43 protein-coding genes, 1 tRNA gene and 4 pseudogenes (1 of these 48 running past the window's edge) are annotated in these 57,671 nt (G+C 69.7%); 35 read left to right on the top strand and 13 right to left on the bottom strand.

Going from position 1 to position 57,671, the window contains the following annotated elements; all coding sequences use genetic code 11:
* The 5 genes in view from ACH4S8_RS40410 to ACH4S8_RS40390 are tightly spaced (at most 32 nt apart) and all read left to right on the top strand, a layout consistent with a single transcriptional unit that may run on beyond the window.
* On the top strand, positions 1 to 12,990 hold the 3' portion of the coding sequence (locus ACH4S8_RS40410) for a non-ribosomal peptide synthase/polyketide synthase (RefSeq protein WP_398403472.1). It extends 10,872 nt beyond the left edge of the window; the window shows 12,990 of its 23,862 coding nt (coding positions 10,873–23,862); its start codon lies beyond the left edge, outside the window; it ends in the stop codon at positions 12,988 to 12,990.
* 3 nt (positions 12,991 to 12,993) lie between these two features.
* Positions 12,994 to 13,209, top strand: a complete 216-nt coding sequence (locus ACH4S8_RS40405) for an MbtH family protein (protein WP_398403470.1) — start codon at positions 12,994 to 12,996, stop codon at positions 13,207 to 13,209.
* An 11-nt stretch (positions 13,210 to 13,220) separates the two neighbouring features.
* Entirely contained in the window at positions 13,221 to 14,468 is a 1,248-nt protein-coding gene (locus ACH4S8_RS40400) for a cytochrome P450 (RefSeq protein WP_398403468.1), read from the top strand.
* A 30-nt stretch (positions 14,469 to 14,498) separates the two neighbouring features.
* The gene (locus tag ACH4S8_RS40395) at positions 14,499 to 15,242 is read left to right on the top strand and encodes an SRPBCC family protein (protein ID WP_398403466.1); all 744 of its coding nucleotides are present in this window, start codon (positions 14,499 to 14,501) and stop codon (positions 15,240 to 15,242) included.
* A gap of 32 nt (positions 15,243 to 15,274) precedes the next feature.
* On the top strand, positions 15,275 to 15,463 hold the full coding sequence (locus ACH4S8_RS40390) for a hypothetical protein (protein WP_329302740.1): 189 nt from the start codon (positions 15,275 to 15,277) through the stop codon (positions 15,461 to 15,463).
* Between the two features lie 142 nt (positions 15,464 to 15,605).
* Here the strand turns inward: ACH4S8_RS40390 and ACH4S8_RS40385 are convergent, their stop codons facing one another.
* Positions 15,606 to 16,946, bottom strand: coding sequence for an NAD(P)/FAD-dependent oxidoreductase (locus tag ACH4S8_RS40385; RefSeq protein ID WP_398403463.1), 1,341 nt, complete (start codon positions 16,944 to 16,946; stop codon positions 15,606 to 15,608).
* A gap of 442 nt (positions 16,947 to 17,388) precedes the next feature.
* On the opposite strand from ACH4S8_RS40385, the gene ACH4S8_RS40380 reads away from it, so the two are divergent.
* From ACH4S8_RS40380 to ACH4S8_RS40335, 10 genes are all read left to right on the top strand, one after another.
* Positions 17,389 to 19,149, top strand: a complete 1,761-nt coding sequence (locus ACH4S8_RS40380) for a DUF885 domain-containing protein (protein WP_398403461.1) — start codon at positions 17,389 to 17,391, stop codon at positions 19,147 to 19,149.
* Positions 19,150 to 19,278: 129 nt separating this feature from the next.
* Positions 19,279 to 19,686: a DUF5132 domain-containing protein gene (locus tag ACH4S8_RS40375; protein ID WP_398403459.1), complete on the top strand. Its 408-nt coding sequence runs from the start codon at positions 19,279 to 19,281 to the stop codon at positions 19,684 to 19,686.
* 103 nt (positions 19,687 to 19,789) lie between these two features.
* Positions 19,790 to 20,539 (top strand): thioesterase II family protein, encoded by a 750-nt coding sequence (locus ACH4S8_RS40370; RefSeq protein WP_398403456.1) that lies wholly within the window; start codon positions 19,790 to 19,792, stop codon positions 20,537 to 20,539.
* Between the two features lie 149 nt (positions 20,540 to 20,688).
* On the top strand, positions 20,689 to 21,831 hold the full coding sequence (locus ACH4S8_RS40365) for an alpha/beta fold hydrolase (protein WP_398403454.1): 1,143 nt from the start codon (positions 20,689 to 20,691) through the stop codon (positions 21,829 to 21,831).
* A 48-nt stretch (positions 21,832 to 21,879) separates the two neighbouring features.
* The gene (locus tag ACH4S8_RS40360) at positions 21,880 to 22,266 is read left to right on the top strand and encodes a DUF5132 domain-containing protein (RefSeq protein ID WP_398403452.1); all 387 of its coding nucleotides are present in this window, start codon (positions 21,880 to 21,882) and stop codon (positions 22,264 to 22,266) included.
* Positions 22,267 to 23,184: 918 nt separating this feature from the next.
* A complete protein-coding gene (locus ACH4S8_RS40355) occupies positions 23,185 to 23,637 on the top strand; it encodes a hypothetical protein (RefSeq protein WP_398403450.1) in 453 nt (150 codons plus the stop codon).
* A complete protein-coding gene (locus tag ACH4S8_RS40350; RefSeq protein WP_398403448.1) occupies positions 23,634 to 26,399 on the top strand; it encodes a tetratricopeptide repeat protein in 2,766 nt (921 codons plus the stop codon). The genes ACH4S8_RS40355 and ACH4S8_RS40350 overlap by 4 nt, the downstream gene beginning before the upstream one ends.
* A gap of 622 nt (positions 26,400 to 27,021) precedes the next feature.
* On the top strand, positions 27,022 to 29,094 hold the full coding sequence (locus ACH4S8_RS40345; protein ID WP_398403446.1) for a glycosyl hydrolase family 28-related protein: 2,073 nt from the start codon (positions 27,022 to 27,024) through the stop codon (positions 29,092 to 29,094).
* A 392-nt stretch (positions 29,095 to 29,486) separates the two neighbouring features.
* A complete protein-coding gene (locus tag ACH4S8_RS40340) occupies positions 29,487 to 30,701 on the top strand; it encodes an MFS transporter (RefSeq protein WP_398403444.1) in 1,215 nt (404 codons plus the stop codon).
* A gap of 726 nt (positions 30,702 to 31,427) precedes the next feature.
* On the top strand, positions 31,428 to 31,862 hold the full coding sequence (locus tag ACH4S8_RS40335; protein WP_398403442.1) for a hypothetical protein: 435 nt from the start codon (positions 31,428 to 31,430) through the stop codon (positions 31,860 to 31,862).
* On the opposite strand, the gene ACH4S8_RS40330 is transcribed toward ACH4S8_RS40335, so the two are convergent.
* From ACH4S8_RS40330 to ACH4S8_RS40320, 3 genes are all read right to left on the bottom strand, one after another.
* Positions 31,844 to 32,329, bottom strand: a complete 486-nt coding sequence (locus ACH4S8_RS40330; protein ID WP_398403440.1) for a DUF6000 family protein — start codon at positions 32,327 to 32,329, stop codon at positions 31,844 to 31,846. The two genes, ACH4S8_RS40335 and ACH4S8_RS40330, sit on opposite strands and share 19 nt — an antisense overlap.
* A 33-nt stretch (positions 32,330 to 32,362) precedes the next feature.
* Complete coding sequence (locus ACH4S8_RS40325) at positions 32,363 to 32,869, bottom strand: hypothetical protein (protein ID WP_398403438.1); 507 nt, start codon at positions 32,867 to 32,869, stop codon at positions 32,363 to 32,365.
* Positions 32,870 to 33,046: 177 nt separating this feature from the next.
* On the bottom strand, positions 33,047 to 34,033 hold the full coding sequence (locus ACH4S8_RS40320; protein WP_398403436.1) for an NAD-dependent epimerase/dehydratase family protein: 987 nt from the start codon (positions 34,031 to 34,033) through the stop codon (positions 33,047 to 33,049).
* A gap of 83 nt (positions 34,034 to 34,116) precedes the next feature.
* Between ACH4S8_RS40320 and ACH4S8_RS40315 the strand changes: the two genes are divergently transcribed.
* Entirely contained in the window at positions 34,117 to 34,944 is an 828-nt protein-coding gene (locus tag ACH4S8_RS40315; protein ID WP_398403510.1) for a hypothetical protein, read from the top strand.
* 272 nt (positions 34,945 to 35,216) lie between these two features.
* Here ACH4S8_RS40315 and ACH4S8_RS40310 read toward each other — a convergent pair.
* Positions 35,217 to 35,444, bottom strand: a pseudogene (locus tag ACH4S8_RS40310) (transposase); the annotation flags it as partial.
* Between the two features lie 32 nt (positions 35,445 to 35,476).
* Between ACH4S8_RS40310 and ACH4S8_RS40305 the strand changes: the two are divergent.
* A complete protein-coding gene (locus tag ACH4S8_RS40305) occupies positions 35,477 to 36,235 on the top strand; it encodes a hypothetical protein (protein WP_398403434.1) in 759 nt (252 codons plus the stop codon).
* 69 nt (positions 36,236 to 36,304) lie between these two features.
* On the top strand, positions 36,305 to 36,799 hold the full coding sequence (locus tag ACH4S8_RS40300) for a hypothetical protein (RefSeq protein WP_398403432.1): 495 nt from the start codon (positions 36,305 to 36,307) through the stop codon (positions 36,797 to 36,799).
* A 218-nt stretch (positions 36,800 to 37,017) separates the two neighbouring features.
* On the opposite strand, the gene ACH4S8_RS40295 is transcribed toward ACH4S8_RS40300, so the two are convergent.
* Complete coding sequence (locus ACH4S8_RS40295) at positions 37,018 to 37,698, bottom strand: TetR/AcrR family transcriptional regulator (RefSeq protein WP_398403430.1); 681 nt, start codon at positions 37,696 to 37,698, stop codon at positions 37,018 to 37,020.
* A gap of 96 nt (positions 37,699 to 37,794) precedes the next feature.
* Here ACH4S8_RS40295 and ACH4S8_RS40290 point away from each other — a divergent pair, with 96 nt between their 5' ends.
* From ACH4S8_RS40290 to ACH4S8_RS40270, 5 genes and pseudogenes are all read left to right on the top strand, one after another.
* Positions 37,795 to 38,907 carry a hypothetical protein gene (locus ACH4S8_RS40290; RefSeq protein WP_398403428.1) on the top strand — a complete coding sequence of 371 codons (1,113 nt, stop codon included), beginning with the start codon at positions 37,795 to 37,797 and terminating at the stop codon, positions 38,905 to 38,907.
* Positions 38,908 to 38,918: 11 nt separating this feature from the next.
* Positions 38,919 to 39,479 carry an ester cyclase gene (locus tag ACH4S8_RS40285; protein ID WP_398403426.1) on the top strand — a complete coding sequence of 187 codons (561 nt, stop codon included), beginning with the start codon at positions 38,919 to 38,921 and terminating at the stop codon, positions 39,477 to 39,479.
* A gap of 43 nt (positions 39,480 to 39,522) precedes the next feature.
* On the top strand, positions 39,523 to 41,148 hold the full coding sequence (locus ACH4S8_RS40280) for a zinc-binding dehydrogenase (protein ID WP_398403424.1): 1,626 nt from the start codon (positions 39,523 to 39,525) through the stop codon (positions 41,146 to 41,148).
* Positions 41,145 to 41,948 carry an MBL fold metallo-hydrolase gene (locus ACH4S8_RS40275; protein ID WP_398403422.1) on the top strand — a complete coding sequence of 268 codons (804 nt, stop codon included), beginning with the start codon at positions 41,145 to 41,147 and terminating at the stop codon, positions 41,946 to 41,948. Before ACH4S8_RS40280 ends, ACH4S8_RS40275 begins: the two co-directional genes overlap by 4 nt.
* A 179-nt stretch (positions 41,949 to 42,127) precedes the next feature.
* Positions 42,128 to 42,289: pseudogene (locus ACH4S8_RS40270) on the top strand (IS630 family transposase); the annotation flags it as partial.
* Positions 42,290 to 42,329: 40 nt separating this feature from the next.
* On the opposite strand, the gene ACH4S8_RS40265 reads toward ACH4S8_RS40270, so the two are convergent.
* Positions 42,330 to 42,812: an NADAR family protein gene (locus tag ACH4S8_RS40265; protein ID WP_398403420.1), complete on the bottom strand. Its 483-nt coding sequence runs from the start codon at positions 42,810 to 42,812 to the stop codon at positions 42,330 to 42,332.
* A 212-nt stretch (positions 42,813 to 43,024) separates the two neighbouring features.
* Between ACH4S8_RS40265 and ACH4S8_RS40260 the strand changes: the two are divergent.
* Positions 43,025 to 43,423: pseudogene (locus ACH4S8_RS40260) on the top strand (transposase); the annotation flags it as partial.
* A 69-nt stretch (positions 43,424 to 43,492) separates the two neighbouring features.
* The gene (locus tag ACH4S8_RS40255) at positions 43,493 to 43,990 is read left to right on the top strand and encodes a hypothetical protein (protein ID WP_398403418.1); all 498 of its coding nucleotides are present in this window, start codon (positions 43,493 to 43,495) and stop codon (positions 43,988 to 43,990) included.
* A 4-nt stretch (positions 43,991 to 43,994) separates the two neighbouring features.
* On the opposite strand, the pseudogene ACH4S8_RS40250 reads toward ACH4S8_RS40255, so the two are convergent.
* A pseudogene (locus tag ACH4S8_RS40250) lies at positions 43,995 to 44,318 on the bottom strand (transposase); the annotation flags it as partial.
* Positions 44,319 to 44,425: 107 nt separating this feature from the next.
* On the opposite strand from ACH4S8_RS40250, the gene ACH4S8_RS40245 reads away from it, so the two are divergent.
* From ACH4S8_RS40245 to ACH4S8_RS40215, 7 genes are all read left to right on the top strand, one after another.
* Positions 44,426 to 44,842 carry a hypothetical protein gene (locus ACH4S8_RS40245; protein ID WP_398403416.1) on the top strand — a complete coding sequence of 139 codons (417 nt, stop codon included), beginning with the start codon at positions 44,426 to 44,428 and terminating at the stop codon, positions 44,840 to 44,842.
* Between the two features lie 316 nt (positions 44,843 to 45,158).
* Positions 45,159 to 45,425 (top strand): hypothetical protein, encoded by a 267-nt coding sequence (locus ACH4S8_RS40240; RefSeq protein ID WP_398403414.1) that lies wholly within the window; start codon positions 45,159 to 45,161, stop codon positions 45,423 to 45,425.
* Between the two features lie 50 nt (positions 45,426 to 45,475).
* Positions 45,476 to 45,682, top strand: coding sequence for a hypothetical protein (locus ACH4S8_RS40235; protein ID WP_398403412.1), 207 nt, complete (start codon positions 45,476 to 45,478; stop codon positions 45,680 to 45,682).
* Between the two features lie 614 nt (positions 45,683 to 46,296).
* A complete protein-coding gene (locus tag ACH4S8_RS40230) occupies positions 46,297 to 46,935 on the top strand; it encodes a class I SAM-dependent methyltransferase (RefSeq protein WP_398403410.1) in 639 nt (212 codons plus the stop codon).
* A 195-nt stretch (positions 46,936 to 47,130) separates the two neighbouring features.
* Complete coding sequence (locus tag ACH4S8_RS40225; protein ID WP_398403408.1) at positions 47,131 to 47,304, top strand: hypothetical protein; 174 nt, start codon at positions 47,131 to 47,133, stop codon at positions 47,302 to 47,304.
* A gap of 102 nt (positions 47,305 to 47,406) precedes the next feature.
* Positions 47,407 to 47,853, top strand: a complete 447-nt coding sequence (locus ACH4S8_RS40220; protein WP_398403406.1) for a hypothetical protein — start codon at positions 47,407 to 47,409, stop codon at positions 47,851 to 47,853.
* A gap of 121 nt (positions 47,854 to 47,974) precedes the next feature.
* Positions 47,975 to 48,427 (top strand): DUF6188 family protein, encoded by a 453-nt coding sequence (locus tag ACH4S8_RS40215; protein ID WP_398403404.1) that lies wholly within the window; start codon positions 47,975 to 47,977, stop codon positions 48,425 to 48,427.
* A 195-nt stretch (positions 48,428 to 48,622) separates the two neighbouring features.
* On the opposite strand, the gene ACH4S8_RS40210 is transcribed toward ACH4S8_RS40215, so the two are convergent.
* Positions 48,623 to 48,769, bottom strand: coding sequence for a hypothetical protein (locus ACH4S8_RS40210; RefSeq protein ID WP_398403402.1), 147 nt, complete (start codon positions 48,767 to 48,769; stop codon positions 48,623 to 48,625).
* A gap of 299 nt (positions 48,770 to 49,068) precedes the next feature.
* Positions 49,069 to 49,689, bottom strand: a complete 621-nt coding sequence (locus tag ACH4S8_RS40205) for a hypothetical protein (RefSeq protein WP_398403400.1) — start codon at positions 49,687 to 49,689, stop codon at positions 49,069 to 49,071.
* A 1,287-nt stretch (positions 49,690 to 50,976) separates the two neighbouring features.
* Here ACH4S8_RS40205 and ACH4S8_RS40200 point away from each other — a divergent pair.
* The 3 genes from ACH4S8_RS40200 to ACH4S8_RS40190 all read left to right on the top strand — a co-directional run bounded on the left by ACH4S8_RS40200 (position 50,977) and on the right by ACH4S8_RS40190 (position 55,991).
* The gene (locus ACH4S8_RS40200; protein ID WP_398403398.1) at positions 50,977 to 52,302 is read left to right on the top strand and encodes an IS110 family transposase; all 1,326 of its coding nucleotides are present in this window, start codon (positions 50,977 to 50,979) and stop codon (positions 52,300 to 52,302) included.
* A gap of 1,791 nt (positions 52,303 to 54,093) precedes the next feature.
* Positions 54,094 to 54,540 carry a hypothetical protein gene (locus ACH4S8_RS40195; RefSeq protein ID WP_398403396.1) on the top strand — a complete coding sequence of 149 codons (447 nt, stop codon included), beginning with the start codon at positions 54,094 to 54,096 and terminating at the stop codon, positions 54,538 to 54,540.
* Positions 54,541 to 55,721: 1,181 nt separating this feature from the next.
* Positions 55,722 to 55,991 carry an ATP-binding protein gene (locus ACH4S8_RS40190; RefSeq protein ID WP_398403394.1) on the top strand — a complete coding sequence of 90 codons (270 nt, stop codon included), beginning with the start codon at positions 55,722 to 55,724 and terminating at the stop codon, positions 55,989 to 55,991.
* Between the two features lie 84 nt (positions 55,992 to 56,075).
* Here the strand turns inward: ACH4S8_RS40190 and ACH4S8_RS40185 are convergent, their stop codons facing one another.
* The 3 genes from ACH4S8_RS40185 to ACH4S8_RS40175 all read right to left on the bottom strand — a co-directional run bounded on the left by ACH4S8_RS40185 (position 56,076) and on the right by ACH4S8_RS40175 (position 57,250).
* Positions 56,076 to 56,564 (bottom strand): hypothetical protein, encoded by a 489-nt coding sequence (locus ACH4S8_RS40185; RefSeq protein WP_398403392.1) that lies wholly within the window; start codon positions 56,562 to 56,564, stop codon positions 56,076 to 56,078.
* 167 nt (positions 56,565 to 56,731) lie between these two features.
* Positions 56,732 to 56,812: transfer RNA gene (locus ACH4S8_RS40180), tRNA-Ser, on the bottom strand.
* Complete coding sequence (locus ACH4S8_RS40175; RefSeq protein WP_398403390.1) at positions 56,777 to 57,250, bottom strand: hypothetical protein; 474 nt, start codon at positions 57,248 to 57,250, stop codon at positions 56,777 to 56,779. Before ACH4S8_RS40175 ends, ACH4S8_RS40180 begins: the two co-directional genes overlap by 36 nt.
* Positions 57,251 to 57,671 lie beyond the last annotated feature (421 nt).

The raw sequence follows: 57,671 nt of genomic DNA, 5'->3' as shown, positions 1-57,671 counted from the left end.
CAGGCCCGGGCGACCCCGGACGCCCCGGCGGTGGTGTTCGAGGACACCGTGCTGACCTACCGGGAGCTGAACCGCAGGGCCAACCGCCTGGCGCACGCGCTGATCGCACGCGGGGTGGGGCCGGAGCAGGTCGTCGCCCTGCGGCTGCCGAGGTCGACCGAGCTGGTGGTCGCCGTCCTCGCGGTGCTCAAGACGGGCGCGGCCTATCTGCCGGTCGACCCGGACTACCCGGCGGTCCGTATCGCGTACATGCTGGACGACGCGCGGCCGGCCGTGGTGCTCGACGACCTCGCGGCCGTCACACCGGACGGGGAGCTGCCGGAGCACGACCCGGCCGTCGCCGTGGACCCGCGGCACCCGGCCTACGTCATCTACACCTCGGGTTCGACCGGCCGGCCCAAGGCCGTGGTGATGCCCGCCGCCGGGCTGCTGAACCTGCTGGCCTGGCACCACCGGTCGGTCGGCGGCGAACCCGGCACCCGTACCGCGCAGTTCACCGCGATCAGCTTCGACGTCTCGGTGCAGGAGACGCTTTCCGCGCTGCTGTACGGCAAGACCCTCGTGGTGCCGACCGAGGAGCAGCGCCGCAGCGCCGAGCTGTTCGCTTGCTGGCTGGACCGGCACGGGGTCGAGGAGCTGTTCGCGCCCAACCTGGTGGTCGAGGCGCTGGCCGAGGCCGCCGAGGAGGCCGGGCTGGAACTGCCCGGTCTGCGGCTGATCGCGCAGGCCGGCGAGGCGATGCGCCTCGGCGGTGCCGTACGCCGCTTCCAGACCCGTCGAACGGGCCGGGAACTGCACAACCACTACGGCCCCGCCGAGACCCATGTGATCACCGCGTACCCGCTGCCGGCCGACCCCGCCGACTGCCCGCTGCCGGTACCGATCGGCCGTCCGATCGCCAACTGCCAGGTGTACGTGCTGGATTCGGCGCTCCGACCGGTCGCCCCCGGCGTACTGGGCGAGCTGTACCTCGCCGGGGCGGGACTCGCCCGCGGCTATCTGAACCGGCCCGGGCTCACCGCCACGCGGTTCGTCGCCAACCCGTACGGTCCGGCCGGCGCGCTGATGTACCGCACCGGGGACCTGGTCCGCTGGCAGGCCCACGGGGAGCTGGAGTTCGCGGGCCGGGTGGATTACCAGGTGAAGATCCGCGGGTTCCGGGTCGAGCCGGGCGAGATCGAGGCCGAGCTGGCCGCGCACCCGGGTGTCGCCCGGGTCGCGGTGCTCGTCCGGGAGGACCGGATCGTCGCGTACGTCGTCCCGCCGGCCGGAGCCGGGGTGACCGCGGCGGCGCTGGCGGCGTACCTGCGCGAGCGGCTGCCGGACCACATGGTCCCGTCCGCGTTCGTGCAGCTCGACGCGCTGCCGCTGACGCCGAACGGGAAGCTGGACCGGGCGGCGCTGCCCGCGCCCGAACCGGTGGTCACGGCGACGGGCCGCGCGCCGCGCACGCCGCAGGAGCAGATCCTGTGCGAGTTGTTCGCCGAGGTGCTGGGCGTGCCGCGGGTCGGGGTCGACGACGGTTTCTTCGATCTGGGCGGGCACTCCCTGCTCGCCACCCGGCTGGTCTCGCGGGTCCGGGCGACCCTCGGGGTCGAGCTGGAACTGCGCAGCCTGTTCCGGGCCCCGACACCCGCCGGGCTCGCGGCCGGGCTGCACGACGCCGGCACCGCGCGGCAGGCCCTGGTACCCCGTCCCCGCCGCGATCCGATGCCGCTGTCGTTCGCCCAGCGCCGGCTCTGGTTCCTCCAGCAGTTCGGGGCGCCGAGCGCGACCTACCACATGCCGCTCGCCCTGCGGCTGTCCGGCGACCTCGACCGGGCCGCGCTGAGCGCCGCGCTCGCGGACGTGGTGGCCCGGCACGAGACCCTGCGCACGGTCTTCCCGCACACCGCCGGAGTCCCGTACCAGAGGGTGCTGGACACCACCGAGGCCGCCGTCCCACTGACCGTACGCGTGGCCGCCGAGGCGCAGCTGCCCGCCCTGCTGCGCGAGGCGGCGGTACGGGCGTTCGACCTGACCTCGGAAGTACCGCTGCGGGCGGAGCTGTTCGAGCTTGCCCCGGACGAGCACGTGCTGCTGCTGGTCATGCACCACATCGTCGGGGACGGCTGGTCCATGGGCCCGCTCGCCCGTGACCTGGCCACCGCCTACACCACCCGGCGGGGTGGCGGGGCTCCGGCATGGCCGCCGCTGCCGGTCACCTACGGCGACTACACCCTGTGGCAGCACGAGATCCTCGGCGACGAGCACGACACGGACAGCGTGTTCGCCCGCCAGGTCACCTACTGGACCGAGGCGCTGGCCGGGCTGCCCGAGCAACTGCAGCTGCCTGCCGACCGACCGCGCCCGGCCACCATGTCGTACGGCGGCGACCTGCTGGAACTCCGGATCGACGCCGAACTGCACGCGGCACTGGCGGAGTTGGCCCGAAAGTCGGGTGCCACCCTGTTCATGGTGCTGCAGGCCGCGCTCGCCGCGCTGTACACGCGGCTGGGCGCGGGCACGGACATCCCGATCGGGTCTCCGATCGCGGGGCGTACCGACGAGGCGCTGGACGATCTGGTCGGGTTCTTCATCAACACGCTGGTGCTGCGCACCGACACGAGCGGTGACCCGAGTTTCGCCGAGCTGCTGGGGCGGGTGCGGGAGACGGCGCTGTCGGCGTACGCGCACCAGGACGTGCCCTTCGAGCACCTGGTGGAGGCGCTGAACCCGTCCCGCTCGCTGTCCCACCACCCGCTGTTCCAGACCGGGTTGGTCGTGCAGAACGCGCCGGGCGGCGACTTCGAGCTGCCGGGTCTCCAGGTCTCCGGGGTGACCGTGCTCACCAGGACCGCGCGGCTCGACCTGACCTTCGGGTTCGCGGAGGAGCACGGGCCCGACGGTGCGCCGGCCGGGATCGGCGGCGCGGTCGAGTACAGCACCGACCTGTTCGACCGCTCGACGGTCGAGGCCCTGGTCGCCCGGTGGACCAGGCTGCTGGCCGCGGTCGCGGCCGCGCCCGACCGGCCGATCGGCGGGATCGACCTGCTGTCCGCCGAGGAGCGCCGCGAGCTGCTGCCCGCCGTCCAGGGCGGGGCGGCCGGGGTGAGCCTGCCGGAGCTGTTCGCGGCGCAGGTGACGGCGACGCCGGACGCGGTCGCGCTCGTCTGCGGCGATGCTGAGCTGACGTACCGTCAACTCGATGCCCGGGCGAACCGGTTCGCGCACGCGCTGATCGCACGGGGTGTGGGTCCGGAGCAGACCGTGGCCGTGGCATTGCCGCGCTCGGTGGAGTCGGTGGTGGCGGTCCTGGGTGTGCTGAAGGCCGGGGCCGCGTACCTGCCGGTGGACCCGGCGTACCCGGCGGCACGGATCGCGTTCATGCTGGACGACGCGCGGCCCACGGTGGTGATCGACGACCCGGTGGCAGTGACCGGAGAGAACTGGCCGGACACCGACCCGGGGACCGCGCTCGACGTCCGGCACCCGGCCTACGTGATCTACACCTCGGGTTCGACGGGCCGGCCCAAGGGCGTCGTGGTGAGCCACAGCGGTGTGTCGGGCCTGGTGGCGACACAGGTCGAGAGGCTCGGCGTGGCGCCGGGCAGCCGGGTGCTCCAGTTCGCCTCGCCCAGCTTCGACGCGGCCTTCTGGGACCTGTGCAGTGCCGTGCTCACCGGCGCCGCGCTCGTCCTGGCCCCGGCCGAGGCCCCGCTGGACGCCCTGACCGACCGCGGGCTCGGCGTCACCCATGTGACGCTTCCGCCCTCGGCCCTGACCGCGGTGGAGAGCGCCGACCTCACGGCCACCACCCTGGTGGTGGCGGGCGAGGCCTGTGCGCCGGAGCTGGTGGCCCGGTGGGCGCCCGGCCGGCGGATGATCAACGCGTACGGTCCGACGGAGACGACGGTGTGCGCGACCATGAGCACCCCGCTGTCCCCGGGGGCCGGTGTACCGCCGATCGGCCGGTCGGTCGCGGGCTTTCGGGTGTATGTCCTCGACGAGCGGCTGCGCATCGTGCCGCCCGGGGTGACGGGGGAGTTGTACGTGGCCGGCCCCGGCCTGGCGCGCGGGTACCTGAACCGGCCGGGCCTGACCGCCGGTCGGTTCGTGGCCTGCCCGTTCGGCCCGGCGGGTGCGCGGATGTACCGCACCGGGGACGTGGTGCGCAGGCGCGCTGACGGCGAGCTGGAGTACGTCGGCCGTGCCGACGACCAGGTGAAGGTGCGCGGCTTCCGCGTCGAACTCGGCGAGGTCGAGGCGGCCCTGGCCGAGCACCCCGCCGTCGCCCAGGCCGCCGTGCTTGCCCGGGACGACCGGCTCATCGGCTACGTCGCGGCCCGTCCCGACACGGTCGTACGTCCGGCGGAGCTGACGGCGTACCTGCGGGACCGGCTGCCCGACTACCTGGTACCGGCTGTCTTCGTGGTGCTGGACGTGCTGCCGCTGACGCCGAACGGGAAGCTGGACCGGGCGGCGCTGCCCGCTCCGGCTCACGATCCCGGCTCGGCCGAGACCGGGCGCGCACCGCGCACCCCGCAGGAGCAGATCCTGTGCGAGCTGTTCGCCGAGGTGCTCGGTGTGCCACGGGTCGGGGTCGACGACGACTTCTTCGACCTGGGCGGGCACTCCCTGCTCGCCACCCGGCTGGCCGCGCGGGTTCGCTCGGTGCTCGGCGTGGAACTGGGGCTGCGGGCGCTGTTCCAGGCGCCCACCGTGGCGGGCCTGGCCGAGGTGCTGGCCGGGGCCGGCCGCGCCCGCCCGGCGCTGACCGCGCACGAGCGGCCGGAGGCGGTGCCGCTGTCCTTCGCCCAGCGCCGGCTCTGGTTCCTGCACCGCATGGACAACACCGCCGCGACGTACCACATCCCGCTGGCGCTCCGGCTGACCGGAACGCTCGACCGGGCGGCGCTGGACGAGGCGCTGGCCGACGTGGTGGCCCGGCACGAGAGCCTGCGGACGGTCTTCCCGGAGGTCGACGGCGTACCCTGCCAGCTCGTCCTGGACCCGGCCGAGGCCCGGCCCCGGGCGCGGATGGCAGAGGTGGCGGAGGCCGAACTGTTCGAGCGGCTCGCCGAGTTCGCACGGCATCCCTTCGACCTGGAGGCCGAAGCGCCCCTGCGGGCGGGGCTGTTCGTACTCGCCCCGGACGAGCACGTGCTGCTGCTGGTGATGCACCACATCGCCGGTGACGGCTGGTCCACCGGCCCGCTGGCCCGCGACCTGGCCGAGGCGTACGCCGCCCGGTGCGAGGGCCGCACGCCGAACCGGTCGGTCCTGCCGGTGCAGTACGCGGACTACACGCTGTGGCAGCGCGACCTGCTCGGCGACGCCGCCGACCCGGAGAGCCGGTTCGCCGAGCAGCTCGACTACTGGAAGCGTCAGTTGTCCGACCTGCCGGAGCTGCTCCAGCTGCCCGCCGACCGGCCGAGGCCGGCCGTCGCCGGCTGGCGCGGAGACCACGTCGGCCTGGAGCTGAGCCCCGAACTGCACGCTGCCCTGACGGAGTTGGCCCGGAAGTCGGGTGCGAGCCTGTTCATGGTGCTGCAGGCAGCGCTGGCGGCGCTGTACACGCGGCTGGGTGCCGGGACGGACATCCCGATCGGAAGCCCGATCGCGGGACGGACGGACGAGGCCCTGGACGATCTGGTCGGGTTCTTCGTGAACACGCTGGTGCTGCGCACCGACACGAGCGGTGATCCGAGTTTCGCCGAGCTGCTGGGGCGGGTGCGGGAGACGGCGCTGTCGGCGTACGCGCACCAGGACGTGCCCTTCGAGCACCTGGTGGAGGCGCTGAACCCGTCCCGCTCGCTGTCCCACCACCCGCTGTTCCAGACCATCCTGGCCGTGCAGAACGCTCCGATGGGCCGGTTCTCGCTGCCGGGGCTGGAGGTCAGCACCTATGCGGTGGCCACCGGAACCGCCAAGTTCGACCTCGGCGTGAGCCTCGTCGAACAGTTCGCTCCGGACGGCAGCCCGGCGGGGATCGTCGGCGCGGTGGAGTACGCCACCGACCTGTTCGACCGCTCGACGGTCGCGGCGCTCGCCGGGCGCTGGACGCGCCTCCTGGAGGCGGTCACCGCCGACCCGGACCGGTCGATCGGACGGATCGAGCTCCTCGACGCCGACGAGCGGCACCGTCTGCTGGAGCAGGGCAACGCGACCGCCCGCGCGGTGGACGCCGTCCCGGTGCCGCAGGCGTTCGCTGCACAGGTCGCGGCGACCCCGGACGCGGTTGCGCTGGTGTGTGGCGACAGCGAGTTGACGTACCGTCAACTCGATGCCCGGGCGAACCGGTTCGCGCACGCGCTGATCGCCCGGGGCGTCGGGCCGGAGCAGACCGTGGCCGTGGCATTGCCGCGCTCGGTGGAGTCCGTGGTGGCCGTCCTGGGCGTGCTGAAGGCCGGGGCCGCGTACCTGCCGGTGGACCCGGCGTACCCGGCGGCACGGATCGCGTACATGCTGGACGACGCGCAGCCGGCCCTGATGGTCGACGACCCGGCGCTGGTGACCGAGGTGTCCGCCTGGCCGGACACCGACCCCGTGGTCGCGCTCGACGTCCGGCACCCGGCCTACGTGATCTACACCTCGGGCTCCACCGGCCGCCCCAAGGGCGTCGTGGTCGGCCACGGCGGCGTCGCGAGCCTGGTCGCCGCACAGATCGAGCGCTTCGCGATCGAACCCGACAGCCGGGTGCTCCAGTTCGCCTCGCCCAGCTTCGACGCCTCGGTGTCGGAGATCTACACCGCCCTGCTGCGCGGCGCGGCCCTGGTGCTGCCCCCGACGGCGGACCCGGTCGCCGCGCTGACCGACTCGGACCTCGCGGTCACCCACGTGACCGTGCCCCCGTCCGTCCTCGCCGCCGTGCCGGAGGGCTCGGTGCAGGTGTCGACGCTGGTGGTGGCGGGTGAGGCCTGCCCGCCGGAGCTGGTGGACCGCTGGGCGCCGGGCCGTCGGATGATCAACGCGTACGGTCCGACCGAGACCACGGTGTGCGCGACCATGAGCGCCCCGCTGTCCCCGGGAGCGGGCGTGCCGCCGATCGGCCGTCCGATCGTGGGCGCCCGGGTGTACGTGCTGGACGAGCGGTTGCGGCCGGTGCCGACGGGCGTGGCGGGGGAGCTGTACGTCGCGGGCGCGGGACTGGCGCGCGGCTACCTGAACCGGCCGGACCTGACGGCCGGACGGTTCGTCGCCTGCCCGTTCGGGTCCGGCGAGCGCATGTACCGCACCGGAGACCTGGTGCGCTGGTGCCACGACGGCGAGCTGGAGTACGTCGGCCGTGCCGACGACCAGGTGAAGGTGCGCGGCTTCCGGGTCGAGCCCGGCGAGGTCGAGGCGGCCCTGGTCGAGCACCCCGCCGTCGCCCGGGCCGCCGTCCTCGCCCAGGACGACCGGCTCGTCGGCTACGTCGTCCCGCACCAGGAGGAGACCCGGGACAGCGGCCTGGAAGCGGACCACGTGGGCGAGTGGCAGGACATCTACGACGCCCTGCCCATCACCCCCGAGGAAGCCGACTTCGGCCAGAACTTCGTCGGCTGGAACAGCAGTTACGACGCGAGCCCGATCCCGGTCGAGCAGATGCGGGAGTGGCGGGACGCCACCGTGGCCCGCATCCTGGCCCTGCGCCCCCGCCGGGTGCTGGAGGTAGGCGTCGGCACCGGACTGCTGCTCTCGCAGATCGCGCCGCACTGCGAGACCTACTGGGCGACGGACTTCTCCGCCACGGCGGTCGACGCGCTGACCGCGCAGATCGCCCGGCAGGACGACCTGGCCGAGCGCGTCGTGCTGCAGACCCGCCCGGCGCACGACACCGAAGGCCTGCCGGCCGGGTGGTTCGACACCATCGTGATCAACTCGGTGGTGCAGTACTTCCCGTCCGCCGACTACCTCGCGGACGTGATCGGGAAGCTGATGCGGCTGCTCGCCCCCGGCGGGGCGCTCTTCGTCGGCGACGTCCGCAACCTGCGGCTGCTGCGCCCGCTGGCCACCGCGGTCCAGCTGCACCGCACCGGTGCCGACGGTGACCTCGCGGCGGTGCGCCGCGCGGTGGAGCAGGCCGTCAGGGTGGAGAAGGAACTCCTGGTCGACCCGGACTTCTTCACCGTCCTGCGGGAGCACGGCACGGACATCGGCGCGGTGGCCGTGGAGGTCAAGCGCGGCCGCCACCACAACGAACTGACCCGCTACCGCTACGACGTGACGCTGCACAAGGCCCCGGTCGTTCCGGCGGCTCCGGGCCGGACGGTCGAGCTGGAGTGGGGCCGTCGGCTCGCGGGACTGGCCGAGCTGCGCGAACTCCTCACCCAGCCGCCCGCCGACGTGCTGCGGATCACCGGGGTGCCGAACCGTCGGGTGCTGCGCGAGGCCGCCCTTTCCCGGGCGGTGCAGAATGGTGACGGCTCGCTCGCCGAGCTGCTGGAGCGGCTGCACGGCCCGGAGGAGAGCGAACTCCCCGACCCGGAGGACTTCCGGTCCATCGGGCTGGAGTTCGACCGCCGGGTGGGCGTCACCTGGTCGGCCACCGTGGCCGACGCCCTGGACGTCGTCTTCGCCGGCCCGCGGGCGCAGCACGGCTTCCCGGCCGAGCCGTACCGGTCGGCCCGGACCGCCGGCACGCCGCTGTCGTCGCTGACCAACCGTCCGACCGGCAGCCGTGGTACCGGCGCCCTCATCGGCGAACTCCGCGCATGGCTGCGCGGGCGACTGCCCGACTACCTGATCCCGTCGGCGTTCGTGGCGCTGGAGACGCTGCCGCTGACGGCCAGCGGCAAGCTCGACCGCCGCGCGCTGCCCGCACCCGACCTCGGCCCGGCCGGAGCCGGGCGGGCGCCGCGCACCCCGCAGGAACAGCTCCTCGCCGAGCTGTTCGCCGAGGTGCTCGGCCTGGCCCAGGTCGGTGTCGAGGACAGCTTCTTCGACCTGGGCGGACACTCACTGCTGGCGACCCGCCTGGCCTCCCGGGTCCGGGCGACCCTCGGCGCGGAGCTCGAGGTCCGGACGCTGTTCGAGACGCCGACCGTGGCCGGACTTGCGGCCCGACTCGACGGCTCCGGCACGGCGCGGCCCGCGCTGACCGCCCAGTCGCGGTCCGAACACGTGGAGCTGTCCTTCGCCCAGCGCCGCCTGTGGTTCCTGCACCGGATGGACGGCCCGAGCGCCACCTACAACATGCCGCTCGCGCTGAGCCTGACCGGCGCACTCGACCGCCCGGCCCTGCACGCCGCGCTCGCGGACGTGATCGCCCGGCACGAGAGCCTGCGGACGGTCTTCCGCGAGACGGACGGCGTGCCGTACCAGGTCGTGCTGAGCGCTTCGCGGGCGCACCCGCAGCTGCCGGTGGTCGAGCTCGACGAGAGCCGGCTGGCCGAGCGGCTGGCGCGGACGGCACAGCGCGGCTTCGACCTGGCCGCCGAGCCGCCGGTCCGGGCGGAGCTGTACGCGCTCGCACCCGACCGGCACGTGCTGCTGGTCGTGGTCCACCACATCGCCGCCGACGGCTGGTCGATGGGGCCGCTCTCCGGCGACCTCGCGGCCGCCTACACGGCGCGCTGCCGTGGCGAGGAGCCGCAGTGGTCCCCGCTGCCGGTGCAGTACGCCGACTACACGTTGTGGCAGCGCGACCTGCTCGGCGACACCGCCGACCCGGACAGTCTGTTCGCCCGGCAACTGGCCTACTGGAAGGACGAGTTGGCGGGGGTTCCGCAACAGGTGCAGCTGCCCGCCGACCGGCCCCGGCCGCCGGTGGCCTCCCAGCGGGGCGGCCGGGTCGCGGTACGGCTGGACCCCGAACTGCACCAGGCCCTGCGGGACCTGGCCGCCGCACGCGGCGCCAGCATGTTCATGGTGCTCCAGGCCGGCCTCGCCGCGCTGCTCACCCGACTCGGCGCCGGCACGGACATCCCCGTGGGCAGCCCGATCGCCGGCCGTACCGACCAGGCGCTGGACGACCTCGTCGGCTTCTTCGTCAACACGCTGGTGCTGCGCACCGACACGAGCGGCGATCCCGGCTTCGCCGAACTGCTCGGCCGGGTGCGGCAGAAGGCGCTCGCCGCGTACGCCCACCAGGACGTGCCGTTCGAGTACCTGGTCGAGGTGGTCAACCCGGCCCGGTCGCTCTCGCACCACCCGCTGTTCCAGATCATGCTGGCCCTGCAGAACGCGCCGGTGGGCGAGTTCGCGCTGCCGGGTCTTGAGACTGCCCACCTGGAGGCGTCGACCGGGACCTCGCGGGTCGACCTGACGTTCAGCCTGGCCGAGCAGTTCCGCCCGGACGGCAGCCCCGACGGCCTGGTCGGCGCGGTCGAGTTCGCCACCGATCTGTTCGAACCGGCCACCGTGGAGCTGCTGTTCGAGCGCTGGGCACGGCTGCTGCGCGCGGCGGTCGCCGACCCCGGACGGCCGATCAGCCGGATCGACATCATGTCGGGCGAGGAACACCGGCGGCTGCTGTCCGACTCCACCGGCGCCGCGTTCGAGCTGCCGGAGGCCGCGCTGCCGGAGCTGTTCGCCCGCCAGGTGCGCGCCACCCCGGACGCGGTGGCCGTCGTGGCGGGCGCCACCGAGCTGACCTACCGGGAACTCGACCGGCGGTCCAACCGCCTCGCGCGGGCACTGGTCCGCCGGGGCGTACGACCGGAGACACCGGTCGCGGTGCTGCTGGATCGCTCGGCGGACCTCGTCGTGGCGCTCCTGGCGATCATCAAGGCGGGCGGCGCCTACGCGCCCCTCGACTCGCGCTTCCCGCAGTCCCGGATCGACCTGATCCTGCGCGAGGCCGGGGTCGCGCTGGTGCTCACCGAGGAGGTGCTGACCGCGCTGATCGAGGGTGAGTCCGACGCGTCCGACGTCGAAGTGCGCTGCGATCAGCGGCAGTTGGCGTACGTGATGTACACCTCCGGCTCGACCGGCCGGCCGAAGGGCGTGGCCGTCACCCACCGCGACGTGGTGGGCCTCGCGCTCACCCCCGAATACCGCGGCGGCGGACACGAGCGGGTGCTGATGCACTCCCCGACCGCCTTCGACCTCTCGACCTACGAGCTGTGGGTGCCGCTGCTGGGCGGCGGCCGGGTCGTGGTCGCACCGCCCGAGCGGCTCGACCTCGACCTGCTGCAGCACACGATCAGCACGCACGGGGTGACCGGACTGTGGCTGACGGCCGGCCTGTTCCGCCTGGTCGCCGAGGAGCGGCCGGCCCTGCTCGCGGGGGTGCGCGAGGTGTGGACCGGCGGTGACGTGGTCTCCCCGGCCGCCGTCGCCCGGGTGCTGGAGGTCTGCCCCGGCATCGAGGTGGTCAACGGCTACGGGCCCACCGAGGCCACGACCCTGGCCACCCGCCACCCGGTGCACGGCCTCCCCGAGAACGCCGCGACCGTGCCGATCGGCGGGCCGATGGCGAACATGCGTGCCTATGTGCTCGACGACCGGCTGCGGCCGGTGCCCACCGGCCTGGTCGGCGAGCTGTACCTCGCGGGGACGGGCGTGGCCCGCGGTTACCTCGGCCGCCCCGGCCTGACGGCGGAGCGCTTCACCGCCGACCCGTACGGGCCGCCCGGGAGCCGGATGTACCGCACCGGCGACCTGGCGTGGTGGCCGGCCGAGGGCACACTGGAGTTCGCCGGACGGACCGACCACCAGGTCAAGCTCCGCGGCCTGCGGATCGAGCCCGGCGAGATCGAGGCGATCCTCGCGAGCTGCCCGGGCGTCGCCCAGGTGGCCGTCGTCGCCCGCGAGGACCGGCCCGGCGACAAGCGGCTCGTCGCCTACCTGGTGCCCGGCCTCGAGGGCGTGCCCGAGACGGGCGAGCTCTCCGGGCGACTGCGCCGTGACCTGCCCGACTACATGGTGCCGTCGGCGTTCGTCACCCTGGACACGCTGCCGTTGACCGCCAACGGCAAGCTGGACCGGGTCGCCCTGCCCGCCCCCGAGTACGGGGCGCCGGGCACCGGCCGCGGCCCCCGGACGCCGCGGGAGCAGCTGCTGTGCGGCCTCTTCGCCGAGGTCCTCGGCCGGGAACAGGTGCGCATCGACGACAACTTCTTCGATCTGGGCGGGCACTCGCTGCTGGCCGCACGCCTGGCCTCCCGCGTCCGCGAGACCCTCGGCCTGGAGCTCGGCCTGCGCATGCTGTTCGAGGCGCCGACCGTGGCCGGTCTCACCGAGCGCCTGGTCATGGACGACCCCGCCGATGCCCTGGACGTGGTGCTGCCGCTGCGCTCGACCGGGACCGGTACGCCGCTGTTCTGCATCCACCCCGGCGGCGGCATCAGCTGGTCGTACAGCGGGCTCCTGAACCACATCGGTCCCCAGCACCCGGTCTACGCGATCCAGGCGCGCGGCCTCGGCCGCCCCGAACCCCTGCCGGCGTCCTACGAGGAGATGGCGGCCGACTACGCCGACCAGATCCGCAAGATCCAGCCCGAGGGCCCGTACCTGCTGCTCGGCTGGTCCGCCGGCGGGCTGATCGCCCACGCGCTCGCCTGCGAGTTGCAGGCGCGCGGCGAGCGGACCGCGCTGCTTGCCATCCTCGACGCCTACCCGGTGAAGGACGTGAAGTTCGAGGAGATGCCCGTGCCCACCGAGCGGGACGTGCTCGTCGGTGTGCTCGACGTCGACCCGGACGAGCTGGGCGACCGGGAGCTGACCTACGCCGAGGTCGCCGAGGTCCTGAACCGGCGGGGCAGCGCGCTCCAGGGCCTGACGGAGCAGCAGATCGAGGTCATCGTCCACATCATGATCAACAACGCGAGGCTGGCGGTCGACTTCGTCCCCACCGGGTTCGACGGCGACCTGCTGCTGTTCAACTCCACGATCGACCGCGACGGGGACGACGCCGGGCCCGCGACCTGGCGCCCGTACATCGCCGGCCGGATCGAGTCACACCAGATCACCACCCGCCACAACCGGATGACCGAAGCCGGCTCGCTGGCCCAGATCGGACCGATCCTGGCCGCCCGCCTCGCCGAGGCCACCGGTGACACCACCCTTTCCCACCAGGAGGACTGACCCATGACCAACCCGTTCGAGGACCAGGACGGCACCTTCCTCGTGCTCACCAACGACGAGAACCAGCACTCGCTGTGGCCGCAGTTCGCGGACGTCCCCGACGGCTGGAACACCGCCCACGGACCCGACACCCACGCCGCCTGCCTGGAGTACGTCGAGCGGTCCTGGACCGACATGCGGCCCAAGAGCCTCGCCGACGCCATGAACGCCCAACGGTAGCGCGGCTCGCAGTGAACCTGACCGACACCACCGACGAGGCCCGCACCGGCGCGGGCCTCGCCCGGTCCGACGACCTCGCCGCGGCCCTGCTCACGCCCGAGGCCCGCCGGGACCCGTACCCGTTCTACGCCCGCATGCGCCGCGAGGACCCGGTCCACCGCAGCGCCCAGGGCATCTGGTACCTCACCCGGTACGCCGACGTCGAGGCGGCCCTGGGCGACCTGCGGCTCTCCAACGACCGGGACCGGATGACCCGCGCCTACAGCGCGCTCGGCGGCGACCTCAAGGCCTTCAGCCGGCTCACCGACCGGCTCGGCCGGGTGATGAGCAACACCGACCCGCCGGACCACGCCCGGCTGCGCAAACTCGCCAACCGCGCCTTCACCGCCCGGCGCGTCGAAGCCCTGCGCGAGGGCATCCAGCGGATCGTCGACCGGCTGATCGACGAGGCGGTCGCGGCGGGGCCGTCCATGGACCTGATCGAGGCGGTCGCCTCCCCGCTGCCGATGTCCGTCGTCTGCGAGCTCTTCGGCATCCCGGCCGAGGACCTCCCGCAGGTCAAGACCTGGTTCCACCGCTTCGGCCGGCTCAGCGAGGACATCGACAAGTCCGAGGCGGCGATCGAGCAGTACGAGGAGTACCTCGCCCGGCTCGTCCGCTGCCGCCGGGCCGACCCCGGCGACGACCTCATCAGCGCCCTGGTCGCCACCCAGGCGCAGGACGACCGGCTCACCGACTCCGAGCTGCTGTCCACCTGCTTCGTCCTGATCACCGCCGGCGACGAGACCACCACCCACCTGGTCGGCAACGGCATGCTCGCCCTGCTGCGCCACCCCGACCAACTGGCCCGGCTGCGCGAGGACCCGGCGCTGATCCGCCCGGCCGTCGAGGAACTCGCCCGCTACGACACGCCGACCCAGGCGATCGTCCGGGTCGCCGCCGAGGACATCGCGATCGGCGGGCGGACGCTGCGCGAGGGCGAGCTGGCCTACCTGTTCCTCGCCGCGACCAACCGGGACCCCGAGCGCTTCGAGGACCCCGACCGGCTCGACCTGACCCGCCCCGGCAACCGGCACCTCAGCTTCGGCAACGGCCCGCACTTCTGCCTCGGCGGCCCGCTGGCCAAGCTCCAGGCGGAGGTGGCCGTCGGCACGCTGGTCCGCCGGCTCCCGCACCTGCGGCTCGCCGACGACGCGGTACTCGACTGGCGGCCCAACCCGCTGCAACGGCGGCTCACCGTACTTCCGCTCACCTACTGACACCTGAACGACGACGAAGGAGAAGTGACCATGGCCCGAGAGTTCGAGGTCCGCCGGGAACAGGACCTGCCCGCCACGCCCGAACAGGTCTGGGACGCGGTCGCCACCGGCGCCGGCAACCTCGGCTGGCTGTACCCGATGGAGGTCGAGCCGCGCGTCGGCGGAAAGGTCACGCGCAGCGACAGCACCGTCGTGGCGTGGGAGCCGCCGCACCACTTCGCGGTCCGGGCGACCCAGGACGGCGGGTTCTCCAACACGCTCACCTACCGCATCGAGCCGGCCGACGGCGGCACGAGTCACCTGCGGATGGGAATCCACTGGGTGCACACGGGCGTCGTCGACGACACCTGGAACTGGGACACCAAGGCGGACGCGTCCGAGAAGCACGTCGACTTCTACCAGCACTCCCTCCCCGAGTACCTGAGGTACTTCGCCGGCCGCCCCGCCGTCTACGTCAGGGCCGCCCGCGCCGAGCCCACCGGCGACCCCGCCGACTTCGCCGCCCTGCGCCGGCGCCTCGGCCTCGACGACGACGCGGCCGTCGGCGACCGGCTGTCGCTCGACCTCCCGGGTACGGACGGCGGCCCGACGGAGGTGGTCGTGGACTGGCTGAGCCCCGACTTCGTCGGCCTGCGGGGCCCGGACGCGCTGTACCGGTTCTTCAATGGCAGCTCCTGGAACTGGCCGATCTGGCTGGGCCACCACCTGTTCGCCGAGGACACGGACGAAGAGCTGGCCACCAAGGCCTGGAACGCCTGGCTCAACGGCGCCTGAACCCGCCGTACGACACGACCGAAGGACCCCTGGTGGAAACACTGCTCTACGCCGCCGAACTCGTCGAGGAAGACGGCACCTACAAACTCGTGGTGCAGGACGTGGTGCGGGACACGGTCCAGGTCACCCCGGTTCCCGAATCCGCGGTGGCCAGGCTCCCGGTACTCCTGTCGGTGCTGAGCTCCAAGCTCGGCTCGGCGTCGGCACGCGGCCGCTGGTAGATCGCTTCCGGCTGCACGGGGCGGGTGCCGTCCGGCACATGAACTGCCGTACGGCACCGGCCCCGTGAGCGGACACCCGTGGCCGGGAACGTCATACGCGCTCCTCCGGCACCGCTGCGCGGACTCATGCCCGCGTAGGACGTCAGCCCATGACGGTTCGAGAGGCGGCACCCTCGGCCAGGGGCCGTCTGCGGGAGAAGGCACCCAGGTCGACGACGACGCCGGTGTGTTCCCCCGTGTACCGCAGCGGATCGCGGTCGTGGTCGTGGCCGGCCTCGACACGGTCGACCAGGGCGGCGAGGAACCGGCCCGCCAGGGGAGCGTTCTTGAACTGGTTGCCGCTCGTGCCCATGGCGACGTAGAAGCCGGCCAGATCGGTGCGGTCGTAGACACCGGCGACGCCGGACAGCCGGTTCGGAACACCGAGGAGCGGGAACCGGCGGGCTGCCCTGGTCACCTGGGTCTCGAACCGGGCGGGCGTCGGGTGCGGGTTGCACTCGTCGGGATCGTCGAGCCACTCCCTGGGGTCGCAGGCGGGCAGCGTACTGCCGATGAGGACGTGTCCGCCGGAGAGGCGCAGATAGGTCCCGAGGTCGACATCGGCCACGATCAGGCCGAACGTGGTCCCGGTCCCGGTCCCGGTGCCGCCCGAGCCCGAGGCGGCCCCGTCGCTTCGACGGACCGGCGCGGCCACCTGGTGGACCTCCTGGCGCAGCGGGCGCACCCCCACGGTGAACTCGGCCCCGACCCCGGCCAGCCGGTTGAACCCGCCCGACCAGGGCCCGGCGGCGTTGACCACCACCGGTGCCGTGATCGCGGTGCCGTCGGCGAGCCGGACGCCCGCCACCCGGTCCTCGCCGCGCAGCACACCGACGACCGCGCGCCGGAAGAGGAAACGCGCCCCGACGCGGGCCGCCGCGTCCGCGAGATTCTGTGCCGCGAGCTGTGGACCGTCGTCGAAGCCCGCGTCGGGGGTGAACAGCGCGCCGAGCTCTCCCTCCGGGCCGGAGAAGAAGGCATCGTCGAGCAGGGACCTGGGAGGTCCGTAGCGTCCCGCGTCGATACCGGGGACCCGGCTGCGCAGCGTCGCGGCGTCCCAGCGCTCGTACGGCACACCGGCACGCTCGAACAGCGCGACGACCTCGGACGTTCCGGAGCCCGGTGCGTCGAGGAGCACCGCTCCGGTCCGCCGGAACGCCGCCAGACCAGGGCCGCGCACGGTGCCCAGGTGCTCCGCCCACCGTGCCCAGCAGTGCCGGGATTCCCAGGCGGTGGCGACACCGTCCCAGGTCGAGTAGTCGAAACGGATGATCGCGCTCGACGCGCCGGTGGATCCGTGGCCGACGCCGTCGGCCTTGTCGACGACCACGACGCGCCGACCGGTGCGCGCCAGTTCCAGTGCCACCGCGGCACCGATCACGCCGGCCCCCACGACGACCGCGTCCGCGCCGGACGGAGGCGTGTCCGCTTCCCCGGCCGTCATGACGGCCTCTCCTCGGAGGGTCGCGGAGTCCGGTCACCCTGCGCGTCCGGGGGAACGTGACCGGACCGGGGCGGACGGTCGTCGGCGCGGTACGGGAAGGGGCGGGCGGCGCGATGCGGCCGACCGGCCGCGTCCGGCTGCGGGTCCCGCGCGGCGCAGACGTCCCGTCCGGGATGCCGGTCCGGCCCGACGGGGCAGCGGGGACGGAAGCGGCAGCCGGTCGGCGCAACCGGCGTCGCGATCGACCGAGCCCTGGGGGACGACACGGTTCGGCGGTGCATGGCGCTCATCGTGCCATCGCGATCGACGGCGCCGGCTGGGCCTTCCCGGGCCGGACCCGAACACGCGGGACTGTTTCCCCCCCGTCCGAGTGAGGCCGCCCGACGCGCGGCCCACGGCCTCGTTGCTGACGCTGCGTCACCTCAAGCCGCACACTGGCGCCATGGTCATCAATCCAGGGGGCTCCCCGGACGGCTCGACGGCGCGAGAGATCGACCGGCTCGCGACCTCGTACTGGGACTTCCTGCTCGCGCGCGAGCCGTCGCTGCGCACGCGCCGCGGGCTGCCGGTCGAGTCGCTGCCGGGGGTGTCCGCGGGGGAGGCCGACGAACGCGCCGGGTTCGCGGCAGGGGTGCTGAACCAGCTCCGTGCGCTGCGACCGGCGGAGCTGTCCGGTCCCGCCGCCGACACGGCGGGCTTCCTGCAGGCACTGGCCGAACAGGAAGCGGAGGCGGGACGTTTCCACTGGCTCACCCCCACCGCCACGCCGTACCAGCTCTTCCGCCTCCAGCAGTACGGTGACACCGTCTTCCGCCCGTTCCGCTTCGAGCACCGGGCCGACGTGGACCGGTACGTGACCCTCGTAGGGGACCTGGCCCGTTGCGTCGCGACGATCGGCGACAAGGTCGCCGGGCAGGCGGAGCGGGGCTTTCACATCCCCGCTCCGGCCCTGACCGGCGTCCACACCACGCTCACCCGTCTGCGGGCCTCGTCGGCAGGGCACGTCCGGGCGGACGCCGAGCGACTCATCCGGCTCGACGCGGCGAGCCGGGGGCACCTGCGGGACACGGTCGAGCGGCTCGTGGCCACCGAACTGGAGCCGGCGTTCGACCGTCTCGTCGCCCTCGTGGGCGACCCGGACTACCTCCGGCGGGCACCGCAGGCCGTCGGCTGGGCCCGCTACCCGGAAGGCGAGGCGGCGTACCGCGCCTTCGTCAGGACGTACACGTCCGGCGACACACCACCCGAACGCCTCCACGAACTCGGCCGGGAGCACTGCCGCGAACTCGGCGAGCGGATGCGGGAGATGCGCGACACGCTCGGTTTCGCGGGGACGGAGGCGGAGTTCAACGAACGGCTCGCGACCGAGCCGCGCCTGTACGCCGCCACCCCGGAGGAGGTCGAAGCCCGCTACCGCGGACACCTCGACCGCCTCGCGCCGCTGCTGCCGCGCTGGTTCGCGGTCCTGCCCCGCGCCCCCTACGACGTGGCCCGCCTCGACCCGGCGCTGGAGGGGTCGATGACGTTCGGCTACTACGAACCGCCGACCGCCGCGCAACCGGTGGGACGCTACCGCTACAACGCCTCGGACCTGGCACACCGGTCACTGCTCGGCGCGGCCGCGCTCATCTACCACGAGCTGTCGCCCGGACATCACTTCCACCTCGCCCGCCAGGCCGAGAACACCGCGCTGCCCGACCTGCGACGCGAACTGACGGCCTTCAGCGGGTTCGAGGAGGGCTGGGCGGAGTACGCGGCAGGGCTCGCCTGGGAGATGGGGCTGTACGACGACCCGTGGGACGCGTACGGACGGCTGGCCCATGAACGGTTCACCGCGCAGCGCCTCGTCGTCGACACCGGCCTCAACCTCGGGACGATGACGCTGGAGGAGGCGCGCACCTTCATGCGGGCCCACGCGGCGGCCGAGTCCGAACGGCAGATCACGACCGAGTCGTTGCGCTACGCGACCGATCTGCCGGGGCAGGCGCTGACGTACCGGGCGGGTCATGCGGAGTTCACGGCATTGCGGGCAGCGTGCGAACGCGGCGCCGGCGCCGCGTTCGACGTGCGCGCCTTTCACGAGACCGTGCTGGCCGGCGGCACACTGCCGTTTCCCGCCCTGCGCCGACGGGTGGAGAGAGAAATGCACGGGGCACACGGCCGGACAGGCTTCCAGGGAAAGCCGCTCTACTCGAATGAGTGAAGGCCACAGGGAATTGGTAGCCGCTCACCCGTCCTTGGATACTCTCTGTGATGGAGGGGGCGGGTCCGCTGAAGCGGAGTGTGTCCGTCTGATCATCATCTCCTCGACAGAAGAGAAGGATGTTGTGCCATGCCGCCTGTAGTACCTCCCTTCCTGATCGGTTTGCTCGCCGCATCCCTGGTGAAGAGGCTGGGCAAGCCCCTGGTGCGAGGGGTCGTCAAAGCGTCGGTGGGCCTCGGAATCGAGGTCAAGAGAGCCGTCCACGAAGCCGGCGAGGGAATCCATGACCTCGCTGCCGAGGCGACTGCCGAGGTGCGCGCGGCCCGGACGGCACCGGAAGCCGGACACGGCGTCGGCGCCCCGGAGGACGGCCTCGCGGGCCGGGCCGGAGCGGCCGCCGAGCCGGCGCCCGCAGCGGCAAAGGCCCACGAAGGACGGACCGGCCGTCAGACCAAGCCCGTCGGCAAGGCCCGTGGCGCCGGTTCGGCCGCCACCAAGGTCCGTCGCGCCGATTCGACCACCGCCAAGGCGCACTGAGCCCGCCGGCCGACCGGTCTCTCGCATGCGACCGCCGCGCCGCCGGCGCCATGGTGGGCTGCGCCGTATCGGCCATCACGACACCCTGATGGAGGCAGGTCGGATGTCTGCGACCGACGCGAAGAAGTGGTTCCGTGTTCACCGGCGTGCGGCGGACCCCAGGATCCGACTGGTGTGTTTCCCGCACGCCGGCGGCACGGCACAGCTGTTCCACGGCTGGCCCGCGCTGCTGCCGGGGGACGTCGAGGTGCTCGCCGTGCGGTACCCCGGCCGCCAGGACCGGCTCGCGGAAGCCTGCATCGAGGACATGGCCACCCTGGCCGACACGATCGAGGACGCACTGCGGCCCTGGCTCGACCGGCCGCTGGCGCTCTTCGGACACAGCATGGGCGCCTGCGTCGCCTACGAGGTGGCCCTGCGGCTGGAGACCCGCGGCATCGTTCCCGAGCACCTGCTGGTCTCCGCACACGAAGCCCCCGGGTGGGCCGAACGCGTCGCGCTGCACGACGCCGACGACGAAACCCTGATCACCCACGTCCGGCAGCTCGGAGACCTGCACTCGCAGGCCTACGACATCCCGGAGCTGCGTGACCTGCTGCTGCCCGCCCTCCGTTCGGACTACCGGCTGATCGAGGGCTACCACCCCCCGAATCCGGCTCCGGTCAAGGCGCCGATCACCGCGTACGTAGGCCAGGACGATCCGAGTTGCGCGCTCGACGGGGTCCTCGCCTGGTCCGGCCTCACCGCCCCGGGCTCCTTCGAGCTGTGCCCGTTCCCCGGGGATCACTTCTACCTCGCAGCCCAGGAAGCCGAAGTGGTCACGGACGTGGCAGCACGCCTTGCGCGCGTGTGACCTCGGTGGCTGCCCGGCTGTGACGGAAGGCGGGGTCCCGGCACCGCGCATGGCGCCCGCGGGGTTCCCAGGGGACGATGGTCGTAACGGTCGCTGAGACGTGCGGTGTCCCCGGCAGCGGCCGCGAAGGCTGGGACGGAGAAGGGACCATGCGACCGGGAAGACGTGCCGCCGACGCGATACTCCGGCTGCTCAGCCGGGACTGGGCCGGGCTGGGCATCGCCCTGCTGCCGGCGGCCGCGGGTGCGCGGTGTGCGTCCAGGGGTACCGGCCGGCGGATTCTCGGCGGCGCGCTGTGGGCCGTGGCCCTCGCACTCGGTCTCGGGTCGTTCCGCCATCTGGTGCATGTGGGCCGGATACGCGTGAGGTATCCGCCACCCGGACGAATGGTCGACGTGGGCGGCCACCGCATGCATGTCCTGGCCGAGGGAGACGCCGGACCGAGGCCCACGGTGGTCTGGATGCCGGGCGGCCATGCCGGCGGATACGCCATGTACCGGCTGCACGTGCTGGCGCGGGAACAGATGCGTTCGGTCCTGGTGGACCGTCCGGGGTCCGGCTGGAGCGACCCGGGCCCGTTCCCGCGCACGACGGCGGCAGAAGCCGTCGAACTGCTCACGGCGCTGGAACGGGCCGGTGAAAAGGGGCCCTACGTCTTCGTGGGGCACTCGTTCGGGGGACTGCTCATGGCCAACGCCGCCAGACGCCGCCCTGACCTGGTGGCCGGTCTGGTACTGCTCGATCCCACCCCGCCCGATGCCGTCGCCTTCGGCCCGGCGCTTCCGGCCCTGCGACGCGCCCCGAGGGACCAGACCGCCCTCGCGCTGCGGCACCTCTTCGGCCTCCACCCTCTCGCGGGCAAGGAGGAGACACACACCTCCGACGACCCGGCGCAGGTTCTCGCCATGATCGAGCTCAGGACCAAGGCGAGCTGCGCCGCGGCATCGATCCTGCGAGAGCTGTCGCCGGACGGCATCACCAGAGACGGCTGGCAGACGGCCGTACACGACGGCGAGCTCGGCTCGCTGCCCCTCCTCCTCGTGGCGCCACGCGATCTGACGGGCGGTGGCGAGATCTTCGACGCGGTCGACGATCCTGAGGAGAGCGCCCGGCTCCGGCACTTCTTCCTCACCGTGAGAGAACGGTTCCTCGCGGCCTCCAGCAGGGGACGGAGGGTTTACACCCCGGAGGGAACGGGCCACGACTTCCCGGATCGCGTACCCGACTTCGTCGTGCAGGTGGTGGACTCGCTGCTGGACCAGTGCGGGCCGGGGGCGTCGAAGCCGTTCTGATCCCCTTGCGCAGCCGCGGCCCGCTCCGGCGGGCTTCCACCCGACCGAATGAACGGCGCCGGCGTCTACGGGCGCATCGGCCGAGGTCCGACTATCGTGTTTTTGGTGGGGGTGACATTCCTGCCCAGCCTTGTCGGCCGGACGGTATCGGCTCGTGCGGCGTCGGCAGTCGTGCTGTGCACACAAGAAGAGGGTTCACACATGCTCCCTGCTGTTCCTCCCTTCCTCGTCGGCGTGATTGCGGCCCCCCTGGCCAAAAGAGTGGCGAAACCGCTGGTGCGAGGCGTCATCAAGACGTCGGTCGGCCTGACCCTTGAAGTCAAGCGTGCAGTCATCGAGGCCGGGGAGGAGATCCAGGGCCTCACCGCCCTTGCGGCTGCCGAGAAGATGGCGAGTTCGGCTCGCACAGGTGATGTGGAGCCGGCGATGAGGTGACGGCGCACGGTGCCACGGCCACGGCCGGCTGAAGTCCGTCGACCTCGGCCTCGCCGAGTAACTGCACCGCGGGCAGGAGACCCTGCACATTCGCGGCGGACTCCGCGACGGGCAGTGGAGGCGGTCTGCGCCGGAATACTCTGGTCCGGGGCGACCGAGCCCGACGAACCGACAGAATCCGTGACGCGTACGAGGCCATCCGCAAGGCGGGCGGCCCCTCACGGAGTTGACGTCCAACTGCGTTCGCTCTCCGGACCGGAGCCGAACCCCCGGCGGGGCCTCGCCCACCGGGGCCTCACCACTGCCCATGCCTCGACGCCCGCGCCGAGGCATGGGCCGTCCCCCATTCGCCTCCGGCACCGGCCCGACAGCGCCCGCCGCGTCCGGCGGCCGAGACACACGAGGGGTACGTCGAGACCGTCCCGCACGCCCCTTCCCCGCCTCCATGCCCGGACGGAAGCACGGCTCAACCGCCAGGGCCGCGAAGGTCCCTCCCTCCCGTCGGCCACCGAAGTCGCGTCGGCGATGGACACCGAAGGCCTGCTCGACTCCGAGCCGATCGGCGTCCGTACCGGGCTATCGACCGGTCGGAGCCGGTACTGAGGCCAGATGATGGCACGGCACCTGGCGCTGTCTCACCGACTCCGACGCCCGCCCCACCGCTTGGTCCGCCTACACCGCCAGCGTCACCTTGCTCGCCGACGGCCCGGCCCTCACCACCACTCTGGCCCGCTCCGACCTGTAGGAAGGGCATCCCCACCGAACTCAGTCCGATCGACAACTCTTGCAGCTTCGGCTACCACAAGCGGTGGCCACCTGGCACCCACCCGGCTCTTTTCCCACCCTCCCCGCTCGGCGTCCGTACGCTGCGGGGTGATGGCGCATCTCCGGCGCGATCATGGGGAGTTAGGGGGGATCATGGACACCGAGACGTTCATGTCGCTGGCCGGTCCGGCCGTCGCCTCCGCCGTGAGCGCCTACGGCACCGCGGTGCTGACGAGGGCCGAGGACGCGGCGGCCGATGCGACCGTAAGCCTGGGGCAGCGGATCATCAGCGCGGTCTGGCGTCGCAGGAGCCCCGACCAGCAGGCCGAGTTGGAGAGGTCCCTCGACGACGCGGCCCGGCCAGGCGGCGAGGACGCGATGGGTGCGCTGCGCTACCAGATCAGGCTTGCCCTGAAATCCGACCCGCAGTTGCTGGCGGAGCTGGCCGCCCTGCTGCCCCCGGCCGCGGCCACGGCCCCGGTTGTGACGGTCACGGCCGAGAGGGGTGGGATCGCCGTCGGCAGGAACAACCACGGCGCACTCACCACCAACGTCAACACGACGCCCACGCCGTTCACCCCCACGTCCCTGGCAGGCTCCGAATGACGGATCCTCAGACACCCGACTCTTACGCGGCGTACGCCGCTGGTCTCGGGTCGATGGCCGTCGGCCGGGACAACTACGCCCCGATGACCACCCATGTCACGGTGCTCCCGCCGACGGCAATCCGCTCGGCTGCCGACACCGAGGCCTGCGGCGAATCCCGCCTGCGCCCACCGAAGACGACCTTCACCGGCCGGGCGGAGGAGCTGGCAGCGATCCGGACCGCGCTGCTCGGGCTCACCGGCGGCGTCCACATCCCGGTCGTGGTGGTGCATGGCCTGGGCGGCATCGGCAAGACCGAGCTGGCCGTGCAGTACGCCCAGACCCACCGGCACGCCTACGACCTGGCCTGGTGGATCGATGCCGCCGGCCCCGGGGCCATCAACGCCGCCCTCGCCGACATCGCGGTCCGGCTGAATCCGTTCTGGGTCGGCACCCGGCCGTCCGAGCGCGCGCTCACCGCCTGGGCCCTGTCCTGGCTCCAGCGGCACGACAACTGGCTGCTGGTCTACAACAACGTCGAGGACCCGAACCTGATCTGGCAGCACCTGGGCGACCTCGGGCGCGGGCACCATCTGATCACCAGCCGCCACGCCACCGGGTGGAAACGCCGGGTGGCACTGATCGGCCTGGACGTCCTACCGCGCACCGACTCCGTCGCGCTGCTCAACGCCTGGGAGCCCTTCCGCTCCCTGGAGGAGGAGTGGCACGCGGGCCGGCTCGCGAAGGAACTGGGCGACTTGCCGCTGGCCCTGGAACAGGCCGCCGCCTACATGGCCCAGACCCAGACCAGCATCCAGTTCTACCGCGACAGCCTCGCCGAGCAGTTGGACGAGGCCGCCCAGGACCACTCCGGCGAGGAGCAGACGGTGGCCCGGGTCTGGAAGCTCACCCTCGCCATGTTGGAGGAGACGGACCCGCTGGCCGTCGAGCTGCTCCACGTCCTGGCCTGGCTTGACCCCGACAGCTGCCCCCGGCCTCTGCTGGCCCCGCTCGCCCCTGGCAAGCTCCCGGTGGTCAGTGCCCTGGGGCGGCTGAACGGCTTCAGCATGGTCGCCCTCACTCACGAGACGGTCTCCGTCCACCGTCTGGTGCAGACCGTGGTGCGGGACGGGGCGATCCGGCGAGCCGGTCGGGAGGCGGCCGAGGGCAGCGTCCCTGCGCCGCCACGCGGTCGGCCCCAGGCCGAGCGCGTCCTGCTCGAAGCCGTGTATCCGGACGGGACCGAGGCCGCCCCGGACCAGGCCCAACTCGCCCTGCTCGCACCGCATGTGATCGCCCTCTCCGGCACTGACTCCGGGGCCTACCGCCCGGACCTGGTCAGGCTCTTCGCCGAGACCGCGCTGCACCTGCGCGGCCAGGGCCAGACCGTCCGGGCCCTCCCGGTCTTGCGGGCGTACTCGCAGCAGGTCGTGGCGGGTTTCGGCCCCGACCACCGGATCGCCCTGATCGGCTGCAACGCGCTCGCCTCCGCTCTAGCGGCGGCCGGCGAGCTCGGCGAAGCGGTCGAGGTCTTGGAAGAACTTCGCGAGCGGAGCATCCGGGCACTCGGCCCGGGCAACCTCACCGCCCTGAACATCCGGGCCAACCTTGCCTCCGCCCACCACGACAGCGGCCGATTCGATTCCGCCGTCGAGGAGTTCATCGATGCCGCCGCTGTCGCCGCCGAGCACCTTGGCCCGGAGCACGCCCGGACCCTGACCCTGCGCAACGGCCTTGCCCTGGCGTACGAGGACAGTGGCCGTCCCAAGCAGGCGATCGAGATCTACGAGGACCTGCTCCGGCACCCGGAGCGCCTGGTCCGCCGGGAGCACGATCTGACCCCGCCGATACCGAGCGCGGCCTCGGTGCGGAACAACCTTGCCGGGGCGTATGAGAGCGTCGGCCGGTACGAGGAATCGGTCGCGCTCTACCGTGCGGTACTTGCCGAGCTGACCGACGTCCTTGGGCGTGAGCACCCGACCACCGTGGACTGTCTCGGCAACCTGGGCTACGCCCTGGAGTCGGCCGGTCGGCTCGACGAAGCGTCCGACATCTACCGGGACGTGTTGGAGCGGCGGGTGGCGATCCTGGGCGAGGACCACCCAGACACCCTGCTGAGCCAGAGCAACCTTGCCAACCTGCACCTGACGAACGGTGAGATCGACACCGCGCTAAAACTGTGCGGAAAGACGCTGGTCCAACGCGAGCAGATCCTGGGCCGGACCCACGTCGACACCCTGGTGAGCCGGAACATGATGGCCTCGGCCCACGAGTCCGCCGGGGAGCTGGAGCAGGCAGTCGAGCTGTTCGAGACCACCCTCGGACAGCGCCGTGAGGTCCTCGGGAGCGGGCATCCCGCGACCCTGCTCACCCTGGCCAACCTGGCGGTCTGCCACCTACGGATGGGGGACGCCGCGGCAGCCGTCCCCCAGCTTGAGGAGGCGCTGACCAGCCAAAAACGTCTCTCCGGGCCGGACAGTCCCGATGCCCTGCGCCACCTTCACAACCTGGCCGCCGCCTGGCGGGAGGCGGGAGACCTCGACCGGGCCCGAGAGCTGTTCACCACCGCACTGGACCGGCGCACCCAGGTGCTGGGCGCGAACCACTTCGAAACCCTCACCACGCTCAGCGGCCTGGCCCGGCTGCACCAGGCCGACGGGGACCTGGACCGCGCCATCGCCCTCTACGAAACTGCGATCGACGGTCTCACCAAGACGCTCGGCCCCGACCACCCCACCACCCAGGCCGTCTCGGGCTACCTCGCTGAGGCCCACACCCTCTGACCGCCGCGCCCCGGCCGCCGACCGTCATGGCGGGGGCCCGGGCCTGCGGTGGTATCTGTTCAGATCAGGCCGAGGCGGCTGAGCGCGGTCGTCCAGTCGGTGACGATGGCCTGCTGCGCGGCGGCGAAGTGACCTTGCCGGAGCAGACCGCGGTGTGCAGCTTCGGGCTGTGGCCCACATTTCGTGACGGTCACGCAGGAGTGCCGGCGTTCGATTCATGGGCAGCAGATCTTCTGGCCCCTCTGCCTCTGACGGTGTCCGGGAGCCTGTACGTCGTCGCTGTACTCCGACTCGGCGGGCAGTAAGCCTTTCCTCGTAATGAGCGATGAGCCCCACGGCCACTGCCGCGACGACTCGACTCGTGATCACGATCTGCGGCTGGATTCCGGAGTGTCCGGTCCGGTGGTGAGGGCGGTCTGCTCGGAGGGTAAGACCTCTCTGCAAGAAATCGACTATGGCTTGCAGGATCTGTACTGATGGATGGAAATGTGTGTCCGACGTCTTGTCGGTCGTTCTGCCGCGCCCTAATGTCCCGGTACGCAGCGGCACGGCTCCTGACCGCCGTGCCGCCGCGCACCGAGCTGCCCTCGGTGTCCTCCGCTCCTGAAGAAACGAGACTCCGATGGCGCGACACACCCTCCACGCGGCTGCCGAGCGGGACCGGGGCCGTGCGCGAAGACCGGCCCGGACGGTCGTGGCGCTGACCGCGGCCGCCGCCGGACTCGTACTCGGACTCGGAGCTCCGGCCCCGGCGGCCCCGGGGCACGGTGGCGGCGTCGGCGCCCCGGCGGTGACCCGGGCCGGGCTCGATCCCGCCCTCGTAGCCGGGCGCGGCGCCACGGTGGACTTCGCCGAACAGGAGGCGGAAAGCGCGCCGACGAACGGCACCGTCATCGGCCCCGACCGCACCGCCTACACCCTGCCCTCCGAGGCGTCCGGCCGCGCCGCGGTGCGCCTGAAGCCGGGCCAGTACGTCGAGTTCACCCTGCCGCGCGCCACCAACGCCCTCACCGTCCGCTACAGCATCCCCGACGCCCCCGAAGGCGGCGGCATCACCGCGCCCCTCGACGTCTCCGTGGACGGCGGACACCACAGGACGATGACGCTCACCTCGCGGTACTCCTGGCTGTACAACCAGTACCCGTTCAGCAACGCCCCTCAAGGCGACCTGCTGCACCCCGACTGGTGGATCACCGAATGCGGATGCGTTCCCGCCGCCACCACCCCAACGCCCACCGTCGACAAGCCGTTCCGGCCCGGCCACTTCTACGACGAACAGCGGCTGCTGCTCGGCAAGCGGTACGCGGCCGGCGACACCGTCCGCCTCACCGCGCCCAAGAGCAGCACCGCGGCCTGGACCGTGATCGACCTGCTCGACACACAACTCGTCGGCGCGCCGCACGTCGAGAAGCACGCCGTGAACGTCATCGCGTTCGGGGCCGACCCCACCGGGCGGCGGGAGGCAGGCGACGCCTTCGACCGGGCCATCTCCTACGCGAAGAAGCGGCACCTCAAGGTCTACGTGCCACCGGGCACGTACCAGGTGAACCGTCACATCGTCGTGGACGACGTGACGATCGTCGGGGCCGGCAGCTGGTACACGATCGTCAAGGGGCACCAGGTCACCCTCGACACCCCCGCCCCCGACGGCTCGGTCCACACCGGCGTCGGTTTCTACGGCAAGGACGCGGCGGACGGCGGCAGCCACGGCGTCCACCTGTCGGGCTTCGCCGTCGAGGGCGACGTACGCGAACGTGTCGACACCGACCAGGTCAACGCCATCGGCGGGGCGCTCGGCGACTCGACGATCGACGGCCTCTACCTCCACCACACCAAGGTCGGCATGTGGTTCGACGGCCCCATGACCCGCCTGCGGGTCACCCGCACCGTGATCGCCGACCAGATCGCCGACGGCGTCAACTTCCACACCGGTGTCACCGACTCCAGCGTCTCGGACACCTTCGTCCGCAACACCGGCGACGACGGCCTGGCCATGTGGTCGGAGAAGACCGGCGACGCGCGCAACGTCTTCGCCCACAACACCGTGCAGACCCCGGTCCTCGCCAACGGCATCGCTCTCTACGGCGGCACCGACAACACGGTCACCGGCAACCTCATAGCCGACCCCGTCAGGGAAGGCAGCGCCATCCAGGTCGGCTCCCGGTTCGGTGCGCAGCCGTTCACCGGACACCTGCGGATCACGGACAACACGACAGTCCGTTCGGGACCCTTCGAGCTCAACTGGAAGATCGGCCTCGGAGCCATCTGGTTCTACGCCCTGGAGCGGGACATCGACGCCGACATCGAGGTCACCGGAGACCACTTCCTCGACAACACCTACAACGCGGTCATGCTCGTCTCCGACTTCCCGGTGAAGGACAAGTACGCGATCCGGGGCGTCCGCTTCAAGGACATCCGCGTGGACGGCACCGGCACCTCCGTGCTCAGCGCCCGCTCCGCCGGTTCGGCGTCCTTCGAGAACGTGGACGTCCGTAACGTCGGCGCGGTCGGGATCAACAACTGCGGGGCGTTCAATTTCCCGGCCTCCGGATCCGAATTCGCGGTCGACGACCTCGGCGGCAACGACGGAGGCGGCACGACCGGCCCCTGGCTGGCGTCCTGGGAACTGCCGAACACCATCACCTGCGACGACCGGCCGCCGGTGGTCCCGCCACCGGCCCCGGCACCTTGGTGAGGAACGTCTCTCACCGACTGGCACGCACAGGCGACGGCGGCCGATCCCCATCGGCCGCCGTCGCGGTGTGCGGTCGTACGAGCTCCTGCCCGTAGCCCTGCCCGTAGTCCGTAGTCCGTGGTCCGTGGTCCGTGGTCCGTGGTCCGGGGTTCGTGGCGCGTCCGGGCGGTGGTCCCTGTCCGGACGGATGTGTGGCCCCAGCAGCTATCCTTGCTCACCGGCCGGGGCCGACCGCCGCGGCCAGAGGGCCCGGGCCCGGCCCGATGCCGCACATCGCGGGGCGATCTTGGAATGGATGCCTTGGCGCCATTGCTGCACTCCCCGAGCGGACGAGTCCGCACCGCCCCGCTCCTGGCCTCCGGCCCGTTGTCTCCGAAAGGTTCTCCTGCACCATGCCCTTGGCTCTGCTGGCCCTGGCCGTCGTCGCGTTCGGCATCGGCACGACCGAGTTCGCCACGATGGGGCTGCTGCCCCAGATCGCCGACGGGATCGGTGTGTCCGTACCGCACGCCGGCAACGTCGTGTCGGCGTACGCGCTCGGTGTCGTCGTCGGCGCGCCGCTGCTGACGGGCATATGCGCGCGCGTCCCGCACAAGCGGCTGCTGCTGCTCCTGACCGGTCTGTTCGTGATCGGCAACACGGCGTCCGCCTTCGCCCCCGACTTCGGCACGCTCTTCGCCGCCCGCTTCCTGGCGGGGCTGCCGCACGGCGCGCTGTTCGGCGTCGGCGCCGTCGTCGCCTCGCGACTGGTCGCGCCGGAGCGGGCGGCACGCGCCGTCTCGAAGATGTTCCTCGGACTCACCATCGCCAACATCGTCGGGGTTCCGGCCGCCACGGCCCTCGGACAGCATCTGGGCTGGCGCTCCGCCTACGGCGCGGTCGCCGTCATCGGCCTCGTCGCGCTGGCCGCGCTGGCCGCCTTCGTCCCCCACCAGCCGCGCGGAGACCAGTCCGGCATCCGGCACGAGCTGCGGGCCATGGGCAACAAGCAGGTCGTCATCGGGCTGGCCACGGCCGTCGTGGGCTTCGGTGGATTCTTCGCCGTCTACAGCTACCTCGTACCGATGCTCACCCACCTGACCGGGCTCTCCGGCACGTCGACCACCTGGGTCCTCGCGCTCTACGGCGTCGGCATGACGCTCGGCACCCTGATCGCCGGACCGCTCACCGACCGCGCGTTGCGCCCGACGATGTACTGGGGCCTCATCCTGCTCGCCGCGGCCCTGGTGGCGTTCTACTTCGCGGTCCACAGCACCGTGCCCGCCCTGCTGATGATCACGTTCATCGGTGCGATGGGCTCCCTCATCACCACACCGATCCAGATGCTGCTCATGGCCAAGGCGAAGAACGCCCCGACGATGGCGGCGGCCTCCAACCACTCGGCCTTCAACCTCGCCAACGCCGGTGGCGCCTGGCTCGGCGGCCTGGTCATCTCGGCCGGCTGGGGCTGGGCGGCGCCCAACCTGGTCGGCGCGGCGCTCGCCGTGGCCGGTCTGGGCCTCGCCTTCACGGGCGGTGTCATGGACCGGGGCCGACGGCGCTCCGAAGTGATCACGCAGGCCTCACCGGTGGCCGAGCAGGAGACGCGGGTCCGTACGGCGGACTGACCGGTCCACCGGAGGGTCCGTACCGCGGACCGACCGGTCCACCGGAAGCGGCGCGTTCCGGCAGCGCGCCCGGCAGGCCGACGGGACCTACTCGGGCTTGCCGACGCCCTCCACCGCCGGACCGCGCACTCGTGCGGTCCGCGTGGCGGCCTGAAACCCAGGGCTTTGATGTAGTCGGCGGGCGTCCGTTTCGTGATCACTTGAGCTGAAGAGCAGGCGAGCGGGTGGTTCCCCCCACGTCTGTTGCGCCCTGGAGTCCTTGCGTCTCCTCGCACCGACATCGGGCCCGGAGAGGTACCCGATCTGCTGGAGCGGTCGGCCCAGGTGCCGGACCCGTGCGACCCACGCGGCGTGCGGCACCTGGGCCGGCCGTCGTCCTCGTGTTGACCGCGTGCGTGGTACTGGCAGGGGCGACCTCGCTGATGGCGGTCGGCGAGTGGATCGCGGGCGCGCCGCCATACGTGCTGGAACGGCTCGGTGTGCGCCCCGACCCGGCGCATGGCCTCGGCCGAGGCGACCGTCCTCCGACTGCTGATCCGTATCGACGGGGTTGCGACCCCTCCAGGGGTGATGAGGACTTGATCCAGAACTCGACGGTCTGCCAGTAGGTGGTGTTGCGACCCTCCAGGGGTGATGAGGACGGCCGTCAACCCGGTTGGAGCCGTCGTGATCCGCCAGGACTTGTCCGGCCGATCACGCGTGTGGGCAGTCAGGGATGATGCTCGGGTGAGCATCATCGTCAAGTTCTTCGTGGCGCCGGACGATGCGTCAGCGGCTTTGACCCTTCAGACCGGACCAGGGCCGGCATTCGAGTCGCTCTCCTTTGGCAACTTCGATCCTGAGGAGGCGGTGGTCGAGTGGGAATGCCTTCTTGCCGACGGCAGCTTCGAGGATCTTGTCGAAGCCGGCGAGCCGCGCATCGTTGCAGGAGAGGACCACGGCGGATGTGTCGTCTTCGCGATCTCGCCCGGTCTGTCGACTGCGCTTGCGGATGCCGAGCGCCCCAGGTTGCGTGAGGTCGCTGCCTCATGGGTTCAGCTCCGTGCGGAGGAAGGAGAGAACATCGACGTGGACATCGCCGACGCGATCATGAGTGACCTGGCGGCCCTCGTCAGCAGTGCTTGTCGCCAGGGCCAGGGCGTCTACTGCTGGGTCGCGTAGGAGTTCACGTTCGGAGCCAGACGGTGAGGGTCGGCGTATGCCAGGGCGCCCATGGCTGTCGGCTGGTCGTGGGCGAGGTAGGGCCGGCGCAGGTAGCGATCCGGGTAAGCGGCGAGCAGGTCGGCGTCCCGTGCGGTGCCGAAACTCGCCAGCGCCACGCAGTAGGCCCCACCCGCGCAGCAGACCTCGCTCTCCAGCAGCAGCGCTCGCAGATGCTCGCGGAAGTGGCCACGGCGCGAGACGGCGGCGAGCCATGCCGCGGTGCGCCGCTCTCGCCGGCTGCCTTCGAAGAGGGTGGTGAGCTCGGCGTCGGAAACAGCCTTTGCATCAGCGGCCAGGGCATGAACGAACGGCTCGTACTCCTCGCGCGGCATGTGAAGTACCGCTCCGTCGAGCTTCAGACAGCGCCGCGCGGGGGCGCAATAGAGGCGGAACAGATCCTGTATCTCAGGGTCGTGGCGGATCACCACCCCATCCTGCTCCGGGAAGCGTTCGGCAGCCTACGAAACGGCAACGCCATGCTGCAGTTCACACCTGTCGTGCTGGATGTGCAGCCGACGGAGGTCTTGCAGGGCAGCGATGGGAAAGGGATGCCGCACCCACTTCGCCCGATAGCCGTCCTCGCCATGGGCCAGCAGTACTGACTGAGCGGCTTCCACGACGACGTGACCGAGAAGGTCTCGCGGCTGCGTAGAGGTCCAGACGAGCGTGCCCTTCCGGTCGGGAACGTCGAAGCTCGCGGACATGTCAGGGAAGCGGTAGATCGCCACATCGACCTCCGACCCCCTGCGTCGCAGGACCCACCTCACTTCAGCCGGTTCAAGGTCGAAGGAGAAGCGCTGGACGGGTAGGAGGCCGTACAGGCCCGCCATGCCGTGGAGCAAGTCGGCAAGAGCATCCGTGCAGTAGCTGACGATGTCCTTCCGCTCCGAAGAACGATCCTTGATGAGGCACGTTGCCCAGCCGCTGCCACTCAGTTCCCAACTGAACTGAAGACCGTCTGTCATCCGGCCCCTCCCGGTGATCGTCTGTGAAAACGGTACAGCGCAGAGACACGCGGATCCCTTCGCGTTCAACACAGCCAACCGCCACGACCCACCAGTCAGGAAACCGACCGGTTCACTACTTGGCGGGTGCCGTCGACGCGTCCCTCCTCCTTCATGGGGTCGGCCACCGCAGGGCCCTCAGCCGAGAGCGTCGAGCAGCTCACGCTCGCGCTGGGCGCTGAGGCCGGCGCGCCTCGTCCGGTCGAGACCCTGCTCGCGCTCCCAGCGCAGCGTGTCGGCCAGCAGCTCCGATCGGGACCGGTGCCGCAACCCCGCGGCGCTCGCCGCAGACCCGGTCCGGGCCGAGAAGCCTTCCCAGCCCGGCTCGACCGCCCACATCGGCAGGGACTCGGGGCCCATGAACTCGGTCACGCCGTTCGCCAGCAGCCACGCCGAGTCGGCGGTGACCAGCGGAGCGGTGTGCCCGCCGATGGTGCGGGACAGTTCGATCCACTCGTGCAAGGGGATGACCGGGCCGACGGCGTCGTAGGTTCCGGTGCTTCCCGCCTCCGCGGCGTCGAGCAGCCAGGCGGTGAGGTCCCGTACGTCGACCGCCTGGGTCGGCATGTCCGGTGTGTCGGGAACCAGCATCGGCCCCTGCCGATCGCGAGCGGCACGGGCGACCCAGTAGCCGGAGCGTCCGCTGTGATCGCCGGGGCCGCCGATGAGACCGGCGCGGGCGATGAGGAGACGGTCGCCCACGACGCTCGCCGTCGCCTGCTCGCAGGCGACCTTGGCCTCGCCGTACAACGCGCCGTCGACCTCGCTCTGGTCCGTCGGAGCGAGGAGGGCCGCGGACTCGTCCGCACCCGGTGAGGCATGGCCGGCGTAGGCACTGACGGAGGAGACATAGGCCCAGTGCCGGGCCCTGCCACCCAGTGCGTCGACCGCTTCACGAACGAAGGCAGGCTGCCAGGACACTTCGACGACCGCGTCCCATTCCCGGTCGAGCAGGGGTTCGTACGCCGAAGGATCGCGCCGGTCGGCGGCCACGAGCCGCGCGCCGTCCGCGACGTCCCCGCTCTCACCGCGCGCCAGGCACGTCACCGCGTGGCCGCGTTCGATCGCCTGCCGGGACAACTCCCGGCCCACCCAGGCCGTACCGCCCAGAATCAGCATCTCCATCCCGCCACTCAAGCACCCCGAAGCCCGAACGCCGAGACCGTTCTGCCGACGGCAGATCCGGCCACGTCCAGTACGGGGCCGCGTTGGCCTTTCAGGGGCTCGGGCGGGATGGCGGCGATGGTGGGAACCGTGCGATTCTCGCCGCTGTGACGACGTACTACTGGGACTCGACGCCCCTGTCCGACCCCGAAATGGCGACCGCGCGCGACATGTTGGTGCGCCACTCGAGTGGCCCGGAGTTCACCGAAGCCTTCTTCAAGCTCCTTCGAAGCGGGAAGCGTGTGCCGGTCAGCATCGCTCTCGCCCGATACCAGTACTCCGAGGCCGAAAGCAGATGGGGTCCTGACAACCCTGCCGAGTCCGTCTCGGCGGAGGTCTTGGAGCGGGCCCGCTGGTTGCTCTCGCACCCGCCGATGAAGGCCCGCGAGTGCGGGACCGTGCACGACGAGGCCGACCACGCGAGTGCGCTCATGGCCATGATGAACCTGGCCGACGTGCAGGACGCGGATCTCATCGCGGATGTGATCGAGCGCTCGCCCGAGCCCGAGGTCCTGGCCGCGGCGTCGATGGCGGCGCACCGGCCGTTCGAGTTCGCCGCGGTGCCCGAGCCCCGCTTGGTCGAGGCGATCGGGCGACGGGCGGCGGACGATTCGTTGAGCCCGAGTACGCGCGCCGAGGTACTGCAAGCCCTCAGGTACGCGGACTGCGCGCGGGGCTCGGAGATCGCGCTGAGTCTCGCCGAGTCGGACGACGTCACGCTCCAAGTCGCCGCCGCGCAGGTGCTCGCGGCAGCACATCTGGCGACACATCGCGAGGTCGTGGAACGGCTCCGGGAGTCATGGCCGGAGGGGACGATCGGCGTCGGCAACGTCGACCTCTTCCTGTTCGAAGATGACCACGAAGTGGGGTGACGACGCCCACGGCGCGGCGCAGGACCGATCCAGGGTTCAGAGGCAATGCCTTGCTTTACGGGTCTGACGGGCAGGGGTCGTTCCAGCAGGTCCTCTTGGAGTACTTGCGGTGCTTTGGCCAGGAGTTCAGGGGAAAAGCTGCCCGGGGTGACGGTCACACTGCGGCGGGCGGAGCGCAGAGTTTCGGTGAAAGAGATCCGGTCCGGGCCGAGTTGACGGGTGGCTGCGGTTCTCGGCACCAGTTCCCGCAGCGCGTGGTGGACCAGGAGATGAGCCCAGATCTGTTGGAGGACGTCGTCGGGTGTCTTGCCGCTGAGGACCACCTTCGCGCCGCGTCGGCAGGTCTTGATCTCGGCGAAGACGGATTCGATCTCCCAGCGCTCACGGTAGAGCGCGGCCAACTGCCGTGCCGGACAGCGGCCGTTTTTCCGTCTTTCCGGTCCGGTGGACTGGTGCGCGGATGTCGACGGTACGTTCCTCACCAGGAGAAGCGACGTCATGGCGGGGTGGGTGGCGTGGAGCTCGCGAGGGGATGCCAGTGGTGTGGGACGAGGCGTGGGGCGAGTGGTTGCGGCAGTCGCCGCAGGGAGGCGAACTGCTCGCGTGGTGGCAGCAGGCGCGGGACGGGATGCACCGGGTCGGCCGGGAGGCCTACGGGGAGCGTCTGGCCGCCCTGCTGTCCGCCGCCTCCCCGCGCGACTGCGCGGCGGCTGGATTCGGGTGCACGCGACGCATGGACCGTGTCTGCCGTGAGCCGTCGGTGTGCCGTCTGGATCCTGTCGCGCCGTCGGCCGCCGGGGAGGTTCTGCGCGGTGAGCGTGAGGGTCCGGTCCAGGGTGCCTGTGGCGGATTCCACGGTTTCCGGGGCGACTTCGAGGCCCATGTGCGATTCAGCGGTGGCGGCGACCGGCATCGCGCGGTGTTCTGGCGCGACACGGCGGCGTCGGCGGTGCGGCTGTGGGTGGACGGTGTCCCGGTCGGTTCCGGGGTCGGGTTGGACTCGTACGGGCACTGGCTCGACGGCAGGTTCCTGGTGGCGCGGGCGGAGGGGCCGGACGACCATCCCCGGCAGTCGTACGGGCCGGGGACGCTGGTCACCGGGATTGTCTCCGTGCTGATCCACGACGCCGTCCATGGCTCTACCCGGGTGTTGATCCCGGAGTCCCACGAGAGATGGACCGATCCCCAGGTGGTCCTGGCCGGTGAGAACCTGCGGGTGTACGCGACGCGCGAGGCCGTCACCGCCGGCGTACCCGACCGGATCCTGCCGGGCCGGCCGACCCCGGAGTGACGGCGGGAGACTCCCGTAGTCGTCCGCACCGAGGCGCAGTCCCCATCCACCGGCGGGAGTTTGGCACTTATGACCGATGAACTGCGGCCGGGCCGGGCCGAAATGACCAGACTGACCACGACGCTACGGATATCCGGCGAACCGGCGTCGGTGGTCTCGATGCAGGCCGGCCATCAACGGCAGGCCATCTGGCGCGGCTCGGATCCGTCGGGGAGCGGCGATCCCCGGCTGCAGGTCGACTTCAGCAGCGGGTCGGCCCTGCTGTACGCCGACAGACTGCAGAGGCGGCAAGTGGGCGAGCGTCTGGGGAACACCGTGCGGCTGTGGTCCCAGGAGTACCGCATCCACCGCCGATGGTTCTGGCCCAAGCTGCTCTTCACGGTGACCTCTGGTGAGCGCACCGTCCTGCGCGTCCGGGAACGGTCCAGAGGCGACGGCGGCGCCCGCGTCTTCGACACGCGCAGCGATGCCGCACTCGATCCGGTCGTCGCCCTCGCCCTGCTCCTGTTGGAGGGACGCCCCCACAAAATGGGCCTCGGCCGTGACGACTCCACCCTGTCCTGAGCCGCGGCCCTTTCAGGACCCCGTGTCTCCGCCACGCCCGCTTCTCGACCGGCTCGTGGTGCTTGTCCTGGGCATGGCCGTGAGAGAGGTCGCCGGAGCCGAGCCCGGAATCGGCGAACGTGCGCTCGCCGTGCCGTCGGACGCCGAGTTCAGTCACTCGCCCTGCGCGATTCGATGACGGAGTCCTGTCCGTGGCCGGCGTGCCGCGCCGCGTTGGGCTACGACGTCGTGGCGAGGCGTGCCTCGACGGCGTCGAGGGCGAGGTTGAGGGTGAACTCGAACTCGGCGTCGCTGTCGAAGCGCGCAAGGTCGGCGGCGGCTTCGGCGAGCCGCGGGAGACCTGACTGCTCCAGTGCGGCCTGGCGTTGTGCGATGCCGGGAGCGTCGGTCGTGCCGTAGGTGGGTCCCGCGTGCACCTCGCGGAGCAGGGTGCCGATCAGTGTGGCGACCAGGCTGCGCAGTATCGGGACGGCGTCGCGTCGCGGGCAGCCTGCGTCGTGCAGCACGGTCAGGACCGCGTCAACGGGGGCGAGTCCCTCGAACGAGGCGAGTTGGCGGGTGAGTACGAGCGGTGCGGCCTGGGGGTGGGCCAGGGCGCGGTCGCGGAACGCGTGGCCGATGGCCAGCAGGTCGCCGCGCAGGTCGCCGGTGAGCTCGGGCAGGCGCATCGACCCGAGGATCTGTTCGGCCACCGCGTCGAGAAGGCCGTCCTTGCCCGCGACGTGGTTGTAGAGGCTCTTCGGGTCGACGCCGAGGATTCCGGCGACAGCGCGCATGGAGACCGCGTCGATGCCGTCGAGGTCGATGACCTTGAGAGTGGCCGTGACGATCGCGTCGCGGGTCAGCTGCGGCGATCCCTTGGGGGGACGGCCCCGTCGGGGCTCTCGTGGCGCGGTCATGACCTCATGATGCCCTCCATTGCATTAATCCACAACGTGGGTATATTGAGGATCTCGATGAATACCCACGCCGTGGGTAAAAAGAGGGGATCAGCGATGCAGTTTCCGTGGGGTCCTGTCGACGTGGCCGACCTGTCGACGATCGGGGTCGGCGTCGACACCCTGTCCGACCTGTCGAGGTCGGACGAACCGCCGGGCGTCCGCTTGCGGACGTCCCGTGCCCAGGCCAGGGCGTTTCGCGGCGAGTTCGCCCTGACGGGCATGCCGGACAGCATCGTCACGTGCGATCTGGTCACGTTGCCGTACCCCACACGGTTCGGCCTGTTCCGCGCATCGCGTGCGATCGCCCCGTTCCTGTCGATCACCAACCGCATGCTGGTGATCCGATGGCACGAGAGCGACGGGCGCCCACGGGTGCTGCTCTTCGAGCCGAGTGACGTCGAACTGGGCCGCTGCACGCCGTACTTCGACAACCTCACCCGGAAGACGCCAGGCGTCCTGCAGCGGCAGATGGTCCGCGAGCACGGCACCGTACTCGGGCACCTCGCGCGCCTCGGCATCCAGCCTGGCGACGTCGACTACCTGATGTTCGATCACCTGCACACCCAGGACCTGCGCCGCTGGATCGGCACGATCACCCACCAGGACGACCTCGACGCACACCCGCAGGCCGCGTTTCCCAACGCCAAGGTCATCGTCCAGCGCGACGAGCTGGCCGGTATGGCGGAGCTGCACCCGCTGCAGAAGCCCTGGTACCAGCCGGCCGCCTACCGCGACGTCCCGCCCGAGGCATTCCTGCCGATCAGCGGTTCGGTCGTCCTCGGCCCGGGCGTGGCCGTGATCAAGACACCGGGGCACGTCTTCGGCAACCAGAGTCTCGTCGTCAACACCTCGACCGGCATCTGGGTCAGCAGCGAGAACGTCATCGCCGCCGAAGCCCTCGCCCCCGAACACTCCAGGCTGCCGGGCATCGCCAAGTGGGCGCAGCAGTGGCAGCAGGAGGCGGTCCTCAACGCCAACACGATCGAGACGACCGCCGATCAGTACAACTCGATCGTCCTGGAGAAGGCACTGGCCGACCGCAGCCAGGCCGACCCCCGGTTCGTGCAGTTCTTCCCCTCCAGTGAGCTGACCGGTGCCTGGACCAACCCCGGAACCACCCCCACCTTCAGCCACGGCCACATCACCCACGGCATCCAGCCGGCTTGAGGAGGCACACCGTGTCGCGATTCGTCCTGCCGTCCGAAGACGTCCTGCGCGCCCGCGAGAAGCTCGTGCTCGACCACTTCCACGACGAGGTCCGCCAGGACTGGGACGCCACGCTGGCGACGTTCCCGCATCCGCACTACGAACTGATCTCCCAGATGGCCGTCCACGACGGCAACGAAGAGGTCCGCGAGTACTACCACGACACGCGCCTGGCGTTCCCCGACCAGGACCACGAGATCATCGCGTTCCGACACGGCGTCGACGCCGTGATCGTGGAGTTCTGGCTGCTGGGCACCCACAAGGGGCCGCTCGGCAAGATACCGCCGACCGGGTCGAGGCACCGCACCCGCATGACGGCGTACTTCATCTTCGACGAGCACGAGAACCTCGTCACCGAACGGATCTACTTCGACCGGCTCACCATCGTCAAGCAGCTCATCGGCGGCGTCGACAAGCGCAGCCCCAGGGGCCTGCTCAAGCTCGGCCGCATCCTCAAAGGTCTCCTCGCGATGTCCGGCGACGCGCCCGACCCGCGCCTGCTCGAGACCACACCGCCCGACTTCGTCCGTTGACGCCACTTCGTCCGCTGACACCACCGATCAAGGGAGATCTCCCATGACCCCGACGACCACGACGACGACATCGGCCACCATGCGCGCACTCATCGGCGGCCGGGGAGCCGACTGGAACCTGGAAGAGACCGAGCTGCCCTCACAGCTGGGAGCCATCCGGATCCAGGTCCACGCCGCCGGTCTGAACCGGGCCGACCTCTACGCCCTCGAAGGGTCCTACACCGCCAATTCCCAAAGCGAGGGCCCCTTCACCGCCGGGATGGAGGTCGCCGGCGTCGTCGAGACCGGGAGCCTGCTGGCACCCCACCTGCCCGCGGGAACCCGGGTCATGGGCATCACCGTCGGCGGGTTCGCCGACTACGCCCTGTGCCACCCGCGCCTGGTCGTCCCGATCCCGGACCGGCTCAGTTTCGAGGAGGCCGCGGCCCTGCCCGTCGGCCTCGTCACCGAGCACGACGCGCTGGTCACCCAGGGCGGGTTCACCGCCGGCAAGTCCGTCCTGATCGTCGGCGGAACCAGTTCGATCGGACTGATCGGCATCCAGCTCGCCAAGGCGCTCGGGGCCGGCACGGTCATCGCCACAACGACCAGCGACGCCAAACGCACCGCACTGCTGGACGCGGGAGCGGACATCGCCGTCGACACCACCGACGAGAACCTTGCCGCAGCCGTCCTCGCCGCCACCGACGGACAGGGCGCCGACATCACCCTCGATCACGTCGGCGGAGAGCTGTTCGCGGTACTTCCGTCGGCCACTGCGATCGGCGGCACCATCATCAGCATCGGACGGCTCGCCGGACCCACGACCACCCTCGACCTGGACACCGTCGCCTTCCGCCGCCAGAAGCTGATCGGCACCACCTTCAGCATCCGCACCCGCGCCGAACTCGGCGAGGTCGTCGCCGCACTGGGCGAGGAAGTCCTGCCCGCGGTCGCAGGCGGAAAGATCGCCCCATGCGTCGACACCGTCTACCCGGTGGCACGAGCCAAGGAGGCGGCCGACCGGCTTCGCGGCAACGCCGCCACCGGCAAGATCGTCATCTCCTTCGCCGATGCCCACACCGAGCCGGTGCCCACCCCCAGCACGGTCGCGAACATCTTCGGCAGCATCGCGCAGATCGGCTATGTCGTACGCGACATCCAGGCATCGATGGAGAACTTCACCAAGGCCGGCATCGGCCCCTGGTTCTACCTCAAGGGCGTCAAGCCCGGACACTTCACCTACCGGGGCGAGCCCTCCGACATGACCATGGACGTGGCCGTCGCCAACAGCGGCGACATCCAGATCGAGCTCATCACCCCGGTCGATGACGCACCCTCGATGTACCGCGACTTCCTCGCCGAAGGCAACGAAGGCGTCCAGCACATCGCCTACTGGAGCGAGAACTACCAGGACCTCTACGACCGCGCCCTCGCCGCCGGATTCACCGTCGGGCAGGAGGGCCGGATCGGCGGAGCCGACGGCCGGTTCGCCTATCTGCAGACCGAGCACCATCCCGGCACCGTCATCGAGATATCCGATGCCGGGGGCAGCAAGAAGTTCATCTTCGACTTGATCAAGCTGGCCGCCGCCCACTGGGACGGGACCAACCCGATCCAGGAGATCGACGCCGGTCTCATCGGCGGCGACCCCGCCGCCATGGCCGAGATGATGGAGGCATTCGGGTGAAGGTCCACCATCTGAACTGCGGCACCATGCGTCCCTGGGGCGCACCCGAGGGGCTGGTCTGCCACGTGCTGCTCATCGAGACCGGCACCGGACTCGTACTGTGCGACACCGGTCTCGGTCTCCTCGACCGGGCCGCACCCGGCCGGCGGTTCGGACCGGCCCGGCACTTCGTGCGCCCCGCGTTCGACGACGCCGAGGCCGCCGTCCGCCAGGTGGAGTCCCTGGGTTTCGACCCGAGGGACGTGCGCGACGTCGTACTGACCCATTTCGACGCCGACCACGTCGGGGGACTGGCCGACTTCCCATGGGCACGCGTCCACCTCACCGACGCTGAAGCCACAGCAGCGCTCCACCCGGCCACGCGGATCGAGAAGGGACGCTACAAACCCGCCCAACGCGTCCACGGTCCGACCCTCGTCCGCCACGCTCCCGAACGGGGCGAGTCGTGGCGCGGTTTCGCGGCCGCCACCGAACTCACCGAGATCTCGCCCGACATCGTGCTGATCAGCCTTCCCGGACACACCCGCGGGCACGCAGCGATTGCCGTCGATGCCGGCGATCACTGGGTGCTCCACGCCGGTGACGCGTTCTACCACCACGGCCAGGTCGGCGGTGCCGCGAAAGCACCGAAGTCGCTGCTCGCGATGGAACGCGCCGTCGCCCACGACTGGCGCAAGGTGCAGGCCAACCACCAGCGGCTCGCCGAACTGTGGCGGGCCGGTGACCACGACCTGATGCTCGTCAACGCCCATGACCCGAGCCTTCTCGCCCGGGCCCAAGCCCGCACCAGTTCCAGCTAGTGCTGTGACCGCACAGGTTCGCCGGGGTGGTCGTTGCAGCGGTTGGGTGTGTGGTGACGTCCGACCCGACCGCTGGAGGCGCGGTGACCGCGCCTGTCCGTGCACGCAGACTGACCGATCAGGAAGGGCAGAAGCTGCAGCGGATCGTGCGCCTGGGCAGCACGAGTTCGGTGCGATACCACCCAGTGCAGAACCGGACCCTGCACGGCCACCTGCGCTGGCGCAACACCAACGCCCGCCACCCCGACATACTCGCCGCACAACGCCGAGAACGCGCCCGCATCCGCAGGGAGAAGGGCATCCGCTGGGGAGGGCGCCCCATCCTGGAGTCGGTGGCCTGAGCCGTCCTGCGCGTGCGGCACACCCCGCAGGCTTCCAGGATCACCGCCTCGGGCGGCGGCCGTCGCTGTCAGGGGCTTCGGCGAGTTCGGCGCGCAGCTGGTTACGGGTGCGCACCAGAATCCGCCCGAGCATGTTCTTGCCGTTCCCGGTCCTGCCCCGACCCCAGTAGTGATCGGTGGTGGTGTCTTCGACGATCTCTTCCTCACCGGTGGACAGCAGAATGTCACGGATATCGGCATGCGCGCGGAACTTGGTTGCCACCGCACGGCGCATCACGCCGTCCTTGACCCGTTCCCAGTCCCTCCGCAGAGGTTTTGACGAGTCGCGGCCCAGCTCTGCTGCCCGCAGCGGCGTGCGCGCACGCCGGATGAGATCCGCGTGGCGGGTGCCCTTGAACTTCTGCGCCTGGAAATAGTGCTCCGAGGTCGGCCACCACACCCCGTCGAGGTCGAAGCCGTGATCGGAGAAGTTTGAGAAGCACCCGTAAGGGACTTCATCGGCGCCATAGAAGTAAATCGTCACGGGAGCCTCACGGATGTTACGGAAACCCGCACCATGTCAGGCATGCCCCAGCCCCCGCAACCAGTTTTCTTCACCAGGCCCAGCCCTTCACCACACCAACGACCCGGTAAACCTTCCCGGTTACGGCGCTAGCGGGGCTTGGGCATCTTCATCCGTGAGTGGAGTGTCTGCTGGCGTGTGGGCGTCGTTGACGTGGTGTGACGCCTGGGGAGATGGCTGGGGTCCGGGAGGACCTGGAGGCGTTCGCGGCGGGGTTGTTCGACGGGTTCTTCCGTGCGGATCAGCGGCGTTGGGGGCAGGCGTATGTGCGGGGACTGCTGCTGGAGGGGCGGCGCAAGTCGGTGGAGCCGATGGCGGCCCGTCTGGGTGAGGACGGCAACTGGCAGGCGCTGGCGCATTTCGTCACCTCCAGTCCGTGGGATCCGGCGCATGTGCGGGCCCGGTCGGCCTGGAGGATGCACGAGGTGATCGGGGTGGAAGCGCTGATCGTGGACGACACCGGCTTCCTGAAGGACGGGGATGCCTCGGCGTGTGTGTCGCGGCAGTACACCGGCACGGCGAGCAAGGTCACCAACTGCCAGGTCGGGGTGTCGTTGCACCTGGCCCGTGATTGACGCAGATCGCCACGACAGGACACTGATGGTCTGATGCGAGGGCGGGCCGATGAAAGGTGGCAGCGCGTGGGAAGTCTGCTGAAGGGCGTCAGCGGCGTGCACTGGAAGGAACTGCACGACGCGCGACAGTCCCCTGCCGGGGACATACCGCCCCTGTTCTCGCGGATCGCCTATGGAGGCGACGACACCGCCCACATGGCGATCGATGAACTCGGCGACCTCATCTGTTCGTTGGGGTTCGTCGTCGGGGAGGCGACGGCTCCGACGGTCCCCTTTCTTCTGGAACTGGTCGGGGCCCCGGACGTGCCGTGCAAGGCAGAGCTGATGGATCTGCTGGAGAGCATCTGCCAGGCAGAACAATGGCACTCCGCCGCGGCGGCGAGCGGCTGGAAAAACACGAGTTTCCAGGAACAACCCGCCTGGGAGGTGGCAGCCAGGGCGGCTGTGCGCGCAGGCCGACCGATCATCGAAGGTCTCGCCTCGTCCGTGCGGCCGGAAGAGGCCGAAGCAGCACGCAGTCTGTTGCGGACGATGGACGAGGTGGCACCCTTCCCGGAGCTTTGAGCGGCAGCGCGCACCGTGACCAGTCCAGGTCGCCCCGGGCACCGAGTTCGTCCAGGACCAGGCGGTGGAGCTTGGCCCACACCCTGGCCTCGGTCCACTCGGTGAACCGACGGAAGGCGGTGATCCCCGACAGCCCGAAGCCTGGCGGGAGTTGGGTCCAGGTGCAGCCCGAGGTGGCCACGAAGACGAGCGCGGCCGGCACCTCGCGGTCCCCTCGCCGGCGGTGCCCTCCATCCTGCGGGCGAACCGGTGCGGGCGGTACCACCCGCTGGAACAACTTCCATGACTCTTCGGGTGCTATCGGTTCGACAAGCGCAGCAGTCGTCACCTCGGACTGCCGCAAGATCACGCCAACTGAAATGGCGTCCAACGCCCCGGGAGCGGGGCAGTCACTTGAGCGGACCTCCGTTTACCGGGGCATGAGAAGATCGGCGGATGGTGCGTGCAGGTGAGTTCTTCCTTGCCGAAGACGATGAGTCCGCAGTGCGGGTAGGCCCTCGCAAGAGTCACGATTTTGCTGCCGTGCCTTGCGACGGCATCTATCCAGATGACGCGGTTCTGAGGTGGGAGACCCTGCTGACGGGTACGGAGAGCCTGGTCCGAGACGTGGTGCCCATGGCCAACGACGGCTTCACCGTGTTCGCTGTTCCGGAGCCGCTGTGCACGGCTTTGGCCAGTGCGCGAGGGGATCAACTCCGCGCCACAGCCGTTGCGTGGGCTGAGATCGCCTCCGAGCCGGACGACGAGATATCTCTGGACAACGCAGTGAACCTCCTTGAGCGTCTGTCAGCCCTGGCCAAAAGCCGTGCGGAGAAAGACCTGAGCTTGTACTGCTGGTACTTCGCGCCCTGAACTCACTCCACCGACTTGACTGTTGCAGTGCTCCATCCGTACCGGGACGGCGAGAGCTCCCTGCCCCCAGGCTGCGACCACAAGTCGCCCGGGACGGCCTGGAAGGGAACGCTGTCATCGCTGCTCGCGTACCTCGACGGCTTCACCCGCAGTGATCGACCGGACTGGTCCCAGCCGCGTTGACCGCGATCGGCGGCTCTCTGCGATCGACCTGGCACAGACGAGGCCACCGCAAAGCCTGCGTTCCGGGCGGAACACCCGTCAGCAAGCGATAATCGACGGACGGCGCTGTGTCGATCACGCTAGGGTCCCGGCCATGCCCTTCGTCGCGCCCGATCCCGATCCCTTCAAGGAAGTCATGACGCGAGAGTCCCTCGCTGCCATGATCTACGACCTTTGCGAGGACTTTCAGCGGCGAGGCGAGGAGTGGGAGAACCGCACTGTAGAGGACTACCTCGGTGCGCTCGCCGCGTGGATCACGGACTCGCCCGGTTCATACCGTCACCTCGGCGAAGAGATGCCGCCGAACGGCGACTGGACGTTCTTTGCGCGGGCCCTCAGCGCGGCCGTCATCTACGAGTAGCCGAAGGGCCGCGCCCCTGCCCGTACCCGCCCGCACCGTAGTGTGACGTCATGGATGAACCTCGAATCAAGGTGTTCGGCTCAGCCACCGAGATGATCATTGCGGCGAACGCGGCCGGACTGAGGGATCTTGCGGATCGGCTCATCGGTCTCGCTGATCCCGAGCTCAGAGATGGCTACCACGAGCATCTGGAGGCCGACATCAATCTTCAGAGCGGGTCGATCAGCCTGATCTTGGAGCGGGACGACAAGGTGTAGAGCTGCCGTACAGCAACCGAGGGCTGAGCTCCCGGCCAGGGGCGAAGGGGAGGATGCTTGTGGAGCAGCAGTGGCCGGAGGGGCGGAACGCCGATCCGGATGCGGCAACGGAATGCTACAAGGCGGATATGCGGGCATCGCGGAGGGCGGTGCGGGAGCTGTTTCGCGTGGAGATGCCCGTTGCCCACCTGGGCCTGGCCATCGCAGTCATCGCGAGCGTCTTTGTGAGTGCGGTCTGGTCGCCGAGGGCGGGCGCGATCGTCGCTGGAGCCTTTGCCGCACTGTTCGTCGTCGCTCTGGCTGTAGCACTCGTGGCAGGTAACCGGGGCTGGGACGCGGCACGCACCGCCTGCAAGTTCACTCTGTCTCATGGGCCGTTCTCGAGGATGCGGGTCCGGAGGAGCTCGAACGATGCTCGGGCGTACATGGCCTGCTTGAGTGTTTTCACCCGGTTCGCGTGCCCTTCGGCGGTCCCGGAGCTCCACGGGAGGGCGAGTTGTCGACGATCAGGCAATTCCCCGCGATCTGCATGATCAGCTGCACGTGATTCCCCATCCCTGCGATCACGACTTCCCATGGGGACGGTGAATCCGTCGGTGTGCACTCGGCAGGCCGTGACCGGCCTCTACGATGATTCGATGCGCCAGCCCGTCGCAGATCCGTACTGGAACACCAACGTTGCCCGACACCCGGGCATCCTCAGGGCTGTTCCCGAGGGGTGCGGCGATGCCCTGGACGTTGGCTGCGGGGACGGGCTGCTGGCACGGAAGCTTGCCGGGAGGGCGAAACACGTCACCGGGATCGACAAGTCGCCGGACATGATCGCCTGCGCACGCGAGTTGGCTGTCGGCCACCCGCAACTCACCTTCTTCGAGGGAGACTTCCTCGCCGCGGAACTTCCCGGTGCGGAGTACGACTTCGTCTGCTCGGTGACCACGATCCATCACATGGACTTCGAGGCGGCTCTCGTCCGCATGCGTGAGCTGCTGCGGCCTGGCGGCACGCTGGTGGTGGTCGGTCTGGCCCGCGAGGCGAGCGTGACGGAGTGGGCGGCGTTGATCGCGGCTGCCCCGATCGTTCGGATCGCGAAGGTGCTGCGTCGCGCGCGTGGTCCGCAGGGCATGCCGGTCACCGACCCGCAGATGAGCTATGGGCAGGTGCGGGCTGCTGCCCGACGGCTGCTGCCCGGCGTGCGCTACCGCCGGCACGTGCTGCGCCGGTACTCGCTGACCTGGGACAAACCCGCCCGCTGATCCGGCATCGATGACGGTTTTCCCCGTCCTGAGCAGTTCGAACGTCATGCAGTTCTCTGCGACGGTTCCTCTTGATTCTCCATGGGTGGCGGAGTCCAGGACCGAGGGACCTGGTCGTCGCGGAGCTGTCCGTGTTCCTCGCCCCGTGGTTCGGCAGGCCGATGGGCAGCCCGGATGGCAAGGAGAACGCTCGTCGTGGTCGACGTCACCGAGATCTACGTCCACTGGTACGCGGGCCGCTCGAAGAGCGCGCCGGCCGCGTCGCTGGGGGTGGACCGCAAGACGGTCAGGAAGTACCTGGCGTCGGCGGAGGCGTCCGGGATCACCCCGGGCGGCCCGCCGATGAGCGAGGTCGACTGGCCGGGCTGATCGAGGGGTGGTTCCCCCGGCCTCGTCGACAGGAGACTGCGGCAGGTCACCTGGTCCGACATCGACGAATGCCGCGACTGCATCAAGGAGTTGCTCGGGGCGGTGACGGTCTCCACGATCCACCAGCGGTTGCGGGACGAGCACAAACTGAAGGTGCCGATCTCCTCGTTCCGCCGCTGGGTGCACGCCGCGCTGCCCGAGGAGGTGAGCCGCTCGCAGGTCACCGTCCTGCGCGACGAGGCCGAGCCGGGCGAGGAGGCCCAGATCGACTACGGCTTCCTGGGCCAGTGGACCAACCCGCGCACCGGCAAACGGCACCGCGCCTGGACGTTCGTGATGGTGCTGCCCTGCTCACGGCACATGTTCGTCCGCCCGGTCCCGCACCTGGACCAGCACGCATGGACCGAAGCACACGTCGCCGCCTTCCGCTACTCCGACGGCGTCCCGCGCCGTCTCGTGCCTGACCTGCCCCGCGCCTACCCCGCTGAGTTCCGCGCCCGCGCCATCGCGCTGGTTCGGGCAGGAAAAGAACAGAAGATCTCGGCTTGAGCTGCTGGTTCGCCAAGTGGATCGAGAACACACCTCGCCGGATTCTCAACGAGTGTGGCTTCGGCGGAATCCCTGATGACCGTCCGTAGCCCTCGGCTGGGTCGTGCACCATGGCGGGGTGATGAGCACCGAAGCAGAACCGGTCGAACACGATGACCGGTGGATCTTGAATCTCCGAGGGCGGGGCGTTGCGGGGATCACTGTCGACTACCGCCTCACACTGGCCCTCGACGAAGGTTGGGAAGTCGTACTCGAAACGCCTGCTCGGCTCTCATCCGGGCCGGCCCACACCAATCCCGGCGTGCTTCTGGTGCCGGAGACTCAGGACGTGGCCGCAGCCCTCCCGCTCTTCGGGACGAATGTCGTCTCTGCGGTCGCCTTCAAGTCTGGCACGCTTCGGATGGTGTTCGAGGATGGCACGCATCTGACGTGTCCAACCGATGCGGCGTTCGAGGCGTGGCAGATCACAGGACCTGGAGGATGGCGGTTTGTGTCCCTGCCAGGAGGCGACCTCGGCGTCTGGTCCGCCTCCGCAGCGAATGAGAATCCGCAAGGTCGGTCTGCAGAGCATTGAGAATCTGCCAGATGGAGTGCGACGGGACACCCGATCGGGCGAATCAGAGGGAACAGCGGTCGCCAGTGGTCACCAGGTACGAGAACGACCCTTGACTGATTTACCTGGTCAGGGGACGTTCACCTGCGGTGGGCATGGGATTTGAACCCACGGTGACATCGCTGCCACCACGGTCTTCAAGACTGCCCCCTGGGCTCACCGCGGCAGATCGAGGTGCGCGAGCCGGCGCAGCACACCGGCGAGGTCCACCTCATCGCCGAACCGGCGTTCCGTCTCGTCCAGGAGTACGGAACAGGCTCGCCGGAGATCGGCCATCCTCAGTACGTGTTCGCTCTGCGTCATACACGCGATGATGCCGGAGCACGTCAGCGGTACTCCGTCGATCGCACACCGACCAACCTGCGTGCCGTACAGCAGTGAAGTACAACAACCGGCACGACCGCAGTCGACCGTCGCGCCCATAGTTCGCATCGAGGGGCACATCAGTGCACCCACGTCCTGAAGACCCTTGCCGCCGATGCAGGATCGACTGCTGGGGCGCTGAAGTCCGCGCCTTGCGGTAGGGCTGGATTTACCTCCGGGTTCGGGAGAAGCGTGCGCGCCTGTGGGCGACGGGACCGTCCGCCTCGGCCGCTGATCCGTCACTCGCCGAAGTCGAAGGAGGCGATGACACGGGCCGGAGTGCGGAAAGTGGTTCCGGCGGGGGCGCGTTCGATCAGGATGTCGGCATCTGTGTCGGGATCCCTGCCTTGATAGCTCCAGACAGGTCCCTTGAGAGCCGGCCCGCACAGTCCATCGGGCATCTCGCGACCGCCCTCACCCCACGCGTATGCGCTGCCATAGTTCTCGTCGAACAAAGGCTCGCCCTCCGGGACGAGTCCTGCGCGGTGCAGATAGTCCGGCATCTGGTCGCTCAGGAAGGAGACCTCGGCGGAGCCATCCTGCGTGATGTAGTGGACATCGACGGCATCGGCGGGGATCGGCACGCCTCCGAGCGAGATCTTCTCCGCCAGCGTGGAGTCGCTGCCCTCACAGGCCCGAGCGTCTCCGAACGGGTGGAACAACTCGTCCTGAAACGACCAGAGCAGGCCTCCTGCCACCACGCCGAGGAAGGCGAGGCTGACAAACACGACCGCCGCGCTCGGCAGCCTCCGTCGTCCTATGGAGTCCTCCCGATCCGCGTCACCCATACCCTCCGGATCTGAGGTTTCGTCCATCTCGTCCCAAACGACGCTCCCGCCGCCCGTTTCTGCATCACCCATGAAAGCCTACTCAGACGTACCGGCACGTGATCATCGGCAGCATAGGGGACTCCAACAGCGCGAATACCTGGCACTCCCAGGTAACTTCAGCTTCTGGCGGCACCCGACCGCGCAGCTCTCAGACGAAGCGGTCGTGCCAGACCCGTGCCAGATCGTGTGGGAAACCACGGGGAACACCGGGGAGCCAGCCGACCTCGCACCAGGCGCCGACACCGCTCAGCCGCAGGTCAGCCTCGGAGCAAGCCATAGATGCCCTCAGCTTCCCAAGCTGAGACTCCGACTCTATCCAGCGACTCAGGTTCGCTGTAGAGCAATTCGCATCTCCTCAACGGGTGCCGGCCAGGGGGCGCGTTCCGCAGAGCTGTGTAGTGGTCCGGTCGTCCTCGTTCCGGTAACCGTCTGCGCAGGAGGCGTCATCGAGATTCCTAGGTGGCGCCAATGCTCGTCCCGGACTCGGGTCGCACCTCCGTTCGTCCTCCGTGTGCTTTCACAGCCCGGCATCCTCTCCTTCTGCGGACCGGGGAGGCTGCAGAAACAGCAGAACATGGCTGCACCGGTCACACACCAAGGCCCTGGTCCCGCGCTGACGCGCCAGCCTTTTACCCGCCAGACGGACCTTTATGAATAGCGGGTGCATACCCGCGGCAACTCCCTCCGCCCTAACGAGCGGCCCCTCACACAGCGGACATTGAGACGGATAAAGGCCTCGCACTGGCTCACCACTCAGCTCGTCAAGCACCAATGCTCCTTGATCTTCTAGCAGTTAGTCGCCTGGAGACTATCCATGGCAGACAACACCGATGCGCCGTGGTCCCCACCGCGTAGCGTCCCCAATGCACTGAGATCCCAAGAGTGTCAGCCTGCACATGAGTTGGCCGTCAGCGCGTAGACCGTCCGTAGGTCTGGCATCACCAGCTGACTGTGAGGATGTAAATGGTGCCGTCCGAGGGGTCTGACCCTCCGTCTGACCGACGCTTGCTGTCCTGTTGATGATTTGTCGGCCGTTTCGGGCGGTGCCGCCCTGAATGCGGCCGGTCGGGCGTTTGTGACCTCATAGGAGGAGTCGACCGTTCACCTGCGGTGACGCCCCGCAGGCGTGAAAATCGGTACAGGGGCTGCCCGCCGACGCCGCTTGATGTTTGGGCTGTGAGCCCGCATAGGAGTCTGGTGAGGGAGCCGTCAGAGGGGGCCGTACATCGTCGCCTTGAGCACGCCGATCAGCTTCTCCGTTACCCCCTTGGCTTCCCGGGCAGCTCCCGCCCGCACCGGCGCATCAGGGGGTAGGTCATGGAGGAGTTGGGAGAGGACCACGACGACGAGACGGTCGCCAGGGTCGCGGCGATCGATATCGCGAAGGCGTCCGGAATGGTCTGCCTGCGCGTCCCGCACGACACCGTCGAAGGCCGACATGTCCAGAAGGTCTGGACCGTCGTCTCGACGACGAACGCGATCCTCGAACTCGGCGACCGGCTTGTGTGCCAGGGCGTCGAGCGGGTGGTCATGGAGGCGACAGGCTCGTACTGGCGCCCGTTCTTCTTTCTGCTGGAGGCCCGCGGTCTGGACTGCTGGCTCGTCAACGCCCGTGACGTGAAGAACGTCCCCGGACGCCCGAAGACGGACAAGCTGGATGCGGTCTGGCTGGCCAAGCTCGCCGAACGCGGCATGGTCCGTGCCTCGTTCGTCTCACCGAAGCCGGTGCGACATTTACGGGACTACACGCGCACCCGCACCGTGTTCGTGCAGGAACGCACCCGGCACAAGCACCGCGTCGACAAGGCCCTGCAGGACGCGCAGATCAAACTGTCCGACGTCGTCTCGGACCTGTTCGGCATGTCCGGGCGAGCCATGCTCGACGCGATGGTCGCCGGAGAACGCAACCCACGCACCCTGGCCGAACTCGCCAAGGGCAACCTGGTCAAGAAGAAGCCCGCCCTCATCGAGGCCCTGACCGGGCAGTTCGAAAACCACCACGCCCGCCTGCTGCGGGTGCTGCTGTCCACCATCGACCACCTCACCACGCAGGTCGACGAACTCGACCGGCTGATCACCCGGACGCTGGAGGAGATCACCACCCCACCAGGCAGCACAGGCACCGGGGACGAGACCGCCGCGGTCAGTGCACGGACTCTGACCGAGAAGCTGGACGCCGTCCCCGGGATCGGGCCGACCACCGCGCAGATCATCCTCGCCGAGATCGGTGCGGACATGAGCCGCTTCCCCACCCCTGAACACCTGGTGTCCTGGGCCAAATTGTGCCCCCGCACGATCCAGTCCGGAGCGAAGAACACCTCAGGGCCGGCCGGGAAGGGCAACCCCTGGCTCAAGGGCGCCCTCAGCGAGGCCGCCAACGCAGCCGCCCGCACCGACACCTTCCTCGGCGCCCGCTACCGCCGCATCGTCAAACGCCGCGGCCATGCCAAAGCCCTGGTCGCCGTCGCCCGCTCGATACTCGTCATCGCCTGGCACCTGATCAACGACCCGGACGCCTCCTACCAGGAGCTCGGTGCCGACTGGCACCGCCGCCACCTCGACCCCGCCCGCAAAACCCGCGACCTCGTCCGCCAACTCCAGGCCCTCGGCCACCAAGTCGCGCTCAGCCCGGCATCAGCCTGACCGCCCCTCTCACCGTCATCCGGTCCGCAAACGGCCCGGATGCTGCCGCCTGCCCTCCCGCACATCGATTTTCCGATCAGCCAACCTCTCAACGTCGTCGACTGCAGCCCGGCCCGTGAACTTTCTCCGCGCCTGCCTGGATACTTGTCCGTGTTCCGCAACTATGATCTGCCCTCCGGTCTTGAGGGGGGCTCGTGATCCACTGCACCAGATACGAGACTTTGCGCGACGGCCATTGCGTGGCGAACGGTTGGTCGGCGTCCGCGTCTCTTCAGTTCATTCTCATCGGTGGTGCGGTTCTGGCGGGGGGCGTGGTTCTTCTGAGGCGGTACCGACGAGCTCCCTCTGAGTCAATGCCTGCGTGGGGGCACGAGCACGGTCGCCACACGACAGAGTGGATCATCAACAAGGTGGCACCGTACTTCTTGATGATTTTCGGCTCCGTATTCCTGCTTGGCGGCCTCTCCACCTTGATCGCCTACCTGACGGGTCACATGGACTGACGGGAAGGCTCAGCCGATCAGAGAGTGGTGGCCTGCCAGCAGTCGGTTGGCTGTACAGCAACCACCGCACCCAGCCCCGTCCATCACCGGCCCTGAGCGAGCGTCTGACGCACTCGGCAAACCTCAGCGACCACCGTGCTCATGGTTCGCATCGAGAGGGCTCACGACGGTCTTGGATCGTTACCCATCCCCGCCATGAACTGCGATGATGCAGCCCAAATCATGATCACGGGAGAGTCCAGGCATGCAATCTTCGAGACGAGGCAGTCTCAACATTTCGTCCTACAGGAGCTCGCAGCGACCGCGCATTTCGTTGCTGGTCGCGCTAGGGATTGCTGCCATCTCCGTTGCGGGGTGCGGAAGTTCCGACGATGCAGGACTACCGGTGCGGTTGGTCAACGAGTCGGCCTGGGACGCCCGCATAGTCGGTTGTCCACCGTGCGCAGAGCGCGGTACTCCGCTCGGCGGGGATCCACACCGAGCGCCGGGCGACGGCGGTGAATACCTCGACTGGACCGAAAAGCGCACGTGGCCTGTGACCTACAAGGTTGTTGTCCGAGGCGTGGAGTCGGTTTGCCCATTCATCGACCCCGCGCCCGGCAAGGAAGCGGGTGCAGTGGGCACCCGTGACGTCATCTACATCGTGGACGAGAGCGGGAAATGCGTCGCAGGGCCAGGAAGATGGGACGACTTCTGACACCAGCGGCTGACACCAACAAGCGCGAACAGCGGCGGTCAGCACCAGATCTCTGCGGATCCTCGACCGAAGCGCCAGGCCGGTCGGCCGGCATCGACAGCTTCCTGTGATCGACCTGATAAGGATGAGGCCACAGGTTCAAATCCTGTTAGCCCCACCAGCGTGAAGACCCCCGGTCCACCATGACCGGGGGTCTTCTGCGTCAACGGTCGATACTTGTCGCCAGGACTGCGTCACATGGCAGCGCGCAAGAGGTCCGGGCCCGTGCCCTCCGCGTGCCCGATCGAGCAGTGACCGGCAGGGAGTGGCAGGGAACACCGGACAGGGAGCCGAGAACCAGCACGTCGGCGACTTGCCAGCTCAGCCCCGGCCCGCGTACGCGATCTTCCGAACTGATGCTCCAGGACCCGGCGGCGTTTGACTGGGCCAGACTCCACCTTCCGTGCGGCGGGGTTGAAGAGAACCGCCCCGGACCACTAGCCGAAGATCATCTCATCCCCCTAGTATCCCGTCGCATCCACCTGCTTTGACGTCGGCCCAGTTGGGTGCGTCGGCCATGGCTGGAAACCGTGCGAGGTAAGGATCATTAGGATGAAGAAGCGTTCCAAGGCCTTCGGCGCTGCTACCGCGGGCCTGGTGGCTGCACTTGTGGTGGCGACCCCTGCCTCCGCCTCCACCTACACCGTCACCAGCTCCAATCCCCACACCGGTGACCTGTGTACCGTCAACCCCTACTACTGCAACGGGTCCGCGTCGTTCGTCAAGGACGGTGACCACCTGCTGGTCTGGGACAACAGCAGTGACGGCCACTCGGTGGTGGTCAGATACATCCGGTCCGACGACGGCGGCGCGAGGCACGACGACTGGAACCACTACGGGTATGGAACCAGGCTGGACATCAACATGAACCTCCCGGAGGGCACGTTTCCGAACTCCTGGATCGAGTACGAAGTCTGCCTGGGTGAGTACAACAACGGCACCAACTCGACCATCATGCTCGACACCTGCTCGGGGTACACAATCGAAGACGCCACCTGATTCCTCCGCCCTCAGCAAAAACGCGCGCCGGCTGTCGGTCCCTGCGACCGACAGCCGACCGATCGATCCCCAGGTGGCCTTCCCAGCCGGTTGCTGAACAGCAGTGAGGTACAGCTTCGGGGGCCGCGGGGCGTGCCACTTCCGTGCCAGAGCGGACGGGGACTCACGGGGAATCAAGGTTCGCCAGGGTACGTACCGCCTCGCGCTGCCCAAGACGGGGATTCCCAGGTCACGCCGGTGATCACCCAACCTCGCTCCTAAAGCGGTGGTTAGCGCGGTTGCTGCATCAGCGAGGCACAGTAGCCATCGCGACCGGACTCGACCGCCAGCTCTCGGCGACGCCTACGTGCACGCCGACATGACCATCAAGGAAAAGGCACTTGCCCTTACCACGCCGGTCGCTGCCCGGCCGGGCCGTTACCGTCCCACCGACAAGGTCCTCGTCTTCCTCGGCCGTTTGTGACCGACAAAGATCGTTGGCTCTCAAGCGACCGACTGCGCGACCTACCGCCACTCCTGCCAGCGTCGCTGGGCCTTGATCTGGATCATGCGATATCCCCAGACCTCGCACGTCGGCAGCTCCCGCATTTCCTCCGCAGTGGCGGCCCCGACCCAGCGAAATCCGTCATAGACCCCTGGGCCCGGACCAGGAGCATCGACATACCGCGGCAAGACGACTGCGTCCGCTTCCAGGGGACGCAGTCCGAGGATGACACCGCCGGTCTCCTGGATCGTCTTGATATGTGTTGACCCCGCCTCAAGCAACGCAGCCCCAGCGATGTCCACGGCTCGTGGCGGCTCGGTCCCGAACCAGTCGATCAGACCGGCCAGAAACATCGTGCGCTGACCGGGAATACCGCCGCGAGGAAGGTCAAGTACTCGCCCGCACCCGAACCACCCATCGCGCAGTGGAAGGGCCCAGAATTGCCCGGGCGCCAAGGAGCGAGTGCTTGATGGACGAAACGGATACGTCTGATCACGAACAGCCATCAAGCGCCGCCTCCAGCCCTAGCGATCAAGTTCAGCGCTGAGGCTACCCGCGAGCAGTACAGGCGTACATGACGACCCATGACTATGCCGACCGTATTGGACTCCTGGACGGCATAGTCATGGGTCGTCGCAGCGATGCTCGGCATAGTCGCGGTCTCGACATAGGTCCACCTATGCGGATATCCGCATAGGTGGACGAGGTCGGCTACATCCCCTTCGAAACCGAGGCCGCGAACCTGTTCTTCCAGCTCGTCTCGAACCGATACGAACGCGCGTCCGTGATCGTCACCAGCAACAAACCCTTCGGACGCTGGGGAGAGGTCTTCGGCGACGAGACCGTCGCCGCCGCCATGATCGACCGCCTCGTCCACCACGCCGAGGTCCACTCCCTCAAAGGCGACTCATTCCGCATGCGGGGACGCGAACTCGGACGCGTCCCCGCCACTACCGATAACGACTGAAACGACCGAACCGAAGACACCCGGGTCAGATTTCACCTGTCCAGACTGGGTCCAGGTTCAACCGACGCCGACAGGTTGAGCTGGTCAGGCGAGGGACGACCGGATCCGGTCGATGGCGCGCAGAACCTCATCTCTGTTCTTCGCGCTCTTGATCCAGGTTGGTAGCCGCGCGACGAGGGTCATCTTTTTTACCTGCGCATCCCATGGTGCTCGTTCACGCAACGGCGCCTGTACGAACTTCCGGATCAGCTCCAGGTGTTCCAGGTTGTAGGCCCACAGCCAGCCGTATCGCACCTCTGTCTGCAACCACAACGGCAGACCGAAGTAGGGATCTACTGCTTCGCCTCGCCCCCGGAAAAGGCGGAAGCCTCCCCCATCAGCGTCTCGCGACAGACCGCACGCCCTACAGACCAGGCGGCGGCGCGCGAACACGGAAGGAACCTCGTCCTCAGCCGCCGACGCCACCGGGGCAACGTGCGCAATCCCAGCACACTTCGGACAGCTCACGAGCACATGATCAATGAAGTGGTACTTCGTGTGCCGGGCATCTCGGAACCGCTGTGGCGAGAGCATGACGCCAGTATGCGATCCCTCTGCCTGACCATGCTCATGCACGGAAGAACCGTGCCCCTTCCGTGCCCGGTCAGGCAGGGAACCTCGGGGAACCACGGTCGCTCGCGGCGACAGGACCGAAGAGAGCCCCCGACCGTTTCTCCCGGTCGGGGGCCGTTCATCTGCGGTGGGTGTGGGATTTGAACCCACGGTGACTCGCGCCACGACGGTTTTCAAGACCGTGTACGGATCGACGCTCCCAAGGCGTCGAGTGCGCCCACGGCCGTGTGAATATGAGCCGGGCCGCGACGCAATCGTTCTCCCGCACACCACCAGAACAGTCGCTCCTGTGCATCCTTCCTTGGATGCATGCCCAGGCCATGCTCGGGGCACAGGGGCCACGCCTGCCGCAGAAGCTCCATGACGGTCTCCTGCGCGGCATCGGCGACGCTCGCCAGTGCAGAGGCAAGGCTGTCCTGCGGGTTCGGGTCCAGGTGATTGCCGTGCCACTCGCCGTTGGCCATGGCGACGTAGACGTTCTCCGGCTCATCCGCATCGTGGGACGGAAGGGCCAGCAGTTGCAGGGGTTCCAGCTGGGGAAGCGTCACCGCCAGGTCCTGGTTCAGAAGGGCGAGAGCCTGGTCCCACACGGGGTATTCGCCCGGCGAGACGCGGCGAGGCTCGGGGGGGTCGAAAAGAGCGCACATGAGCACCATCCTCCGCCACATCAGGGACAGCCCCCATCGCTCAACAGTGTCGCCCCCTGCAAAAGCCGCGTGTGGCGGCTGACATCAGCGGCTGACACCAACAAGCACGAACAGCAGCACTCGGCGGCGGACCTCAGTGGACGACTGGCCGAGGCGCAGGCCAGGTTGACCGATGTCGACAGTCCCCTGTGATCGACCTGATAAAGATGAGGCCAAACTCCAAAGTTGGCCTCAACCGCGGGGCGCCATCCTCAGCCGAGGGGTGGCGCCCCGTCGGCTTGACTTGAGGTCTAGGCGCAGGAGCTGTTGGCCGACGTTGGCAGATCCGGGTCTGCTGCACGATTGGGTGACATCTGAACTGGCTTGCCCTGTGGGGCGGGTGGGAAGGATGTCGCTGTGCCCAAGCCTTATCCGGAAGAGT

It is taken from the genome of Streptomyces sp. NPDC021080, from assembly GCF_044333225.1.
Lineage (GTDB): Bacteria > Actinomycetota > Actinomycetes > Streptomycetales > Streptomycetaceae > Streptomyces.
Note: the sequence above shows the minus strand (reverse complement) of the source record. Positions and strands in the feature narration are given on the sequence as shown.

What these genes read in the sequence shown, in the direction of transcription:
- ACH4S8_RS40405 (WP_398403470.1), top strand. Translation starts at nt 12,994, where the DNA reads ATGACCAACCCGTTCGAGGACCAGGACGGCACCTTCCTCGTGCTCACC.
- ACH4S8_RS40395 (WP_398403466.1), top strand. Translation starts at nt 14,499, where the DNA reads ATGGCCCGAGAGTTCGAGGTCCGCCGGGAACAGGACCTGCCCGCCACG.
- ACH4S8_RS40385 (WP_398403463.1), bottom strand. Translation starts at nt 16,946, where the DNA reads ATGACGGCCGGGGAAGCGGACACGCCTCCGTCCGGCGCGGACGCGGTC.
- ACH4S8_RS40380 (WP_398403461.1), top strand. Translation starts at nt 17,389, where the DNA reads ATGGTCATCAATCCAGGGGGCTCCCCGGACGGCTCGACGGCGCGAGAG.
- ACH4S8_RS40375 (WP_398403459.1), top strand. Translation starts at nt 19,279, where the DNA reads ATGCCGCCTGTAGTACCTCCCTTCCTGATCGGTTTGCTCGCCGCATCC.
- ACH4S8_RS40370 (WP_398403456.1), top strand. Translation starts at nt 19,790, where the DNA reads ATGTCTGCGACCGACGCGAAGAAGTGGTTCCGTGTTCACCGGCGTGCG.
- ACH4S8_RS40365 (WP_398403454.1), top strand. Translation starts at nt 20,689, where the DNA reads ATGCGACCGGGAAGACGTGCCGCCGACGCGATACTCCGGCTGCTCAGC.
- ACH4S8_RS40360 (WP_398403452.1), top strand. Translation starts at nt 21,880, where the DNA reads ATGAACGGCGCCGGCGTCTACGGGCGCATCGGCCGAGGTCCGACTATC.
- ACH4S8_RS40355 (WP_398403450.1), top strand. Translation starts at nt 23,185, where the DNA reads ATGGACACCGAGACGTTCATGTCGCTGGCCGGTCCGGCCGTCGCCTCC.
- ACH4S8_RS40350 (WP_398403448.1), top strand. Translation starts at nt 23,634, where the DNA reads ATGACGGATCCTCAGACACCCGACTCTTACGCGGCGTACGCCGCTGGT.
- ACH4S8_RS40345 (WP_398403446.1), top strand. Translation starts at nt 27,022, where the DNA reads ATGGCGCGACACACCCTCCACGCGGCTGCCGAGCGGGACCGGGGCCGT.
- ACH4S8_RS40340 (WP_398403444.1), top strand. Translation starts at nt 29,487, where the DNA reads ATGCCCTTGGCTCTGCTGGCCCTGGCCGTCGTCGCGTTCGGCATCGGC.
- ACH4S8_RS40325 (WP_398403438.1), bottom strand. Translation starts at nt 32,869, where the DNA reads ATGACAGACGGTCTTCAGTTCAGTTGGGAACTGAGTGGCAGCGGCTGG.
- ACH4S8_RS40320 (WP_398403436.1), bottom strand. Translation starts at nt 34,033, where the DNA reads ATGGAGATGCTGATTCTGGGCGGTACGGCCTGGGTGGGCCGGGAGTTG.
- ACH4S8_RS40305 (WP_398403434.1), top strand. Translation starts at nt 35,477, where the DNA reads ATGCCAGTGGTGTGGGACGAGGCGTGGGGCGAGTGGTTGCGGCAGTCG.
- ACH4S8_RS40300 (WP_398403432.1), top strand. Translation starts at nt 36,305, where the DNA reads ATGACCGATGAACTGCGGCCGGGCCGGGCCGAAATGACCAGACTGACC.
- ACH4S8_RS40295 (WP_398403430.1), bottom strand. Translation starts at nt 37,698, where the DNA reads ATGACCGCGCCACGAGAGCCCCGACGGGGCCGTCCCCCCAAGGGATCG.
- ACH4S8_RS40290 (WP_398403428.1), top strand. Translation starts at nt 37,795, where the DNA reads ATGCAGTTTCCGTGGGGTCCTGTCGACGTGGCCGACCTGTCGACGATC.
- ACH4S8_RS40280 (WP_398403424.1), top strand. Translation starts at nt 39,523, where the DNA reads ATGACCCCGACGACCACGACGACGACATCGGCCACCATGCGCGCACTC.
- ACH4S8_RS40245 (WP_398403416.1), top strand. Translation starts at nt 44,426, where the DNA reads ATGGTGCGTGCAGGTGAGTTCTTCCTTGCCGAAGACGATGAGTCCGCA.
- ACH4S8_RS40240 (WP_398403414.1), top strand. Translation starts at nt 45,159, where the DNA reads ATGCCCTTCGTCGCGCCCGATCCCGATCCCTTCAAGGAAGTCATGACG.
- ACH4S8_RS40235 (WP_398403412.1), top strand. Translation starts at nt 45,476, where the DNA reads ATGGATGAACCTCGAATCAAGGTGTTCGGCTCAGCCACCGAGATGATC.
- ACH4S8_RS40215 (WP_398403404.1), top strand. Translation starts at nt 47,975, where the DNA reads ATGAGCACCGAAGCAGAACCGGTCGAACACGATGACCGGTGGATCTTG.
- ACH4S8_RS40210 (WP_398403402.1), bottom strand. Translation starts at nt 48,769, where the DNA reads ATGACGCAGAGCGAACACGTACTGAGGATGGCCGATCTCCGGCGAGCC.
- ACH4S8_RS40205 (WP_398403400.1), bottom strand. Translation starts at nt 49,689, where the DNA reads ATGGGTGATGCAGAAACGGGCGGCGGGAGCGTCGTTTGGGACGAGATG.
- ACH4S8_RS40200 (WP_398403398.1), top strand. Translation starts at nt 50,977, where the DNA reads ATGGAGGAGTTGGGAGAGGACCACGACGACGAGACGGTCGCCAGGGTC.
- ACH4S8_RS40195 (WP_398403396.1), top strand. Translation starts at nt 54,094, where the DNA reads ATGAAGAAGCGTTCCAAGGCCTTCGGCGCTGCTACCGCGGGCCTGGTG.
- ACH4S8_RS40185 (WP_398403392.1), bottom strand. Translation starts at nt 56,564, where the DNA reads ATGCTCTCGCCACAGCGGTTCCGAGATGCCCGGCACACGAAGTACCAC.
- ACH4S8_RS40175 (WP_398403390.1), bottom strand. Translation starts at nt 57,250, where the DNA reads ATGTGCGCTCTTTTCGACCCCCCCGAGCCTCGCCGCGTCTCGCCGGGC.